Source organism: Polaromonas sp. (assembly GCF_043778355.1).
Lineage (GTDB): Bacteria > Pseudomonadota > Gammaproteobacteria > Burkholderiales > Burkholderiaceae_C > Polaromonas.
Genome location: NZ_JAYWHI010000062.1, coordinates 1 through 55313 on the forward strand (window position 1 = coordinate 1; position 55313 = coordinate 55313).

The window sequence follows — 55313 nt, forward strand, 5'->3', positions numbered from 1 at the left end:
CGAGACGAAACAGGCGTCGGCTGCGTGGCCAAAATGCCGCTCGCGCGCCACAGCCACGATGTATTTGAGTTCAGTCAGGGTCATAAGGGTATTTTGCTACGGGTCAAAAGCCATAAGATGGCACCACATTCAAGCCGTGAACCATGAAGACTGCTTCAATTGACACCTCTTTTGTGCTGCGCGACCCGGTGCCTGGCGATCTGGGTTGGGTCATCCACGCGCAAGCCAAGCGACTGGCGGTAGATCAAAAAGTCAAGAGCGGGGCATCAAAGTCTCGCAGTTCCAGCACTGTTCAAAGCCGCCCACGACCAATTCACCACATACACAGCGCCATCGGTGTTGCGGCACATGCTGCAGGTGGTACAAAATTTCGCGCGCCTGGGCTTCCTGCCCTGGATGCTGGAACCAGACCTCGGGCAGGCATTGATCCGGCGGCAATTCACCTGCCACACCGGCCAGGTATTGCCGCTGCACGCTGGCAGCGACGCCACCCGCCGTGAGCCCGTCCGCCCACAAGGTGGCAATGGCCAGATTCGGGGCTTGGGTCAAGCGCGGCATGGGCACAAGCATACTCAAATCGGCGTGGAGATTTTTTATTTTTTAGGTGGAAATGTGGCACGCAAGAATTGCGCTCAAGCCTTCAAAAACTCCGCCTTCCCGCCCAGCCAGCGGTATACGTGTTTTTCGGCCATGTCTGGATACCGGTCCAGCATTTGCGGCGCCGCAGCGCGGGCCCAGTCCAGCAGAGCGGTGTCGATGGCCAGATCGGCAAAGCGCAAGAGCGCATCACCCGACTGCCGTGCGCCCAAAAATTCGCCTGGGCCACGAATCTCCAGGTCACGCCGGGCAATCTCGAAACCATCGTTGGTTTGCACCATGGCCTTGAGGCGTTCTTTGGCCATTTGGCCCAGACGCGGCGCATCCCCCGTGGAGTAAATCAGCACGCAGGCCGATGCCGCCGCGCCCCGCCCCACGCGGCCCCGCAGTTGGTGCAACTGCGAGAGACCAAAACGCTCGGCGTGTTCGATCACCATCAGGCTGGCGTTTGGCACGTCCACGCCAACCTCAATCACTGTGGTGCTGACCAGCACGGCCATCTGGGCGTCCGTGAAGAGCGACATCACGGCCTTTTTCTCTGCCACGGGCATGCGCGAGTGCAGCAGCCCCACCATCACGGGTGCGCCGTTGGGCATGGTGTCGCCCGCCAGCGCCTCGGTCAAATCAGTATGGGTTTGCGTGGCGTTGGTCAAATCCAGCGCTTCGCTCTCCTCTATCAAGGGGCACACCCAGTAGACCTGGCGGCCCTCGCGCACCTGCGCGCGGATGCGCTCGACCACCTCTTCGCGCCGCGCGTCGCTGATTAGTTTGGTCACGATGGGCGTGCGGCCGGGTGGCAGTTCTTCGATGGTGGAGACATCCAGGTCGGCGTAATAACTCATGGCCAGGGTGCGCGGGATCGGGGTGGCGGTCATCATCAAAAGGTGGGGCTCCTCCCCGCCCTGGGTCATCTTGCTTCTCAAGGCCAGCCGCTGGGCCACGCCAAAACGATGCTGCTCGTCGATGATGGCCAGCGCCAGGTTTTTGAAGATCACCTTGTCCTGGATCACCGCATGGGTGCCGACCACCAGGCCAGCGGCGCCGCTTTCGATCAGGGCCAGCGCCTCGCGCCGCTCCTTGGCCTTTTGGCTGCCGGTCAGCCAGGCGGTCTGGATGCCCAGCGGTTCCAGCCAGCCGATCAGTTTGCGGAAGTGCTGCTCGGCCAGAATCTCGGTGGGCGCCATCAGCGCGCACTGCCAGCCGGCGTCCATGCAACGCGCCGCCGCCAGCGCCGCCACCACGGTTTTTCCGGAGCCGACATCGCCCTGCAGCAGCCGGTGCATGGGCAGGTTCTTCTGCAGGTCGGCGGCGATCTCCTCGCCGACCCGCTGCTGGGCAGCGGTCAGGCGAAAGGGCAGGCGCTCCAGCAACTGCTCCTGCAGCGTGCACTGCGGCCCATGCACAGGCGACCGCAGCGCCGGCGCCCGCATGGCGGCTCGCACGCGGCGCGCCTGCAATTGCGACAGTTGCTGGGCCAGCAACTCCTCGGCCTTGAGCCGTTGCCAGGCCGGGTGGCTGCGGTCTTCCAGTGTGGCTAACAAGCCCCCACGCTCGTCGCCGTGCGTACTTCGCTGCCCCCCGAGGGGGCTGTGCTGGGGCGGGGCGGCCCCTCCCGGCGCACTCACATCCGGCGGCGGCAGGTGCAAAAATGATAGCGCCTCACGCAGACTGGAAAAGGGCTTAGGCAGGTTTTTGTTCAAAAACTGCTCGGGAATGGTTTCCGAGAGGTCAGCGCGGGACAAACCACCGAGCACCGCCTTGCGCAAATAGGTCTGCGGCAGGCCGGCGACCGTGGGGTAGACCGGCGTCAGCGCCGTGGCGAGATCACCACCGGCGACCCGAAAACCCGGATGCACCATCTCCCGGCTGACAAAACCACCGCGGATCTCGCCGCGTACCCGCACACGCGCGCCCACGCTCAGGGTTTTCTGGTGCGAGGGGTAAAAATTGATGAAGCGCAGCACACAGGTGTCGCTGCCGTCGTCCACCGTCACACGCAATTGCCGGCGCGGCCGGAACGCCACTTCGCTGTGTGTGACCTGGCCCTCGATCTGCACCATGTCGCCGTCGCGCGCATCGGCCAACCGGGTGATGCGGGTCTCGTCTTCGTAACGCAGCGGCAGGTGCAGCGCCAGGTCGATGTCGCGGCGCAGGCCCAGCTTTTCAAGCGCCTTCTGCGGCTGGGATTTCACTGCCGCAGCAACCCCGGCCCCGGACTCAACGGGCGGCGCCTTGCGGGGAGAAGCTGCGGGGACCGACCGGGAGGGCATGGGACAATTGTGCCTCCATGAAGACCTTGTTCAACCTCAGTGATTTCGATTTCACACTCCCCGACGATTTGATCGCCCAGCACCCGACCGCCGAGCGCAGTGCCTCGCGGCTGCTCGACGGGCGCGGCGCCACTCCCGCAGACCGGCGTTTCGCGGAATTGCCCGAGCTGCTGCATCCGGGCGACCTGCTGGTGCTCAACGACACCAAGGTCGTCAAGGCGCGGCTGTTCGGCCAGAAAAGCAGCGGCGGCCGGCTGGAACTGTTGATCGAGCGCGTGTTGTCGCTGTCGCCGGATGCCGGTCATGAAGTCGCGGCCCACATGAAGGTCAGCAAAAAGCCACTGCCGGGCGCGGTGATGCAGATGGACGGTGGCTTCACCGCGACCCTGCTGGGCCGCTGGCCCAACGACGACGGCCCGCTGTATCACTTTGCACTGAGCAGCGACCCCTACACCCTGATGGAAAGCCACGGCCATGTGCCGCTGCCGCCTTACATCACCCACAGCGATTCGCTAGAGGATGAGCGCCGCTACCAGACTGTGTTTGCCAAAAATCCGGGTGCGGTCGCGGCTCCGACGGCAGCGCTGCATTTCGATGAGGCGGTGCTGGCGCAACTGGAAGCGCGCGGCATTCAGCGCGCCAGCGTGACCTTGCATGTAGGCGCCGGCACCTTCCAGCCGGTGAAAGTCGACAACATCGCCGACCATGTCATGCACTTTGAACGCTTCGAGGTGCCAGAGGCCACGCTGCAGGCGATCCGCGATTGCAAAGCGCGCGGGGGCCGCGTGCTTGCCGTCGGCACCACCAGTGTGCGGGCGCTGGAGTCGGCGGCGAAGTTTGGCCCCAGCTGCCGCGACACCAACATCTTCATCACGCCAGGCTTCAAATTCGAGGTGGTGGACCTGCTGCTGACCAACTTCCACCTGCCCAAAAGCACGCTGATGATGCTGATCAGCGCTTTTGCCGGCTACGACCACATCATGGCGCTGTACCAGCACGCCATCACGCAGCGCTACCGCTTTTTCAGCTACGGCGACGCCATGTTGCTGCAGCGAACCCCCGCCTGAGACAATCCATCCATGCTGAATTTTGAAGTTTTGAAAACCGACCCGGCCGAGGGCACATACCTCGGCTCGTATGCCCGGCGCGGCACCCTCAGGCTGAATCACGGCGTGGTGCAGACGCCGATCTTCATGCCAGTGGGCACCTACGGCACGGTCAAGGGGGTGATGCCGCAGTCGCTGCATGACATGGGCGCGCAAATCATCCTCGGCAATACCTTTCACCTGTGGATGCGGCCAGGGCTGGACGTGATGCAGCAGTTTGGCGGCCTGCACAAGTTTGAGAGCTGGCACAAACCGATCCTGACTGACAGCGGCGGCTTTCAGGTCTGGTCGCTCGGCGAGATGCGCAAGATTTCCGAAGAAGGCGTCAAGTTCGCCTCGCCGGTCAACGGCGACAAGCTGTTCCTGACGCCCGAAATCTCGATGCAGATCCAGACCATTTTGAACAGCGACATCGTGATGCAGTTTGATGAATGCACACCTTATGACACCAAGGGCCACATCACCACCGAGGCCGAAGCGCGAACCTCGATGGAGCTGAGCCTGCGCTGGGCCAAACGCTGCGTGGACGAATTCACCCAACTCGAAAACCCGAATGCGCTGTTCGGCATCGTGCAGGGGGGCATGTTTGAAAACCTGCGCCAGGAATCGCTGGACGCGCTGGTGGAACTCGACCTGCCCGGTTACGCCATCGGAGGTGTCAGCGTCGGTGAACCCAAGGAAGAAATGTTGCGCATCATGGCGCACACACCGCACCGCCTGCCGGCCGACAAGCCGCGTTACCTGATGGGTGTTGGCACCCCGGAAGACCTGGTCGAAGGCGTCGGCGCGGGTGTGGACATGTTCGACTGCGTGATGCCTACGCGCAATGCGCGCAACGGCCACATGTTCACGCGTTTCGGCGACCTGAAGATACGCAATGCGCGCTACAAGACCGAAGATGCGCCGGTGGACGCCACCTGCACGTGCTACACCTGCAGGAATTTTTCACGTGCCTACATGCACCACCTGGACCGCTGCGGCGAGATGCTGGGCCCCATGCTCAGCAGCATCCACAACCTGCACTACTACCTGAACCTGATGCAGGAAGTGCGCGATGCGCTGGATGCCGGTCAATTCGGCGCGTTTGTGCTGCAGTTCCGGCAAGACCGGCAACGCGGCGTTTAGACCTATCGAACATCGGGACCTGGCCATGAAGTACCGCCGACTTGGAAGCAGCAACCTGAAGGTGTCTGTCCTGTGCCTGGGCACCATGATGTTCGGCCAGCAAACGCCGGACGATGAGGCCGTTCGCATCGTGGCGTCGGCCAAAGATCAGGGCATCAATTTCATCGATACCGCCGATGTCTACAACGAAGGCGCATCGGAAACCCTGCTGGGCAAGCTGCTGAGCGGCCAGCGCGATCACTGGGTGCTGGCCAGCAAGCTCGGTAACAAGGCGGGCAAAGGCATCAACGAAGGCCACTACTCGCGCAGCTGGATCATGCGGCAGACCGATGCCATGCTGGCGCGCCTCGGCACCGACTACCTCGACATCCTCTACCTGCACCGCGACTTCCATGGCGAAAACCTCGAGGAAGCAGTACGAGCCATCGGCGACCTGATACGCGCTGGCAAGATCCGCAGCTTCGGCTTGTCCAACTTCCGCGGCTGGCGCATCGCCGAGGTCATGCGCATTTGCGAGAAAACGGGCGTGCCGCAACCGGTGGTCTGCCAGCCTTATTACAACCTGCTTAACCGCGGCCCGGAGGTCGAAGTCCTGCCGGCCTGCGGACACTACGGCCTGGGCGTGGTGCCCTACAGCCCGCTGGCGCGCGGCGTGCTCACCGGCAAGTACCTGCCCGGCCAGGCCCCAGCGCAGGACACACGCGCTGGCAGCGGCGACAAGCGTATTCTTGAAACCGAATTCCGTGAAGAGTCGCTGTTGATTGCGCAGCAGATCAAGCAGCGTTGCGAGGCCAAAGGCTGGGTGCCGGGGCAGTTTGCAGCCGCCTGGGTTCTGGCCAACCCGCTGGTCAGCGCGGTGATTGCAGGTCCGCGCCTGCTGTCACATCTGGAAGATGTGTACGGCGCGGTGGACCTGGTGTTGAATTCCGAAGACGAAGCCTTCGTCAACGGGCTGGTCATCCCAGGGCATGCATCAACCCACGGCTATAACGATCCGAGTTACCCTTTCTACGGTCGCCCGGTGCTTTGCTGACCGCGACCGCCGCCTTTTTTCTCTGCCTCTGGAAAAAACGTCATGAAGAACTGGCTATGGGTTAACGCCAACAACCTGATTCAAATCACGCGCAATGCGGCAGGTCTGTTTATCAATGACGATCGTATCGGCGCGTTGCTCGACAAAATGCCTGTTGTTGCCAGATCGGTAGCGCCGACACGCTTTGGAGAGGATTCGGCAGACCGTTCAACACCTTTCGTCGAAACACGCGCTCACTTGCTGCGGCGCTACTACAACGGTTATGACAATCGCATCTGCCGTAACTTCAAGCTGACTTATGAAGAGTTGGTGACCTTCGGTGAATTCCAGCTGCCAGACTGCCTGCAGGTCGACCTGACTGCGTTCAATGTGACTTTGCGGCAGAAAGAGTGGAAAGTCGACCCGCGTCTCAAGCGACATGGAAACGCCGCGTGGGAGATCTTCACGGCCATCGGGAAACTGCATCGGCAGCCTGACGGCCAGATGATGAACGAGCTCAATCTTCGGCTGAGCCATTGGGATATCGCTGGCAAATCACTGGCCCTGGCACCGACTCGTTACAACCAGCAGGTGGGAACCAACCTGACGCTGGACTGGGCATCAGGTCACTTGAGCCGCCGCAATTCGACGACCCTGTCCGGGCACATCAATGCGACCACGCGCAACGATCTGGATTTCTCCGCCAATGGCCAGCTTACGGCGCTGGACAAGTCCTGCCTGGCCAATGTGATCGGCGTAGCATGCATGCTTTACACCGCGGAAGGACATGCGTTGATCAGGGCGAGGTCGGGTGCCACGGCGATCATGGCGGACCGCGACAAGATGCACTGCTCGGCATCTGGCGCGGTGACGTCCCCCGACGATCCCGCAAAGCTCTCAAGCGGTAAGCAGTTTGAGAACTATCTTTACGCCGAGATGGCACGGGAAATTTGGGAGGAAACCGGTCTTGGCCCGGAGGACTACGAGCTGCGTCTTGTTGCCTTCGCGCGGGAACTGGTGCGCGGCGGCCACCCCCAATTTTTCTTCTCGGCGCAAACCAGGCTTGAACGCCATGTCATCGAGGAGCGGCTCCATACCGCGACCGACCGTTGGGAATTCCGCGACAGCGAGGAACTGGAAGACCGCCTGAAGATGTTCCAGAGCGACCCTGCGGCCTATCTGGATACCTACAGCGAAATCTTTACTTATGAAGGATTTGCCGCGCTTATGCTCACAGCTGCCTTCAAAGAGCAGTGCGGCGACTGACGCCAGAAACCTTTGCTGCGCATCCGGAAACTGGTCGGTGACGTCTGTCCCCCGGGAAGATGTGTACGGCGCGGTGGACCTGGTGCTGGATGCCGAAGATGAAGCCTTCGTCAACGGGTTGGTCATCCCGGGCCATGCATCGACCCACGGCTACAGCGACCCCAGCTACCCCTGCTTCGGCCGGCCATCACGATAAATTTGCTATCCAAACGATAGTTGACTCAGCAGACAAAAAAAGGGCAGGGAAGCGATTTCCCTGCCCTTCTTTATATATCCGGTTTACTTCTGGAACAGCACCAGACGGGACTCGGTCGGCGTCATGCCGTCCTTGCTGGAAGTCATCGAAACCTCATACCGTGTGGTGGGAATCGGGAACTGGGGTGCAAAGCTGAAAGAGAAGTTCCCGCTGGCATCGGCCTGGACGCGCTGCGCAAACACGTTCTGGTTCAGGCCGAACAGGCCGGCAATCGCACCCACAGCGCCCACCTTCACATCAACCAACGCACCCGGAGCCGTGCGCCCACGCACAAGCACAGGGCCGCCTTCCACTGTGGCGTTGTTGGTGTGGCTGGTGATCTGCAGAGGCACCGTCGTCGGTGCGGCAGCCGCCGCCGCCGCCGCAGCCACAACGTCAAAGGTCCAGGTCTGGCGGACCGCATTGCCTACCATGTCCTTGGCGGTCACGTCTGCGGTGTAGCGGCCAGGCGCGAGGTCAGCGCGGTAAGTGAAGAACTGGGGCGTGATCTGCGTTTCTGCGGTTACATTGCGGCCAGACAACATGAAACGGACGCTTTTGGGATCTACGCCTACGCCCCCGGCATCATCAAAAGTACCCGAGACAGAGGTAAAAGCGCCCCGTGCCAGAGACTCGCCGTCGCGCGGCGCCATGTTGCGAATCACCGGCGGTTTGGCATCAGCGATCAGGGGCTGGGTCAAGGTCGAGGAAACCGCCCTGTCACCCAGACGCAAGGTGGCAACCACCGGGAGCGAAGGTGACAGGTTGTCCAGGCGACGGATGGTGTAAGCACCTTCGTAAATACCAGGTCGGGTTTCGCGAAGGGCCAGGTTGTTAATGACACCCTGAATATTCACCTCAGCAACACCGCCGGGCGCGCCGTTTAGGGTAAAGCGCAGGTCTGCGCCGGGTTCGATCTTGTCGATCGGAGCCACCGTAAAACGGTCGATTTTCAGGCCGACAGCAGCTACAGGTGCAGGAGGCGCGGCAGGTGCGGCAGTCACGGAAGCGTTGGCGATGCCAGCGGGAAAACTGTAGTTTGCCGCCGTAGTGCGGTTACGCACGCGCAGTGTGGCGCGAATGGGGCTGTTCTCGGCAATGCGATCCTTGCGCCTGACGGTGTAGCTGCCCTCATAGACGCCGCGCGAAGTCTCTTTGAGAACAATCGTGCGCGGGATGCCCCGCACAGTAAGACTGGCCTGACCACGCGGCGTACCTTCCACCGTGAAATCCAGTTGTGATCCGGCGCTAAGGCCGTCATCAGCACCGACCTGGAGCGATTGCAGCTCGGGCGTGGCCGGTTGCGCCATGACGCTTGCGGGCACGGCAAGCAGCACGCTGGCGGCCGGCAGCAACAGAAAAATTGCTGCGATGTGGTTACGGAGTTGTGTCTTCATGGTGGAGCTGCCTTGTAGTGGGGTCTATCCACTGTGAGGCATCGCCTGAAAATAACCGTAGGCGCCAGAGGTGAGCCGGCGTAGGCTTGCAGCCAGAGTGTGGCAAGGACGAGGCGCCGCAGTGATGCGCACCAAGATTCCTCCCTGGTTTTTTTCAGCCGCCCGGTGGCAGCCGTCTCCTGACAAGACAGCTATGGCGCCGCAGTGAACACCGTCAACACCCCGGTGTAGCCATATAAATGGTGCCGCGCAATTTCGCCGCCGGCAAAAAAACCAACCAGGGGCACATCGCCCAGGGCGCGCCTGACAATCTGCAGCTCGGCGCTGGGCGCACCGAAATGCGGGCCGCCGCGGCCGGAACAACTGACGTAAATTGCACCGGCGATGCGGCGCGCCGGGTGCGGTGCGGCGTCGGCCTGCAAGCCGCTCAGGGCACTGGCCACTTCCAGCGTGAGTTCTTCCGGCTCCAGCTCCTCGCGGATTTCTGCGCAGACACGCACCAGGTCGGCACGCGCCGCCTCGGCATTGCGCTCACAGAAAGCCAGCTTCATGCCGACGGCCGGCATGTCGGCAATCGCGATACCGCTGCGCGCCGGGTCCAGGCCGATGATGTGGCGGACCACCACATCGGCGCCGAACTGGCCCGGCCTGTGGATGCGACCGTCCTGCAGGCCCGCATCAGCACGGCGCAAGCCGACCAGCGTCGTGCGCACCTTTTCAAGCGCGTCGCGCGGCTGATCCAGCGACACGCCCAGGTCAGCCAGCATCACGTCGAGCGCGCTCTGCCCGTCCAGCGCGGTGACCACATTGCCATCGCAGGCGGTGATCTCACGCTCGCCGGAGATCGGCTGGCAGCCCTGGGTGATACGCGACATCAACGCCGCGCCCTGCGCAAAGGCGACGCCACTCAAACCGCCGCTGAAGACGCCGCCCGCAGCGCCGTGGCCTTTGACATTGCCGTTACCGCTGAGCGCAAACTGCACCACCTCGCTGCGGCTCGAAGCCAGCCCGCCGAACACATACCCACTGCCGGTGCGCTGGGCCATCTCGTCGATCAGCTCGGCCACGTCGGGCGTGCCGGCATCGGCATGCACCAGCGCGGTATGCGCCTTGAAGTGGGTGGCGCTGGCTGGCGGCAAGGGCGAGATGCCGGAGAAAACGCGGTACTGGTCACTCGGCAGGCCGCACAACATGACAGCCAGCGCCGGTTCATCGAAATACTCGACGTTGTTGGATGCGATGCCGATGCCCACGGTGCCGGCCCAGTCGACGATCTCCGGCAATTCACCGCTCAAAAAATCCAGAATGTCCTGCGCCTGGACGGCGTAGTGATCCGTGATGTAGAGCAGCCCCAAGGTGGGCGCACTGGCATACGCCGGCAGCGCCATGTGGGCGCGCAACTGCGCCAGCACCAGGCCGGCGGCCATGCGCCATTGCGGATGGGTGGCGTGACCGTAAGGAAAAAGCTTCATGGCGTCCTGGACGAAAAAATCAAAAGATCGACGCTGCTGCTCGCGGTGCTGCTCACCACATCACGGCGCCGCCCATCACCGCGCTGGTTTTCGGGTGGTCTTGCCGGCTGCCGTCTTGCGCGCCGGCGCCTTGCGTGTGGACTTGGTACCCGAGACGCTTTTTGCGGCGGCCGGCGTGGGCCAGGCCTGGGCACTGCGCAGCGCCGTGTTCATGGCAGAGCGGGCGCCCTGCGCCACGGTCTTGCCGGCAGAGTCAGCCATGCCCCTGGCCAGCCCCGTGGCCATGCCGGAGGCGGTTTTCATGGCATCCTTGGCCAGGCCAGTGGCCATGTTTTTGGTGGCGCTCATCGCGGTTTTTTTGGCGGCATCCTGCATGGCGGTGGTAGCGATGTTCTGGAACTGCTGCGTCAGCGCGCCCCACCACTGCATCGGGTCGACTACGCCGGCCGCTGCCGCCGCCTCTGGCGTCTTGGGCGCTCTGATTGTGGGTGCGGACTTCGCGCCTTTGTCGTAGCTGGTGGGCGGCACCTCCAGGCCCGAAAACGTTTTGGCCTTGTCGGCGACCTTCTGGACCCCGCCGGCCACCGTGTCGGCCACCTTGAGCTTGAAGGCGTTGGCGACATCACCCATGTTGAAGTTCATGCCTTTGAGCGTGGCCAGCGTCATCTTCTGCACCTCCAGCGCCTGGATGGTGGCCTTCAGCGCCATGGCGTTCTGGTCCAGCCAGAATTGCACCGCCTTGAGTTCCTCGATGCGTTTGTCGAGTTCTTCAACATTGAGCGTGGGCGCGACCCAGTTGCCGAGGTTGGGCAGTTGCGGAATGCTCTGGCTGGCGCTGCCGGCCGCCTGCTTGGCCAGGTTCTGCAAAAAATCAAAGCCTGGAACCAGCTTGCCGAAGCCGGCAAAAGAAGGGTTGTCTGCGTTGCTCATGGCTGTCTCCTGGTGGTTGTTAGCTATGTGGGCCGGAGCGGCCACGGTGCCTCATGGTCTCATTGTGCAGGGTAGCAGCAGTGCGTCAACCCGTTTTTGAAAAGGCCGCCGGCTTCGTCGCGCCACCCGGAAACTTTCAAGCCAAATCGGGCTCCAGCTCATGGTCGATATGCGCATACAGCTATCAATTTGATAGCTTTCAGGTTGTGGGGCCATATGAAGGCGGTCGCCGCTCGCGCAGGCTGGCCACACCTTCGCGCACATCCGGTCCGGCAAAACCCATGAACTCCAGCGCCAGCGACGCGTCGAAAGCCGGCCCGGCCTGGCGCAGCCAGTTGTTGAGCGCGTACTTGGTCCAGCTGATTGCGGTTTGTGAACCATTGGCCAGCCGGTCGGCCACCTCATAGGCTTTGGGCAACAGCGCGTCGTCGTCGACCGCCAGCGACACCAGACCAATACGTTCGGCCTCTTCGCCGCTGATCGGCTCACAGAGCATCAGGTAGTACTTGGCCTTGGCCATGCCGCACAGCAGCGGCCAGACAATCGCGGCATGGTCGCCAGCGGCCACGCCGAGCCGGGTGTGGCCGTCCACAATCTTTGCGCTTTTCGCGGCGATGGAGATATCGGCCAGCAGGCCCGCCACCAGCCCGGCGCCAACGGCCGGCCCGTGCAGCGCGCTGACAATCGGTTTGTCGCAGTTGATGACGTTGTAGACCAGATCACGCGCTTCCTTCCAGACGCGGGTGCGGGTTTCAAAGTCGTCGGCCATGTCCTGCACCAGCGACAGGTCGCCGCCGCCGGAAAAACCCAGCCCCTCGCCGCGCAACACGGCGCAGCGCACCGAGTCATCGCTACCCACATCGCGCCAGATCTGCGCGAGTTCACGGTGGCCGGCATGGCCTGCCGTTGGCAGCTTGCCGTTGAGGGCTTTCATCTGGATGTCGAGCACGCAGCCGATACCCTCCACCAGAGGGCCGCGCCGGGTGATGGAAAGTGTGGTGTAGGCGGTGTAGTCAGATGTCATGCAGCCATCATGCCGCGAACAGCCACCTCGGGGAATCAGGGATCGCCCTGCACCTGCATGCGCCTTTGATAAGCTCCAGCCATGAAAAGCCTGTTTCACTTTGCCTTTAACGTCACCGACCTCGACCAGGCCCGCCATTTTTATGGCGATGTACTGGGCTGCACCGAAGGCCGCAGTACCGACACCTGGGTCGATTTTGATTTCATGGGCCACCAGCTTTCGCTGCACCTGGGCACGCCGTTCAAAACCGAACGCACCGGCCATGTGGGCGACATTCTGGTGCCGATGCCGCACTTCGGGCTGGTGCTGGGCCTGACCGACTGGCAGGCCATGGCAGAGCGGCTGCAAGCGGCCGGCACCGACTTCCTGTTTGCGCCACAGGTACGCTTTGAAGGCCAGCCGGGCGAGCAGTGGACCATGTTTTTCTGCGACCCTTTCGGCAATCCGCTGGAGATCAAGGGCTTCAGGGACCTGAAAGCGATTTATGCGTCATGAGGCTGGACCGGTGAGTACGCTACTGCCCAGCGAAGGGCTGCCCCGAGCAAGCGACGGCCCCCTCGGGGCTTATCCTTCAACAGGCTCAGTACAAGCGGCGCGTGGGAGTGAACGACCGTGGGGGCCTGTTTTGTCATGACTTACACCTTTGTCTCGGCGACGATTTTGCTGCTGCTGATCACCGATCCGCTGGGCAATATCCCGATTTTTGCCAACGCCCTGCGCAACGTGGCGCCGGAGCGACGTGCGTTTGTGATTCTGCGCGAGGTGCTGATCGCCTTTTTGTTGCTGCTGGCTTTCATGTTTGTCGGCGACAGTTTCCTGCGCGTGATGAACCTGAGCGAGCTGTCACTGCAGATCGCCGGCGCAGTGATCCTGTTCCTGATCGCACTGCGCATGATTTTCCCTGGCGGCCATCCGGTTGCGGAGCCGCTGCAGGGCGAGCCGCTGATCGTCCCGCTGGCCATTCCCGCGCTGGCCGGGCCGTCGGCGCTGGCCACGGTGCTGCTGCTGGTCTCGCAGGCGCCGGCCCGGCGCATGGAGTGGGTGGCGGCGTTGTGTGTGACCATGGCCGTCTGTGCCGTGGTGCTGGTGCTGGCCGAGCGCATCCAGCGGGTCTTGGGGGACCGCCTGGTGATGGCGTTTGAACGCCTGATGGGCCTGATCCTGGTGGCGATTTCGGTCGAGATGTTTCTGCGCGGCATCCAGCTGTTCATCACACAGACCCGCGCCGCAGGCTGAGCAGCCTTATTTGGCCAGCGCGGCCGCAACAATTTTCTGGTCAATCGCGCCGAACACCAGCTCGCCATCCTTGCCCTTCATTTCAATCCGGATGGTGTCGCCGAACTTCATGAATTCGGTCGAAGGCTTGCCGTCCTGGATGGTTTCGATGGCGCGCTTTTCGGCGATGCAACTGTAGCCCTTGGGCCAGTCGGTTTTGCCCTGGGCCTCGACACCCTTGTTGCTGACGGTGCCCGAGCCGATGATGGAGCCGGCGCGCACATTGCGCGTTTTGCAGATGTGGGCAATCAACTGGCCGAAATGGAAAGTCATTTCCGGACCGGCGTCACACATGCCGACCTTGCGGCCGTTCCAGGTGCTTTGCATGGTCAGGTTGATACGCCCCTGGTCCCAGGCGTCACCGAGTTCGTCCAGCGTCACCGCCACCGGGCTGAAGGCCGTGGCTGGCTTGCTCTGGAAAAAACCGAAACCCTTGGCCAGTTCGTTCGGAATCAGGTTCCGCAGGCTCACATCATTGGCCAGCATCACCAGGCGGATGCCTTCAAGCGCCTGATCGGGTGTGCTCTGCATGGCCACGTCGCCGGTGATCACCGCCACCTCGGCCTCGAAGTCGATGCCGTAGTCTTCGCTGGGGCAAACCACGTCGTCGCAGGGGCCGATGAAGTCGTCGCTGCCGCCCTGGTACATCAGCGGGTCCTTGTAGAAGCTGCCCGGCACCTCGGACTCGCGCGCCTTGCGCACCAGCTCCACATGGTTGATGTAGGCCGAACCGTCGGCCCACTGGTAGGCACGCGGCAGCGGCGCCATGCATTGCGTAGGGTCAAACGGGAAGGCGTGGCGTGCCTTGCCGTTGTTCAGCGTGTCGTACAGGTCCTGCAGTTGCGGCGACAGAAAGCCCCAGTCGTCAAGCACCTGCTGCAGTTTGCTGGCGATGCCCGTCGCATAATGGGCTGTCGTCAGGTCGCGCGAAACGACCACCAACTGGCCGTCACGGGAGCCGTCTTTGTAGCTTGCGAGTTTCATGGGTGTCCTTTGGAGTTATCGGGCGCACGACGACGCATCGCGGCGAGGGATTGGAGTTACGATAAGTGAAATCAATTTACCTAAATGTAATTTTCAATTTTAGTCGAATTCCATGAAAGCGCGCAAAACCACCCCCGATACACCATCCCCCAGTCTGCCCGCGCAACGCGCCGGCATTCAGTCGGTGGAGGTCGGCTTCAGCCTGCTGCAGGTGCTGGGCGCCTCGCCCGGCCCGCTGATGTTGCGCGACCTCGCCTCGGCTGCCGGCATGAGCGCCGCCAAGGCACACCGCTACCTGGTGAGCTTCCAGCGCCTTGAACTGGTGACGCAGGACGCGGGCACCACCCGATATGACCTGGGCCCGGCCGCACTCAAGCTGGGCCTGGCCTCGCTGTCGCGGCTGGACAGCGTCAAACTCGCGCGCCCGCGCATGGCGCCGCTGATGGAGCAAATCGGCCAGACCCTGGCACTCGCCGTCTGGGGCAACCAGGGGCCGACCATCGTGCACTGGGAAGAGTCGCCGCAGGCCATCACCGTCAATTTGCGCCTGGGCGACGTGATGCCGCTGCTGTCTTCGGCCACCGGTTTGTGTTTTTCTGCCTTCATGGCGCAGCCGGCAGGCGGCCGCAAGCGTTCTGCAGCGAGCAACAGCCACCAGTCCCACGACCGCCTGCCGCCCTTGCTGAAGGATGAGCTGACCCGCCTGCAAAAGCTGACCCGCAAGGATGTGCCTAAAACCATGGCCGACGTCGCGGCCGTGCTCGACGAGGTCCGGCGCCGTGGCCTGGCGCGGGTGGTGGACACGCTGCTGCCCGGTGTCGCCGGTTTTTGCGCACCGGTGTTCGACGCCGATGGCCACCTGGTGCTGGGCGTGGTGAGTATGGGATCGGTGGCCACGTTCGACACCGCCTGGGACGGCGCGGTGGCGCGCCCCCTGTTGGCTGCGGCGCGACAGCTCAGCAGCGACCTGGGCTACACAGAGCCATGAACGCGCTGACAGCACAGCACACCGCAGCGCCGCCGCGGCGCCCGCTGCTGGTGCTGACGGCTGTGGTGGTGCTCGCCCATGTGTTGCTGCTGCAAGCCGCACCGGCCCATTGGGGCATGCACGCCGAAGCACCCCTCCAGCTGCGCCCCCTGATCACGCGCAGCATAGAAATCAAGCCGCCGAGCCCGATGGTCCCCTTGGCAACCCCGCCGCCACCGGCTCGGCGAGCCGCCCCAGTCGCGCCACGTTTGCAACCAAACACGGCGCCAGCCCTTTCCCAACAAGCGCCAGCAGCTATTGAATCAATAGCACCCCCGGCACCTGAACCGACCGTGGCGAGCACGCCGCCCGCACCCCCACCGGCGCCCGAGCCCAGCCCGCCAGCCGCCGAGGCAGCGCCCGCAACGCCGGTGGCCTCCGCCGGCGCGCTGACCATTCCCGGGTCCATGCGCCTCAAATACGGCATGACCGGCCGCTCCAGAAACATGGACTACCACGCCTCGGCCCAGCTCGACTGGCTGCAGGACGGCGAAGGCTACCGGGCCAGCATGGTGGTCGGGGCTTTTGGACTGGGCGAGCGGTCCATGGCCAGCAGCGGCCAGATCACCGGCGGTGGGCTGGCGCCCACCCGTTTTCTCGACAAGTCGCGCAGCGAACGTGCGGCACATTTTCAGCCCGACAAAGGCAAGATCACATTCAGCGCCAACTCGCCCGACGTGCCGTGGCTGCCCGGTGCGCAGGATCGCGTCAGTGTTTTTATACAACTCGCGAGCTTGCTGGCTGGGGACCCGGCCAAGTACCCGGTCGGCAGCAGCGTATCGCTGTACACCGCCGGCCCGACGAGCGCTGACACCTGGACCTTTGTCGTCGAAGCCGAGCAAAAGCTGAATCTGCCGGCAGGTGAGTTCAGCACCATCAAACTCACACGCAAGCCGCAACGCGACTATGACCAGACCGTGGAGGTCTGGCTCGCCCCGGCGATCGGCTGGCTGCCGGTGCGCACCCGCATCACCCAGCAGAACGGCGATTTTGTGGACCAGCAATTGCGGGTCGCCGAAAAACCGCCTTGAACGCGTTCGGCCAGGGAATTCGCGACTTTTCACACACTCCTGCGGATTTACCCTGTTGCCCTTGAACTTGGCCCGTTCGTTGCTATCTGATGGACAAGGACCCAAGCTCTATGCACATGCTCTACGACTCCGAATCATTTGTGGTGGTGCAGATCCACGCCAACGCGCCGGCGGAATCCGCGCCAGCGCCTGCCGTGCCCGAACTGGCCCGCCATGGTTTTGAAATTGTCGACAAACGCTCCGGCAAAGAGGTCTACCTCGACGGCTCTTGGGCCGAGATGTTCCAGCAGCGCCTGAACGGCTGGCAGAAAAACACGCCGACCCAGGAAGAGATCGAGGACACGCTGGAGGGTTACGCCGAGCTGGCGCACACCCCGGTCTCGCTGCACTAGTCGCCGGCCCTGCCCGCTGGTACGTGAGCAAAGTCGACGCAACTTCTCCAGGATCGAAGTGCGGTGGCTGTCCGTTTGAACGGTTGGCTGTTGGCGTTGTGGTGCGTGGCGAACTGATCGACGCGCTCCACGAGCTGCTTGACGCTGGTGAACGTTCCGCAGCGATAGAGGCCCGTAACGGCCTAAGTTCTGTCCCAGGTGCCCTTGCAGTCGGCTCCCGGGCACGTGCCCATGTATCCAACACGCCATATCCAGGCCGCCGAGAGTCACGCCCTTGAGCCCCTTCATTCCGAACTATCGGTAACGGCGTAGCAGCGCGAGTCTCTATGGCGCCCAGGATGTGCACTGGATGATGCAGGGCTTGAGAGGATCGAAGAGCCTGTACTCGCCGACGACCTGCCAGGGTGCGCCCGTATCGCCGACAAGGTCGAAACAGCGATTTAGATCGGCGAGAACTTTAGCTGTACGTCGGAGATGCGGGCCGCGATTGCCGCGGCTGCTTCAGATCCAGTCCTTCCAGACGCAGCTTATCCATGGGGTCGCGGGCTGGCTTGAAACGGCGGCACCGGCTCAGCCAGGGGGGCCGCCTATTTATTCCCACCTATTCATTGAAGCAAGCGCGCAACTATTTGTGTGCAAGGCCTTCCGCGCACTGGATTGAAGTGCTGGATACGGCTGGTGCATTGCGCCAAGCAAGCAACCAGCTTCAGGATGAACTGCTGCTGTCGTTAGATACGCCGGGAACAATTCGACCATCCAAGCAGATAAACGACGGCAATTAATCACGACACTTATTCAGGCAACTGTACGGTAGCGCACATAGTTTCGAGGGGTGAACGGTTAGATTGGGTGTGTGTTTACAAATACACACATGCGGCGCCGGTCATGATTTGCCTCCTTCAACACACTTTTTAAATGCCCGCATGACATGCAAAAATCGAATCCTTGTTGCTTTGGCTGATGACGATTTAAAGCGTTGGGAACCGCACCTTGAATGGGTAGATCTTCCTGTCGGACAGGTGCTGCAAGAGACCGGAACAAGTCTGCGTTATGCATTTTTCCCGCTCAACTCTACTATTTCTCTGCGGCACCTGATGAAAGATGGCAAATTGGCTGAAGTTGCAGTGATCGGCAATGAAGGCCTCTATGGAATTTCGGCTTTCATGGGAGCCGGTATTACTACCAACCAAGCGGTTGTTCGAAGCGCAGGCGGATTCTTTCGCTTAAAAGCAGCGTTTTTAAAAGCCGAGTTCGAGCAAAGCAAATCGGTGCGCGAATTGATGCTTCGCTTCACACAAGCATTACTGACGCAAATGTCACAAAACTCCGTATGCAATCGCCACCACAGTATCAAACAGCAAGTTGCTCGCTTTTTGCTGATGAGTTTTGACCGATTCGATGGCGCCCATCTGAGTATGACGCAGGAGGAAATCGCCAACATGCTTGGCGTAAGACGTGAAAGCGTCACAGACAGCGTATTCCAGTTCCGACATGATGGATTGTTAAACACTTCGCGAGGCCATATCACATCGCTCGATCGCGTTGGCTTGGAAAAGCACACCTGCGAATGCTATTTCGTTATCAAAGAAATATACGACCGTCTGTTGCCTCCAAGGAAGGGCTGATCTGCTCCATTGCTTGGGCTCCTTTGATCACGTCAATGCATCAAGGTCTGGTTCTGTGGACATGTTCTACCTTCCGCTAGGCGCCCGTCCTGCCCGCTGAAGACGCAGCGGCCGGGTAGAACCAGCGGTACAGCGGCGCCACCAGCACCAGCACTGCCATCAGCCGGCACACCTGAAACGCCGTCACCACCGGCACCCCGAGTTGCAACACCTTGGCGGTGATGGCCATCTCGGCAATGCCTCCCGGCGAAGTGCCCAGAATCAGCGTCGCTAGCGGCAAGCGGGTCGCGAAGGTCAGCAGCCACGCAAAGCCGCCACACAGTGCGATCATTCCCAGCGTGCCCGCTGCCACCGACAGCAGCCAGCGCGGCGCCGCATGCAAAAACGCCCTCGAAAACCGTACGCCGAGACTCACCGCAATCAGCAGTTGCGCGCCGTTGGTCAGCCAGGGCGGAATGCCCGACAGAAACACACCCGCCATCGTCAGCGCCATGGACACCAGCAGGGGGCCCATGAACCAGGGATTGGTGCGCCCCAGCCGCTGCATGGCCCAGGCGCCCAGGGCAGTGACCAGCGCCAGCCCCGCAAAACCCGGCCACTGCACCGCGCGCAGTACCGGCGGGTTCAGGTCCAGGCCATGCAGGCCGCTGAACTGCATGGCAAAGGGCACCGTCACGGTGACCAGCAGCAGGCGCAGCCCGTGTGACGCCGCGACCAGGTCGGTGCGCGCATGGGCGCGTTCGGCCAGCAAGGTCATCTCCGACGCCCCGCCAATCGCACCCGCAAAATAACTGGTGGCCCGCATCGCCGCCGGCGCCACCTCGGGCATGGACTGCGCATTGACGCGGTGCAGCCAGGCGCCAAACGCCAGCCCCAGCACCAGGGCCCAGACAATCGCCAGCGTTATGGCCCACCACAGGCTGGCCACCAGCGCCATGACTTGCGGCGTGAAATAAAGCCCCAGCGCGATGGCGATCACCCACTGGCCGAGGTTGCCCAGCGGCGGCCAACTGCGCGTTGGCGCACCGGCCACCGAGGCGCAGGCCGTCGCCAGCAGCGGCCCGATCATCCAGGGCAGGGGTGTGCGCAGGTAAACACAGAGGCCGGCGGCGGCCAGCGCCAACAGCAGGGTCCAGGCAATGTGGAAAGGCTTGACGGGCATCAACAAGGCAAACAGGGAAATGAACGGGGGCAACTGGACAACCAGCCGCTTGGCTTTACGATGCTCCTAGTATGAACTGCCAGAACACTCCCCGCCCCGCCGCGCGCCGCTGCCTGACCGTACTGATACTGCTGCTGGCCGCCGGCTGTTTCCCGAAGCACCCAACGACATCACCGTGCGTACCGACGCCCTGTTGCCAGCCGACGTGATCTTGCTGGGCGAACAACACGACGCCGCCGAACACCAGCACATTCACCAGCATGTGGTGGCGCGGCTGGCGGTGGACGGCAAGCTCGGTGCGCTCGCGCTGGAGATGGCCGACGCCGGCCGCAGTACCGCCGCGCTCAGGTCCAACAGCACGCAACTGCAGGTGCAGGAAGCGCTGGGCTGGAACAACAAAAGCTGGCCCTGGACCGCCTACGGGCCAGCGGTGATGGTCGCCGTCAAGGCCGGCGTGCCGGTGCTGGGCGCCAACCTGCCGGCGGCGCAGATGCGCAGCGCCATGGCCGACATACAACTCGATTCCCGGCTGCCGGGCCCTGCACTGAAAACCCAGCAGCAATCGATACGCGCGGGCCACTGCGACCTGCTGCCGGAGAGCCAGATTTCACCGATGACACGTATTCAGGTGGCGCGTGACATCAGCATGGCCCGGACGATCCGACAGGCGGCGCTGCCCGGCAAGACAGTGGTGCTGCTGGCCGGCAGCGGCCATGTGAACCGCGAGCTCGGTGTGCCGCAACACCTGCCCGACGGTTTGACCGTCAAGGCCGTGTTGCTGCGCGCTGGCCCGCCGCCGGCCGCATCCGACACAGGCCCGGACGCCGGCAAGGCGCCGGCCTTCGACGTGGTCTGGACCACGCCGGCCGTGCCAGAAAAAGACTATTGCGCGGGTTTGAGGGACAGACTCAAGCCGCCCTGAGGAAAGTTTGTCATCCCGGACTTGATCCGGGATCCAGCTTCAAGCAAGCACTGCCGCAACACGCGGGGGGCATGGATTGCGGGTTTCCGGATCAAGTCCTGGACAGGCTCTGCCCGCAATGACCAGCTCTGGGGTGCTCAAGCGTTCTTTTTGATCGCGTCGGCCACCACGCTGACGATGCGCTCCACATGTTCTTTTTCGACGATGTAGGGCGGGCAGATCACGATGTTTTCGCCGGCCGGCCGCACCAGCACACCGCTGCGGAAGCAGTCCATGAAAATGTCGTAGGCACGTTTGCCGGGCGAACCGGCCATCGACGACAGCTCCACTGCGGCGGCCAGGCCGAGGCTGCGGATGCCAATCACATTGGGCAGTCCCTTGAAGCCGCTGTGTACGGCGTCGCCGAGCACCACCCCCATTTGCCCGGCGCGCTCGAACAGCTTTTCTTGCCGGAACAGCGACAGCGTGGCCATGGCCGCCGCGCAGGCCACCGGATGACCCGAGTAGGTGTAGCCATGGAAAAACTCGATGGCATGCGCCGGGCTGCCGGCATTGGCTTCCATCATGGTGTTGTAGATGCGATCGGTGCAGATCACGCCGCCCAGCGGGATCACGCCGTTGGTCACGGCCTTGGCGAAGTTCAGCATGTCGGGCACCACGCCGTAGTAGTCGGCGCCGAAATTGGTACCCATGCGGCCGAAGCCGGTGATCACCTCGTCAAAAATCAGCAGGATGCCGTGTTTGTCGCAGATCTCGCGCAGGCGCTTGAGGTAACCGCTGGGTGGCAAATACCAGCCGGCGCTGCCGGCGACCGGCTCGACAATCACCGCCGCGATATTGCTCGGGTCGTGCAGCGGCAGGATACGGTTTTCAAGCTCGAGCAGCAGGTCCTGTTCCCAGACCGGTTCGGCGCCGTGGATGTAGGCGTGTTTGACCGGATCATGGATAAAACGCATGTGGTCCACACGCGGCAGCAGGGCCGCGCCGTAGACCTTGCGGTTGGCCGGGATGCCGCCCACACTCATGCCGCCGAACCCGACGCCGTGGTAACCCTTTTCGCGTCCGATGAACACATTGCGGTGGCCTTCGCCGCGCGCCCGGTGGTAGGCCAGCGCGACTTTCAGCGAGGTGTCGGCCGCCTCCGATCCCGAGTTGCAGAACAGCACCTGGTTCAAATCGCCAGGGGCCATGGCGGCAATCATCTCGGCGGCCTGAAACGCCTGGTCGTTGCTGGCCTGGAAGGCGGTGGCGTAGTCCAAGGTGTCGAGCTGCTTCTTGATGGCCTCGTTGATCGGCTTGCGGTTGTGGCCCGCCCCCACGCACCACAGGCTGGAGATGCCGTCGAGCACCTGCTTGCCATCGTGGGTGGTGAAAAACATGCCGTCGGCCGCGACAAACACGCGCGGTTCCTTCTTGAAACTGCGGTTCGGCGTGAACGGCAGCCACTGGTGGTCCATGTTGAAATCGGGGTAAGCCATCAAAATTCTCCTGCGTTGACTAAACATGCGTGCCGGGGCGTCATCTGCATTCTGGCACTGCTAGAGCCGGGCTGCAGCAGGGCAGTGCCGCTCCTGCGACAATTCCTCCATGAGCCCTACCTATATCCTCAACCTGTCCTGCCCGGATCGTCCGGGCATTGTCCACGCAGTGTCCGGTTTTTTGTTCGAGCGCGGCGGCAACATCCTCGAAGCGGCACAGTTCAGTGACGACAAGCAAGGCGACGCGGCCGCCGATGCCACCGGCCTGTTTTTCATGCGTGTCAGCTTCGGCTGCAGCCAGCTGCCCTTTGAGGCGCTCAAGGAACAACTGGCGGTGCTGGGCACGCAGTTTGGCATGTCCTGGAGCCTGCACCAGGCCACACAACCGATGCGCACGGTGTTGCTGGTCAGCAAGGAAGGCCACTGCCTGAACGACCTGCTGTTCCGCTGGAAGTCCGGCCTGCTGCCGCTGGACATACGCGCCATCATCTCCAACCACCGCGACTTCTACCAGCTCGCAGCCAGCTACAACGTGCCCTTTCACCACATCCCGGTGACGGCGGCGACCAAGGCCGAGGCCGAGAAACGCCAGTTCGACATCATCGAGGCCGAAGGTGCCGAACTCGTGGTGCTGGCGCGTTACATGCAGATCCTCAGCGACGACCTGTGCCGCAAGCTGGCCGGCCGCGCCATCAACATCCACCATTCGTTTTTGCCGAGCTTCAAGGGCGCCAAGCCCTACTACCAGGCCCATGCGCGCGGCGTCAAATTGATAGGTGCCACGGCGCACTACGTGACTGCCGATCTCGACGAAGGTCCGATCATCGAGCAGGACGTGGCACGCGCCGACCACAGCAAAACCGTGGAAGCCCTGACCGCCATGGGGCGCGACACCGAAAGCCAGGTGCTGGCGCGCGCAGTGCTTTGGCACAGCGAGCACCGGGTTTTACTCAACGGCCACAAGACAGTTATCTTTAAATGACCCCCAGTCCTGTCATCCCGGACTTGATCCGGGATCCATGCCACAGGAGCCACCGCCCCAGTTTTGCGCAGCATGGATTGCGGGTCAGGCCCGCAATGACAGGGTAGGCAGATGACCGCCGCCCGCATTCCCCCCATCCAGTGCCTGCTGACCTTTGAAACGTTGGCGCGGCTGCGCAGCGTGACGCAGGCGGCCGAGGAACTCAACGTCACGCCCAGCGCGGTCAGCCACCGGGTCAAGCAGCTGGAGCAGATCATCGGCACCAAGCTGTTCGGCCGGGCCGATTTCTCGCTCACCACCGAGGGCAGCGAGTACCTGGCCCATGTGCGCGAAGGCATTGCCATTCTGCAGAAATTTCCGGGCACGGCCGGCCAGAGCGGCACGCCAGGCAAACGCAAGCTGCGTATCGCCGTCACGCCGACCTTTGCGCGCTCCATCCTGATCCCGCGCCTGCGCCAGTTCACCGATGCCTACCCCGAGATCGACCTGACCCTGCAGGTGTCGATTCCCCTGCTGGACGTGGTCGCCGAGGACGCGGACCTCGTGGTGCGTTTCGGCACCGGCCGTTACGCCGACGTCGAACATGTCTGCCTGATGAAGGACGAGGTCACGCCGCTGGCCTCCCCGGCCTATGTGCGCGAGCACGGGCCCTTCGAGGCGCCGGAGGACCTCGACGGCGAGGCGATGCTGCGCTCGCCGCTGGAGCCCTGGCGCACCTGGTTTGCCGCGCACGCGCTGGACTGGCCCGAGCCGGTGGACGGTTCGCAGTTCAACGACATCGGCCTGATGTGCGACGCGGCCGCGGCAGGCATGGGGGTGGCGCTGGTGCGGCTCAAGCTGGGTGCACCCTGGCTCGACAATGGGGCGCTGGTGCGCCTCTATGAGCGCAACGTGCCCAGCCCGCATGCCCACTACCTGTGCTGGCGCACCGGCATGATGGACCGCTGGGAATGCGCGGCCTTTGCCGACTGGCTGAAAAGTTCGGTGAGTTGAATACCTGGTTTTTTAAACCTTTTTGGCCTCTAACCCATGTCGGTCGGTCGTGAACAGCTACATATTTGATAGCATTCTGATTTTCACGGCCAGCCTGCATTTTCTTCACACCGGCAACCCGCGCTTTGCATTAAAGTGGCCAAAACCCCTTACCCGCGAGCCCGACCATGAACGCACCTCTGGACACCCTGCAGCAGCAACAGCTCGAACGCGCGACGCGCCAGGCCGAGGTGGTCAAGGCCCTGCAAGCCGTGCTGCCGGCCCATGCCCTGCTCTGGAACAGCGAAGACACCACGCCTTATGAATGCGACGGCCTGACCGCCTATCGCCAGCGCCCGCTGGTGGTCGCCCTGCCCGAGACCTATGACCAGGTGCAGGCGGTGCTGCGAACCTGCCACGCGCTGGACGTGCCGGTGGTGGCGCGCGGCGCCGGCACCGGCCTGTCCGGCGGCGCCATGCCGCACAAACTGGGCGTGACGCTCTCGCTGGCCAAGTTCAACAAGATTCTCAAGATGGACGCGGCCAGCCGCACGGCCGTGGTCCAGGGCGGTGTGCGCAACCTGGCCATCAGCGAGGCCGCCGCACCGCTGGGCCTGTATTACGCCCCGGACCCGTCCAGTCAGATCGCCTGCACCATCGGCGGCAACGTCGCCGAAAACTCCGGCGGCGTGCATTGCCTCAAATACGGCCTGACCCTGCACAACGTGCTCAAGGTGCGCGGCTTCACGGTAGAGGGCGAAGCCGTCGAGTTCGGCAGCGATGCGCTCGACGGCGCTGGCTACGACCTGCTGGCGGTGCTGGTCGGCAGCGAAGGCATGCTGGCTGTCACCACCGAGGTCACCGTCAAGCTGGTGCCCAAGCCGATGCTTGCGCGCTGCATCATGGCCAGCTTCGACGACCTGCGCAAGGCCGGCGATGCCGTCGCCGCGGTGATTGCGGCCGGCATCATTCCTGCCGGGCTGGAAATGATGGACAAACCCATGACGGCGGCGGTGGAGGACTTTGTACATGCGGGCTACGACCTCAGCGCCGAAGCGATTTTGCTCTGCGAAAGCGATGGCACGCTGGAGGAAGTCGAGGAGGAAATCGGCCGCATGAGCGCGGTACTGCGCAGTTGCGGCGCCACCGCGATTGCGGTCAGCCAGAACGAGGCCGAGCGCCTGCGCTTCTGGAGCGGCCGCAAGAACGCCTTCCCGGCGTCTGGCCGGATCAGCCCCGACTACATGTGTATGGACTCGACGATTCCGCGCAAGCGCCTGGCCGATATCCTGCTGGCGATTCAGCAGATGGAAATCAAGTACGGCCTGCGCTGCGCCAATGTGTTTCATGCCGGCGACGGCAACCTGCACCCCTTGATTTTGTTTGACGCCAACGACGCCGACCAGTTGCACCGCTGCGAGCTGTTCGGCGCTGACATCCTGGAAACCAGTGTGGCCATGGGCGGTACCGTGACCGGCGAACACGGCGTCGGTGTCGAAAAACTCAACTCCATGTGTGTGCAGTTTTCAGCGGCTGAGAACGAGCAGATGTTCGGCGTCAAGCGTGCCTTCGACCCGCAGGGCCTGCTCAATCCCGGCAAGGTGATCCCGACGCTGCAGCGCTGCGCCGAGTACGGCAAGATGCTGGTGCGCGGCGGGCAGATCGCGCATCCGGATCTTCCGAGGTTCTGAGCATGGCTGCTTCGGTCGCGCTTCGAAGCCCGCGTTTGCCTTCGTCGTCATCCCGGACTCGATCCGGGATCCATGCTGCATGAGCCACCACCGGTCCGGTGTGGCATGGATTGCGGGGCCGGGCCGAAGCGCGATGCGGCGGAACGTGCATAACGCAGGCCCGGCATCGGCCTTGCTCCACGGTCCAGCGACCTGCACGGGCGTAGCGCGAGTCCGGCTCCGCAATGACAGACAAAGGCTGCAGTCGCCATGACAGGTCTGCGCGGCCTGGCCTGGCTGCTGCTGCTGCAGTCCCTCGGTGAGCTGCTGTCGCGCGCGCTGTCCCTGCCCTTTCCTGGCCCGGTGGTCGGCATGATCCTGCTGCTGCTGGCGCTGAACTGGCCGCTGGTACGCGAGCCGGTCGCGGCCTGCGCCGACTTCTTGCTCGCCCATCTGTCGCTGCTGTTTGTGCCGGTTGGGGTCGGCGTCATGACGCATTTGTCATTGATTGCTGAATACGGCGGCCGCCTGCTGCTGGTGATTGTTTTGTCAACACTCATCGGCCTGGTGGTGACGGCGTTGGTGCTCAGCTTCCTGGGACGCACGCGCGATGCCGAAGTTCGTTGAGCTCTGGGTTTATCTTTCTGCCACGCCGCTGTTCGGCCTGACGGCGACCCTGGTGGTTTATGTGCTGGCCCAGGCGGCTTACGCGCGACTGCAACAGGCGCCTTGGGCGAACCCGGTGTTCTGGACGGTGCTGACGATTGCCGCGGTGCTGCTGGCCACCGACGTGCCGTACCCGACCTACTTCGCCGGTGCGCAGTTCATTCACTTCCTGCTCGGACCGGCCGTGGTGGCGCTGGCCTGGCCGCTGTGGCAGCGGCGGGCCGAGTTGCGCGCGCGCTGGGGCCGGCTGTTGCTGGCAGCGCTGGCCGGCGGCGCAGCAAGCAGCGTTTCGGCTGTGGCTCTGGGCTGGGCCGTCGGTTTGCCGCCTGAGGTCCTGCTGTCGCTGGCACCCAAGTCGGTGACGGCGCCGGTGGCCATGGGTATTGCCGAAAAAGTTGGCGGTATTCCGGCGCTGGCCGCCGTGTTTGCAGTGCTGACTGGCCTGGTCGGCGCAGTGGCCGGAAAGTATCTGTTCGATCTGTGCCGCATTCGGCTCGACGCGGCCGGCTGGGCCGCACGCGGTTTTGCGCTGGGCACGGTGTCGCACGGCATAGGCGCGGCGCGCGCGATGCAGGTCAACGCCGACGCCGGGGCCTACGCAGGTCTGGCGCTGGGTCTGCAGGTGGTGCTGGCTTCACTGCTGCTGCCGCTGCTGTTTCGCCTGTTTTAGCCAAACCGCGCTATACATTTTGTAGCTACTTACGCCCAACTGGCATGGGCGAGAGGCCATTTTGATCATGAAAACCAGTCATCTGGCGCTTACCAGGGGTCCACAAACCGCGTCCCGCCGTCGGGGCGCACACGCGCCGACAGCAGGCCGCTCACCAGCCAGGCACGGGTCTGCGCCGGGTCGATCACCGCATCAATCTCCAGCGTGGCCGCCATGTTGAGGGCGCTGCCGCTTTCATACTGACGCGCCACGAGACTGTCATACAGGGCATCACGCTCGGGGCCATCCGGTATCGCCTCCAACTCCTTGCGGTAGCCGAGTTTGACCGCGCCTTCGAGGCCCATTGCGCCGAACTCGCCGGTCGGCCAGGCGACTGTGAACATCGGCGAATGAAAGCCGCCAGCCGTCATGGCCATGGCACCCAGGCCGTAACCCTTGCGCAGCACCACGCTGAAAAATGGCACGCGCAAGGCTGCGGCCACCACAAACAGGCGACTGACATGGCGCACCTGCGCCTGCGTCTCCATCTCGGGGCCGACCATGAAGCCGGGTGTGTCGACAAAACTCACGAGTGGCAAGCCATGGGTGTTGCACAACTGCATGAAACGCGCGGCCTTGTCGGCGGCATCAGCATCAATCGCGCCGCCCAGATGTTGCGGGTTGTTGGCGAGGATGCCGACGGCACGCCCCTCGATGCGCGCCAGCGCGGTGTGGATGCCTACACCGAAACCACCGCGCATGGGCAGCAGGCTACCCTGGTCCACCACGCTGCGCAGCACCGTGAGCGTGTCATACACCCGCAAACGGTTTTCCGGCACTGCGTCACGCAGGCTGGTGACATCGGGCGCCGCCCAATCAGCGAGTGAGCCCTGGAAAAAAGACAGGTAATGCCGCGCCACTGCAACCGCCTGCGCTTCATCATCAACCAGCACATCAATCACGCCATTGCCGTGCTGCACCTTGCTGGGGCCGATCTGTTCCGGCGTGAACACGCCCAGGCCACCGCCCTCCACCATCGCTGGCCCGCCCATGCCGATGTTGCTGCCCTTTGTTCCAATGATCACGTCACTGCAGCCCAGCAGCGCCGCATTGCCGGCAAAACAGCGCCCCGCGACGATGCCGATCACCGGCACCTGGCCTGACAGGCGTGCATAACTGGCGAAGGTGCTGACATGCAGGCCGGCGACGATGGGCATGTCGGTGTCGCCGGGCCGGCCACCACCGCCCTCTGCGAACAGCACCACCGGCAGTTTGTTATGCAGCGCGATGCCCAGCATGCGGTCGGTCTTCTGGTGGTTGCGCATGCCCTGGGTGCCGGCGAGCACGGTAGCGTCATAAGCCATCACCACCGCCCGGCTGAGTCCGGCGCCGAACAGGGCGCCGTTGATGCTGCCGATGCCGGTGACCATGCCGTCGGCTGGCGTGTTGGCAATCAGGTCGTCCTCACTGCGGCGGCTGCGCTGGGCCGCCACCGCCAGCGCGCCGTATTCGATGAAAGAGCCCTCATCGCAGAGGTCGGCGATATTCTCGCGCGCGCTGCGCAGGCCGAGCGCATGGCGTTTGGCCATGGCTTCGGGACGGGCGGCATCGCTGGTCTTGTCATGGCGGCCCTGCACGCGTTGCAGGTCAGGCCGCAGCGCGGTCTGCACCGTTTCTGCAGAAGGCCCGGGCTTGCGCGATGGCGCACCGGTGGAGCCAACATGAACGGTGGTCAGAAGGGCACCCGCCTCCACCAGATCGTCGCTCGCATGGAGCAACTCACCGACCCGGCCGCTCACAGTGGCCCGGATCTCTTGCTCCATCTTCATGGCTTCCAGAATCAACAACAGGTCGCCCGCCTCGACAACATCACCGGGCGCAACCACCCAGTGGACAATGCGGGCCTGCAAAGGGGAATGGACAGCGCTCATCAGGCGATTGTGCGCCGCCACCATCCACCGGTCCGTCAAGCGGGTGACACCATCCCGCCTCAGGATCGGGCGAACTCCGGGCGTCTCAGACCGGAGTCGTCAGCGGCTCAGGCGACTTGAAGGCCCGGCTTGCCCACCAGCGCAGCCTTGGTGCCGGCAACAGCGCCATAGAGAATTTCGCCAGCGAGCTGGCCGCCTTCTTCAATCACCAGCTTGCCATAACGGATCTTGCCGGTGACCTTGCCGGTGGCGTAAATCACCAGCTTCTGGCGCACGGTGAGGTTGCCATCGAACTCGCCGTGAATTTCTGCGATGTCGATCTCGGCCGAGCCCTTGAACGCACCATGCTCGGCGATCTGGATGACGCGCGAGTCCATCGTGGCCTCGACCAGGCCTTCAACCACCAGGGTGTCGCAGTCGGTGATCTCAACACCTTTGAGCTTGATATTGGGTCCCACCGTCAGTTTGCTGCCACCTTCGCGCGTACTGCTGCTGGTCGATGCAGTGTTCGCCGCAACGGGCGTCGCCTGCGCACCTGCAGGAGCGGCGCCGGTGCCGGCAGCCGGAGCGCCATTGCTGTAGGGATTGGGGTTGGGACTGCCGTGGCGCAGGCTGGTGGGTTCGTTGTCGCGCTTGCCGAAGAAAGGTGATTGCAGTGCCATGAGGGTTCCTTCAAAAGAGTCCGATGGTACGGAGGCAGTTTCCAAAAGTCTCCACCGCGAATGCAAGATGAGTAACGAAAATCTTTTGCGGGCTCGCCGATGCACATGCACAGTTATAGACTTGCACCATGGACTACACCGTCAGAATTTTTCACAGCGAAGAGCTCTCAGCGGCAGAGCGCGAGGCGGCCGCCCAGCGGTTTTGCGCGGCGCTCGAAGACGCCCTGGGCGATGCCCGTCTGGTCGCGCCGGTCTACCGCGCCTGGCTGCGGCTGTTGCAGGCGCACGGCGAAGATGCCAGACCCTGGGACTTGAGCCCGGCCGAACAACTGCTGGCCGACCAATGGGAAGCTGCTGAGCTGGCCGCCACCCAGGCGGCGTTTGGCGCAAACCGCTACATGGGCGACGCTCACTTCGAGCTGTCCATCGGGGAGCGCTGACGACGTCTCCAACAAGGCTCGGGGGTTTTGCCGATAATCAAGGCAATGATCGACTGAAAGGCGCGCTGTGGAATCGGTGGTGTTTGTGTTTGTTTTTCTGGCTTTGCTGGGATGGCTTGGTTTTGCGGCAGTGCGCAAATTCCGCAATAAAACCAAGCTGGCGCAGGCATTGACGGCCTCGACGCCAGACAACGCTTTTGAGGTCAGTTTCGCGCCGCCCGAATTTGAATGGAGCGGCACCACCACCGGCGCACTTCCGCTCAAGATCCTGACCTACAAGCAGTACGAGTGTCTGGAAGACGCGCGTTATGGCTTTCGCATCGTCGGCCTGCCGCCGTCAGACCGCAAGCAGGCCCAGCCCCACAAAACCCGCGCACACGGCCTGAAAACCGTGGCATCGCTGCACAAGCATGGTTTTCTGGACGAAGATGGCAGCGGCGGCTATGTCATCACCGACCACGGGCTCAACGCACTGGAAGTCTGCAAAGTCCGGTACTGAGTCCTGCGGCCGGACTGTCGCAAAGCAACTTACAGCGTGGCATTCATGGGCGCCTTGCTGACAGCCCACGAATACAGCGCCACAAACACCAGCGCATCAAAGACCGCGCCGAAGCAGATGTAGAGCACCGGCATGAACAGCACCGACAGGTGTTGCATGATGAAGGCCTGCGCCAGCACCTGGTGCGGCACCATGATGGCCAGAAACAGCAAAATCAGGGCCGTGTGAAACAGCTTGACCAACAGCCCCTGATTCAGGATGTAGTAACCCACCGCCAGCATCACCGGCGTGGCCAGCATCACCACGTAGCCAATGGTCATCAACTCCTCACTGTGCCGCGCCACACTGTAGGGAAAGGCGGAAGGCGTCAGCCAGAAATAGGCCAGCGTGATGAGTTGCACCACACACACAATGCGCAGCGGGTACTTCAGCGGCAGCGCCGCGTCGCGCATGCGCATGGACAACACAAACCCCAGCAAGGTGACCACCGTGGTCACGATCAGGGTCGTGGTGCCCGGCATCAGCGCTTCTTCGGATACATTGGACAACACCAGTGAGAATTGCCCCGCCTCGTTGAGCCGAGTGGCCAGGCTGAAGGGCAGGTTCAAGCCGGCAGACCAGAACAGGATGATCTGGCGCCAGGCCTCGAGCAGCATCGGCTTGGCCCACCACAGCAGGCCGCACAGCAGCAGCGGCAGCACAATCGCCTGGACCAGCAGCCAGGGAGTGACCTTGAGCGGCGTGATGGCCCGGTGCGGGCGCACCTTCACATTGCGCGCCCTCGCCTCCTGGACCAAGGCGAAAGATGCGTGAAAATGCCGGTCGTGTTCACGTGCCTCGTCGGTCACGGAGATGGTTTTGGAGCTCATACGCGGCGATCAGAAGTCGTGAAAGATACCGACAGTCACGCCACTGCGGCGGTACGACGGGTTGACATAGCGGTTCACGCCCACCAGCACGCCCGTGTTGGTGTTCAACCAGTGGCGCCAGCTGAGACTGGCTTCGCGGCTGTCGAAGTTGACCAGTTGGGCACCGGCGGCAACCGCCAGGTAGCCCTCACTGCCCCAGCCATAACGCCCGGTCACCAGGTTCTGTTTGGCCCGACCATAGGTCAGCGCCACAAACTGCTGCTGGCTCTTGACCGAGCCCGGATTGCTGGTGTTCATCCGGACACCACCCTCCAGGATCCACGGCGCTTCAAAATAATAGGCCGCACCGAGCGAAACGCTTTTATCGGTATAACCCGTAGGCGCATCGTAGTAGCCCACACCGACAGAGCCGACCAGATTGCGGCCCGGAAGAAACTTGCGGTACAGCGTTGCATCCACGCGGAATTTGGGAAGGTAAAAGGCGCCATCACCGGCACCCACGGCCACCGACCCGAACCAGTCCTCGTTGAATGTGTAGGTGTCGCTCAGACCCACAAACGTGCCGTCCACGCCAAATCGGTGATTCTGCGACAACTCACCTTGCAAAACATGCGAGGGCAAGCCATAGGTTCCCTTCAGCGTGACATCGCGCCAGTTGCCAAAGCCACCGGAAAGATTCTGTCCGGTTGCGCTGAGCTCCAGATTGCGCTGCATCGGTGCACCGTCTGCAGCCGGCTGGGCCGGCACCACGCCGACCCGGGTCGGCGCAGCGGTCTGGGTCTGGGTTTGCGCCAGTGCGGCGGCGGCGGGAAAAAGCAAGCCCAACAGGGCACCAACGGGACTGATTCTTAGCATGAGACCTCCTTTGAAAAATTGTTTTGAATTTGAAAATACGAAGCTGGCAGCAGATGCCTATTTGCAGTTAGCGCCGGCCCCAGCTGCGCTCAAGCCCCTGGCCAGCAGCAACTGATACGCGGTCTCGTCGGTCACAGCCCAACGCACAGAGTGCCGCATGGGCCCCGCTTCGCGCAGCCAGCAGCTTGCGCTGGCCTTGTCGTTTTGCCGCATGGCCAGCACCGCCACCACACCCCACGGATAGTCGGCCTTGCCCTGCGCCAGCCAGTCCGATCGATGCTTTTGCATCCAGGCGCGGTAATGCTGACGCTCGGTGGCGGGCAGCAGCGGAAAATCCACCAACAGCGGAAAGATCTGCGCCACGTGGTCTGGATAGAAGGCTGGCTTCTGCGAGCGCTGCTCGAGCTGGGTCGACACCAGGTACCGTTTGTCCACCGGGTTCCAGAACGTGGCTTGAATAGCGGTGGCGAGCTTCTCAGCTTCGGCCCGCTGCGCTGGCTGGCGGCCCAGCACCTTGAGCGACCAGACCTCCAGGTTGTCCATGAACAGGCCATGCAGCACCACCGGCGACACCATGTAGATGCCGCGCGAGGGCTGAAACAGATGAGCCAGGGAAGCTTGTGCGATTGACCGGCTTTTCTGCCAAGCCGGACTTTTACTCAACTTGTCTGGCATGGTGTCCATCAGGCGCATCCACAAGGCCAGCAGCGAGTCGTCCGCATCGGCAGTTTGGCAGGCGGCCCATTTTTTTGCGGCGTCCCGGCAAAACCGGTCAAAGGTGCCATCCGGCTTTTGGCGTGGCAGCAGCCAGTTGACGAACTTCTCGGCCGGTGCCGCGATGGTCATGCCGTTGTCATGCGCCAGCAGCAAGGCCTGCATCGCAAAGTAGGGATCGGCAGAATCACCCCCGTGCAGCACAGTAATGGCGCCACCGGAATCGGCATAACCCGTCAAATCCAGCGCTGGTGCGGCACCTGCAGCAGCCGCATGACCCAGACACGCGGCCAGTGCGCAACCCGTCAAGAGGCGTTTGATCTTCAGCTTGAACGTCATGCGGCTTTCACCATTCCGACTTCATGCGCCCAGACTGTCCCATGAATGGTGGCCCCGTCTTCCACAATGATGTTGTTTGCACTGACCGTGGTCTGCGCGTTGGGCAAGCCAATCACCGCACCCGCACCAATCAGCACATCGCTCTCAGAAACCAGCGGTCCCCAGGCCTTTGCCTGCTTGAACACATACACACGCTTTTCACAGGTAACGGCACCATGCACCTCGGCGCCGTACCCCATGCTCACGCCTTCACGCGCCTTGATGTCACCAACAACTGTGGTCCCCATGCCGATGGTCAGAAAACCTGTGACCACCAGCGAGCCACGGAAAACGCTGTCCGGCGGCAACGCACAGTTGCCGCGAATCAAAAATAGCAGCGGCGTTTGCTGAACAGCATCCGGCAGGTCGGCATAACTGGCATCTGTAGGCGTGCCGGAGTAAGGTGCGGGCCCGGTTCCATAGTTGGAGCCAAAGTACAGCGACGGTGCATGCAGGCGTTCGAACCAGGTGTCGTTGCCAAGCGCTATGGCCACGCCGGCAGACACGCGCCTCAATGCCATCGCATTGCCACCCACACGCAGCACGCCATCTGCGTGGGCCCAGTCATGGATTTCGCTTCCAGCACCCAGCCCGATGTCCCCGGTGGCGTAGACGGCTGAAAACGCAGATTTCGCACCGGCTTGCAGATCGCCCTGCACATACAGCGGCCGCTTGCTCTCAATGGCATCCTTGCTAACGATGTTGCGACGCGCGATCAAGCGTTTACCGGCACCCTTCCAAACCTCTGCGTCGGGATGGTCCGGCAAAAACTCGAAGTCTTCATACCCGGTGGACGGGCCATCGCCCAGCTTGGCCAAGGCATCCGCGTGCAGTCGCCGCGCGAAGTGGTCGATGTCGCTGGTGTAGTTGGCCGAGATCGGCAGCGCCAACAAATCAGTCGGACGCAGCCATTCGCGAAATGCCGGTACAAATGGCAAGGTCAGCAGCAGCAGACAAACCACTGCGAACGCGGCATAGGTGAGAAAACTTGATGCCATCATTTGGTCACCTCCGGAGTTCCGCGATAACGGATGGTTTTGTCCCAGACCATGTCGCGCTTGAGCACGCGGTCAAGAACCAGGCTCCATACGGCGCCTGAGATGGCAAACAGGCTCACCAGAAAGCCCAGCATGTTGAAGGGCAGCAGCCGCAAGCGCCGGCGGTTGCCGTCGATCAGCACCGCCACGACGATCTCGAAAAAGGCAGCAAAGTTACCCAGGGTGCCGTAAATCATCAGTGCGAAAATCGGGATCACTTGCGAAAGTAAGGAGCCGGCGTTCAGAAAATACAGGCCCAGCGCCAGGCCCCAGCCCACCAGCATAACCAGCGGAATCACAAACACAAACAGCAGCAGCATCCCGTCCACGCGTTGCCCCAGGGTCAAGTAAGGGCTACTGGCAAACTGCCACCAGTAACGCGCCATGACCTGGTTGTGTCCCTTGGCCCAGCGCGTGACCTGTTTGATGCGCACGCTCCACTCTTCCGGCACTTCCTCATAACATTCCGAGCGGTTGGTGTAGACAGTTTTCCAGCCGTTGAACATCAACCGGAAGGTGATATCGGTGTCTTCGGCCAGCGTGTCGTCATGCCAGCCACCAACAGCCTCAACCGCAGACAGGCGCACGCCACCGACGGTTCCACCGTACTGCGGCATCAGGTTCAGGTTCATGCGGGCCTGCTGGTCGACCTGATAACCGGCCGAACGCTCCAGGTCCAGCATCCGGGTCAGCAGGTTGGCACCGCTGTTGACCGGCACCACGCGGCCCATCACGGCACCGACTTCGGGGTCAAAAAACGGTGCGACGAGCTGTTTGAGCAGGCCCCGCCCCGGCACATAGTCGGCGTCAAAAATGATGGCGATGTCGCCCTCGGCAAAATGCAAGGCGTCCTTGAGCGCAGCCGACTTGCCCGCTTTGCCGTCTACGCGATGAAACGGCGAGATACGTGAGGGGTAACGCGCTACGTAACTGTCGATAATGGCCCCGGTCCCGTCCTTTGACCGGTCGTTGACCGGAATGATCTTGAGGCGGTCCGCAGGATAGTCGGTGTTGAGCAGGGCCTCGATGCATCCGGCAATGACTTTTTCTTCATTGTGGGCGGCGATGAAGACCGTGATCATCGGCCAGCGCGCAACCGCAATGTCGATGTAGGGGTGGCGCTGCACGCCGGTCAGGCGGTTCATGGTGAACATGAAATGCCGGATGCCATACAGCGTCATGAGCACCACGATCAGCACCAGCAGCGACGCCATCACGGCAGCCACCGGGTAGTCCTTGAACGTGGGCACCAGACCTTCCGACACCGGCTGTGCAAAGGCCGGCAGCGCACCTGTGAGCAAGGTCAACCCGAAAACCCTCAAGGGCAAGTCGCGAAAGATAGGCAACATACAGATCACTCCAGAAAAGTATCAGGCCAGAACCGGCTGTGGCAGGTCAGCGCTAACGAGACTGAGCTTGAGCGCAGCAACAATTTGTGCCGATGCTGTACCGTCGCCAAACGGATTGCCGGCCTGCGCCATGCGCGTGTACGCCGCGTTGTCGCGGGTGAGCCGGTTGACCTCCTCGACAATCGCGCTGCGCGTGGCGCCGGTCAGCAACGCGCAACCGGCTTCAATCGCTTCAGGTCGCTCGGTTTCGTCACGCAGCACCAGCACGGGTACGCCGAATGTGGGCGCTTCTTCCTGCAGGCCGCCAGAATCGGTCAAGACCATCCACGCGTCGGCCAGCGCCTGCTGCATGCCGGTGTAGTCCAGCGGCTGCGTCAACTTGACATTGGAAATGCCTCCCAGAATCTGATTGACCGGGCCCTGGATCACCGGGTTCAGGTGCACCGGGAACAAGACCTGCAGATCGGGCTGCTGGCGCGCAATCTCTGCCACCGCGTGACAGATCTCCTGCACATCCGTGCCCCAGTTTTCTCGCCGGTGTACCGTCACCAGCAGATGCCCACGCCCCTGAACGCTGCGTTTGACGCCGCGGTGGGCACAGGTCCACTGCTGGGCATCAATCACCGTGTTGCCGGTGAGTTCAATAAATTCATCGGCAATACCTTCGGTCTGCAAAGCCACGCGGGCGCGTTGGGTGGGCGCAAAGTGAAAGCGCGCGAGCCGGCTGATCATCTGGCGCAGGCCTTCCTCGGGAAAGGGCCGGGCCAGGTTGTAGGTGCGCAACCCGGCCTCGACATGGGCGACCGGCACCCGGTTGTAAAAGCCGGCCAATGCCCCCTGAAAAGCACTCTCGGTATCGCCCTGCACAATCACCAGCGACCACTCCTGCCCGAGCATGGCGGCTTCGAGCTGCTGGCGGCAACCGGTGCTGAACTCGAGCAAGCTGCTGCCCGTCCGCGACAAGGTGATGTCAGGCACCACGTCAAAACAAGCCAGGATCTGGTCGGCCATGTCCGCGTGCTGGCCGGTGTGCAACCATTGCACACGCGCCCAGGGCGCTTGCCGCAACGCGTGGTAAACCGGGGCCAGCTTGATGATTTCAGGGCGGGTGCCCGAGACCAGAAGGATGTTGTGAACCGCCTTTGTGGCGGCAGGCATGGTGGAGGCACTCATGATGCCTGCGCCATCTGATGCGGGTAGCTGATGGGGGCCGGCGTCTGCAGGTCAACAATCACCACCAGGTCGCCGCCGAAGCGGCCCACCCCGAGCTCGGTCATGAGGTGGCGCTCCTGCTCGGCAGATCCCATGCGCAAAAAACACAGCGCCTGGCGTTTACCGGCCTGGCTCGCCGCCAGAATGTCGAGGCGAGCGACGGAACCATAACGCGAACACAGCGAATGGAGCGCTGGTTTGAGCGTGCCAATGTCGGCGAAGTTATTGAGTTGATTGAATTCGTGGTGCATATCTGTAAAAAGCGTGAAGCTTTGTTGAAGGAGTTGTTAACTAAAGTACGTCTGCCAATATAGAAAGCGCACTTGGACCACGAACTGGGGAAACATCGCTGCTGACTGTAGGACGCCGCCTTCGCGTTTCAACCCGCACGATCAGCACCCGAGGGCCTGAATCTCTTCACCGGAAAGCGCTCTAAAAACACCTCGTCACATTTTGCGGAGTAAGGATGTCCGGGCCTCATGAAGCCGTCTGTTCGCTACCGCACTGAAGCCCAAAATTTAAAACCTAGCGTAGCCCTGCAGCCGGCTGGCATCCACGTCCTGGATTCATGTGCGCTGACAGATGGCCTGTATGGCTTGAATCGAATGTTTTCTACCCAGCCTGGCGCTGAATGAATGCCGCGTTGATGTGATCTGTGGCCGGGTGTCCGGGCAGGCGGCCGACCAGGCGCTCTGCCAGAAGGTCCGATTCAGAGCAAGGACAGCACGCCAGTGATCGCCGGACCTGTGCACTCGCCGCCTTGGTGTTTTCGCTTCATGAGCCCGGCGACGCCGGCTGCCGGCATGTGGGCTGGAGAATCCGGGTCACCGTTTGTCGCTTTGTGCGGTCGCGTACATACAAACGGCTTCAGAAAGCCTAGCATCTACGGCTGGCCCGAGACCTCTGCCCGAGGGGCGCTCGAAGCCAGGATTGCTTCGGAGCTTTTGTTGACAGCCGTTTCCCCAGACCCCAGAAAAAACCAATTACTGGCCGCTTTGCCAGATGCCGAGTGGCAGCGCTGGCTGCCCCAGCTTGAGTGGGTTGACATGCCTCTGGGCCAGGTGCTGTACGAATCAGGCAGCACCCTGAGCCACGTTTACTTTCCCACCACCTCGATTGTTTCTCTGCTCTATGTGCTGGAAAACGGCTCATCGGCCGAGATTGCGGTTGTCGGCAACGAAGGGCTGGTGGGAATCTCGCTGTTCATGGGCGGCGAATCCACACCCAGCCGGGCCGTCGTACAAAGTGCCGGCAAAGGACTTCGGCTGTCGGCGCAAGTCATCAAGGACGAATTCAAGCATGCCTCCGTGCTGCACCTGCTGCTGCGTTACACCCAGGCACTGATCACCCAAATGTCGCAAACGGCCGTGTGTAACCGGCATCACACGCTGGACCAGCAGTTGTGCCGCTGGCTGCTGCTGAGCCTGGACCGGCTGCAGGGCAGCGAACTGGTGATGACTCAGGAGTTGATCTCCAACATGCTGGGCGTGCGCCGGGAGGGTGTGACCGAAGCCGCGCTGCAGTTGCAGGCGTCGAAGTTGATTCGTTACTCGCGCGGCCGCATCACGGTGCTGGACCGACCCGGCCTTGAAAAACGCACCTGCGAATGTTATGACGTGGTCAAAAAAGAGTACGACCGATTACTGCCAAAAACGACGGTGGAGTAACAAGCGCCTGGCAATTGCAAAGCGTATGTGGGCTGGCGAACGGTGGGGCGATGGGAGTTAACGCATACTGAGAAACCGATTTGAACTGGTCTCGACAGTAGCGCGGCTTGATCTTTGTCCCCGCTCAGGGGTGCGCTACCCCACCGGAGAGCCCGCATGGCCCCTGTCGAAAACCACCTGATTAAACGCCTTCCGGAAAAAGACCGCCAGCGCCTGCTGGCTGCCTGTGAACCGGCGCAACTGACGCTGTCTGACGTGCTGGCCGAGCCCGGCACACCGACCCGCGATGTTTATTTCCCCACCCATGGTTTTATTTCGCTGGTGACGCTGGTTGAAGGCAGTCCGGGGGTGGAAGTCGGCATGGTGGGACGCGAGGGCATGCTGGGCGCCCAGCTTGCCCTCGGGGTGGCTGAAGCGCCCTGGCGCGCGCTGGTGCAAGGCCAGGGCGCAGCCTGGCGGCTGAAGGCATCGGCATTCAAGCGCGAGCTGGCGCTGAGCCCGGCGCTGCAGCGCGGCCTCCAACACTACCTGTATGTGCTGATGGCGCAACAGGCCGCATCTGCCGGCTGCCTGCGTTTTCACCTGATCGGTCAGCGCCTGGCACGCTGGTTGTTGATGAGTCAGGACCGGGCCCACTCGAACAGCTTTCACGTGACGCATGAATTTTTGGCCTACATGCTGGGCATGCGACGTGTCGGCGTGACAGCCGCTGCCAGCGCCATGCAAAAGGCCGGCTTGATCGAGTACCGCCGCGGCGAACTCACGGTGCTGAACCGTCCCGGCCTCGAAGCTGCAGCCTGCGGCTGTTACACCGCCGACCTGCGGACCTACGCGCAACTGCTGGGTTAAAACTGTTCGCCAGGCGCACCCGTGCGGGGATTTTTTCACGTCCCCGGCCACAGAGGCAAAGTGGCGGACATCCGAACCCAAATACACGGCCCCGCAGACTGATCTGTGCGCTAGCGCACGGACGTTGCGCGCAGGAGCCTTTACAACACGGGAAAGACATCACGTGACAACACGGCAGATGTCCCGCGAAAGCAGCCCACCAGTTAGAAAGAGGACCTCAGCATGACCTCCCTTGTTGATCGGCGCGACACCCTATCGGCCGTTGGCCTGTCGATGGTCAACGGGCTGGCCACGCTGAGCGACAGCTTGCGCGGTCGGGCACCTGACGCCGGCAACGCCGCCGGCGTGGCGGCAGCCGCGAGCGCGCACAACGGCCATGACGAGGGGCCGGCACCTGCCTCTGCCGAATACGCCCCTCCTGCGCCGGGAACGCCGCCCAACCGGCAACTGATGATCGAGATCGAAGACTGGGACGTGATGTTTGACGCGGTTCGGTCCCGGCTGACGTGTACCGTGGGCCAGCGCCTGGGCGAGCCACCGAGTCTGCCCGAACTTTCACCCGAGCTTTCGGCCAGCCTGGTGCAAGCCGTTGTGCTGGAATGCGTCGCCGAAATGGACAAGCTGCATGGCGCCCTGAAACGGGAACGCAGTCAACGTCTGACACCCTGACGCGCTTTTTGGCAAGCGACGCGGCTGATGCGCGTGTTACCTTTGCCCGACATGCCACCCATCGCCCCCTCTCAACGCAAGCGCGCCTTGTTTACGGATGCACCGGACGAGCTTGGCTCGGGGTTAGCTGCGCTGGCGTTGCTGGAGCGGGCCACAGGTTCGGGCACCTGGACACTCGCATTGCCGGAGCGCCAGTTGCTGTGGAGCGCGCAACTTGCCCGGCTGCTGGAGTTGCCTGTCACGCCGGCGCCCGACTGGGAGCACTTCCCCAAAATTTTCGCGCCAGGCTCGCGCGAGCGCATGACTCTCGCGCTGCAAGCCTGCCTGAATCACGGCACCGCCTTTGACGAGGAGGTGCAGGTCGTCACGGCGCGCGGCAAGGTTGTGACGGTGCGCGCAGTGGGTGAGGCCGAGCATGATGCGTCGGGCGCGCTGACGCATCTAGCGGGCATTGTTAAAGACCTGACCGCCGAAAAACACGCCGAACAGGAAACCCAAAGCCTGACCATGCGGCTGGGCACGACGCTGGCCAGCATCACCGACGCCTTCGTCACGCTGGACCGGAACGGCCTGCTGACCTATGTCAACCCCGAGAGCGAGCGCCTGCTGCGCCGCGAAAGCCGGGAACTGCTGGGCCAACCCATCTGGACAGTGCTGGACGACAACCGGCAAGAATCCTTGCGCCAGAACCTGACTGCGGCCCTGACAAACACCACCCATCGGGAGTTTGAAATTTTCTGCGCGGTACCGGGCAAATGGCTGGAACTGCGGGCCTACCCGTTTGAGGAGGGGCTGGCGCTCTACCTGCGCGATGTCACCGAAAGGCGTCAGTCGCAAGAGCAATTGCTGCTGCTGCAAACCAGCATCTCGCGGCTGAACGACATTGTGCTGATCACCGAGGCCGGCACTGTCGACACACCTGGCCCGCGCATCGTGTTTGTCAACGACGCGTTTGAGCGCCATACCGGCTACAGCCGGGCCGAAGTGGTCGGAAAATCGCCGCGCATGCTGCAGGGTCAGCGCACGCAGCGCGCCGAGCTCGACCGCATCCGGCTGGCGCTGCAAAAGGCGCGGCCGGTGCGCGCGGAGCTGATCAACTACAAAAAAGACGGCAGCCTGTTCTGGCTGGAGCTGGACATCGTGCCGGTCGACTATTTCAATCGCGGGCTCACGCACTGGGTCGCTGTGGCGCGCGACATCACGGAGCGCAAGGCCTCCGAAGAAGAAATTGAACATCTGGCTTTTTACGATGCATTGACGCAACTGCCCAATCGCCAGTTGCTGATGAGCAATCTGCGCCTGGCCCTGTCGCACACAGAAAACCCCGACAAGAGCGGGGCGCTGATGTTTATCGACCTGGACAACTTCAAAGTGCTCAACGACACCCGCGGGCATGCCACCGGCGACCTGCTGCTGCAAAAAGTGGCGGTCCGCCTGAACGGCTGCGTGCGGCTGCGCGACACCGTGGCCCGGCTGGGCGGCGATGAATTTGTGGTTTTGCTCGAAGACCTGGGCGACGACCCCCAGATCGCCTTGGTCAAGGCAAAAATCGTCGCCCAGAAAATCCTCGCTGCGCTGTGCGAGCCCTGCGACCTGGCCGGCTACGACTACGACGGCACCTGCAGCATTGGCATCACCTTGTTCAACCAGCATCAGCACAACGTCGGCGACCTGTTCAAGCAGGCCGACCTGGCGATGTACCAGGCCAAAGCCGCAGGGCGCAACGCGATCTGCTTTTTCGACCCTGGCATGCAGGCCGTTGTCACCGCCAACGCGGCCCTGACCTCCGAGCTGCGGCAAGGCCTGCGTAACGAGGACTTTGTGCTGCACTACCAGCCCCAGGTCGGCCGCGACGGAGACATGGTGGGCGCCGAGGCGCTGGTGCGCTGGCGCCACCCGGAGCGCGGTCTGGTGGCGCCCGACAGCTTTATCACGCAGGCCGAAGACAGCGGCCTGATCCTGCCGCTGGGTCAATGGGTGCTGGAAACCGCCTGCGCCCAGCTCGCCGTCTGGGCGCAACGCGCCGAAACCGAAAAGTTTGGCATTGCAGTCAACGTCAGCGTGCGCCAATTTCGCCACCCCGAGTTTGTCGAGATGGTCATGAAGGCCATCGACCAGGCCGGTATCAGCGCGCATCGGCTACAGCTGGAGCTGACCGAGAGCCTGCTGGCCAAGGACATGGACGTGACGATTGCCAAGATGGGGATTTTGAAAAGCGCCGGCGTGACGCTGTCCATCGACGACTTTGGCATCGGTTATTCAGCCCTGTCCTACCTGAAATACCTGCCGCTGGACCAGCTCAAGATTGACCGCAGCTTTGTCAAGGACGTGTTGACCGACCCCAACGATGCGGCGATTGCGCGCACCATCATCGGTCTGGCTCAAAGCCTGGGCTTGGGCGTGATGGCCGAGGGCGTGGAGACCGAAGCCCAACGCGACTTCCTGGCGCGCCACGGCTGCCATTGTTTTCAGGGCTATTTATTCTCCAAACCGCTGCCGATTGAGGAGCTGGAGGTTTTTATCCGGGGCTTGCCGCAGAATTCACGCTGAGGAGACAGCGGGATCAGCGGAAAGCGCTATAGATTTAGTAGCTGTCTGCGCCCGCTGTTTATGGACCAGAGGCTGATTTGATGCTCAAAACCTAATAGTACCAACAGGCCCTAGTAGCCGTGCAAAGCGTAGTCAAGGGCTGACCAGATGCGTGGTGCGTCGCTACGCAAGTTGCCTAACGGGCCCCGCAGGTCAGCGGATGAAAAAGCCACCACATCCAGGGTATCCAGGAACAGCGCCTTGCCTTCGACCTGGACGACCGGAGCCAGGCGTTCGGTGGGCGATTCCACCCAGAGATGCGTCAGGGGAATGGTCAGGCGGTTGCGCACGCCACGCACGAGGTCGCTTTGTATATCGACCACATAAGGTGACAGGTCACGCCACTCTTCCACGGGATGCGGATAAACATCGAATTGCGCCATCAGCCGGGCTCCGCGCCCGGAGCCTTGAGGGCCGCCTGCTTCTTGCGCCATTCGTAAATGCGCCAGCCCATGCTGCCCTCACGCTCGATCCGACCGTTATAGGCAGCAATCGTGTCTTTGTTGTCAGCCTCCCACTGCACGGCCAATCGCTCGATTTCCTCCGGGCTGCGCTCCTGCGCCGCCTTGCGTGCTGCCAGCCGCTCGGGGGTGAGCCAGCCATCGCCGACACGATAAGTGCCGGCCTCTTCCTGAGCGCGGCTGGGCACAGATGCGGCATTGATTTCGTAAACGGCAGGCACCGCTTTCATGGGCACCAGCTCCACCCGGCCATCCGGGTAGAACACCACATCAAACAACTGGCCCGCGTATTTTTTACCCAGCGATATCTGGCCGCTGGCGCCGACTTCCTTGAGCATGGCGCATCCTTTCAAACATTCATGCCATCATGCCGCATGAATTCAGGTGCGTCAAATCCGGTCAGGAGCTCAAATCCCTGCCAGCAAGGCCGCATTGCCACCCGCCGCGGTGGTGTTGACCGTCACTGTCTGCTCGGTGCAGAAGCGGACCAGGTAGTTCGGGCCGCCGGCTTTGGGGCCGGTGCCGCTTTGGCCTTCGCCACCAAAAGGCTGGACGCCGACCACCGCGCCAATCATGTTGCGGTTCACATAAACATTGCCGACATGGGCCGCCGCAGCCAACGCCTGCGCGCGCGCGTCGATGCGGGTCTGAATCCCCAGGGTCAGGCCGTAGCCAAGCGCGTTGATCTCTTCGATCACGGCGGCGGGGTCGCCGGACCAACGCACAATTTGCAGCACCGGGCCGAAAATTTCGTGCCTGACGTCGCTCACGCTGCCGACTTCAACAATCACCGGGGCGATCAGATTTGCTATTGAATCAGGAGCTGCTCGCGCAAGTCCCGTATGGGCTGAAAGCACTTTTGATGCTGAGCGCAGGCGCTGCAGGTGCTGGCCGATGTTGTCAAAGGCCTCGCGGTCGATCACGGGGCCGACGTCGGTGGCCAGGTCGGCCGGGTCACCCACCACCAGTTCCTGCAGCGCGCCCTGCACCATCGCGATCACTTTGTCGGCAATGCCCTCATGCACACACAGCAGACGCAGCGCCGAGCAGCGCTGGCCGGCCGAACGAAACGCGCTTTGCACCACCGCATCCACCACCTGCTCGGGCAGGGCGGTGCTGTCGACCAGCATGGCGTTGATGCCGCCGGTTTCGGCAATCAGCGGCACGATGGGGCCGTCCTTGGCCGCGAGCGCGCGGTGGATGATTTTGGCGACCTGGGTTGAGCCGGTGAACACCACGCCGGCAATACCTGGCGCGGCCACCAGCGCGGCACCCACGGTCTCGCCGGGACCGTGCATCAGTTGCAGCGCGCCTTCAGGTACACCAGCGGCGTGCAGCAGCTTGACCGCTTCCGAGGCCACGCCCGGCGTTTGTTCGGCCGGTTTGGCCAGCACGGCATTGCCGGTGGCCAGCGCGGCAGCCACCTGGCCAGTAAAAATCGCCAGCGGGAAATTCCAGGGGCTGATGCAGACCCAGACACCGCGTGCCTTGAGGCGCAGCTCGTTGCTTTCACCGGTCGGCCCCGGCAGCGCGACGGGCGCCATGATGCGTTCGGCTTCGCTGGCGTAATAACGCAAAAAATCAATCGCCTCGCGCACCTCGGCCACCGCGTCGCCCCAGGTCTTGAAGGCTTCCTTCACCAGCAGCGCGCAGAAGTGCGGCAGCTGCTGCTGCAGCGCATCGGCGGCGCGGCGCAACACGGCGGCACGTTCGGTCACCGGCACTTTGCTCCATTTTTGATAGCTGTTTACCCCCACCGCCAAGGAGCTGGAGGCCGATTTGGCATCGAATGCCAGCACTGTCGGCACAGCGCTGGTCGCCAGCGCGGCCAGCAGCGGCGCACGCATGCTGGCCACCGCCAGGTCCAGGCCCTGACTGTTGCGGCGGCCGGGGCCGTAGAGATCCGGCGGCAGCGGCAGGGACGATGGGATCGCCAGATGCAGCGGCGAGCCCAGCAACTGGTCCATGCCCACCGACTCGTCGGCGAGCTGGTGCACAAACGAGGAGTTGGCGCCGTTTTCCAGCAGGCGCCGCACCAGGTAGGCCAACAGGTCGCGGTGTGCGCCGACCGGGGCGTACACGCGGCAGGTGATGGCGGGATTTTTCAGGACTTCGCGAAAAATGCCTTCCCCCATGCCGTGCAGGCGCTGCAATTCAAATTGGCCGGAACCAGCCATCTGAATGATGGCGGCAATCGTCCCGGCGTTGTGACCGGCAAATTGCGGATAGATGGCATCCGGCGCGCCCAGCAGCGCCTGCGCACAGGCCAGGTAGGCAATGTCGGTGTGCTGCTTGTGCGTGAACACCGGGTAGTGCGGCAGGCCCAGCTCCTGGGCGCGCTTGATTTCCGAATCCCAGTAGGCACCCTTGACCAGGCGGCACATCAGGCGCAGCTTGTGGCGGCGGGCGACGGTGATCACGTGCATCACCAGATCCAGCGCTCGCGTCTGGTAGGCCTGCAGCGCCAGCCCGAAGCCGCGCCACTGCGGATGCTGCTGCGCCACGCGCGCCGCAAGTGCTTCGAACACGGCCAGCGACAACTCCAGCCGGTCCACCTCTTCGGCGTCGATGGTCAGGCTGATGTTGGCACGGGCCGCCAGTTCGCACAGGGCCCAGACGCGTGGCACCAGCTCGGTCAGCACTCGCGCGTGCTGGGCGTCTTCGTAACGCGGGTGCAGCGCGCTGAGCTTGATGGAAATACCGTCATTGTGCTCACACGCCCTTTCTGGACGAGCATTAACAGCTATTGATTTGATAGCGTTTTCGTAGCTCGCCAGGTAATGCTGTGCATCGGTCGCGGTGCGCGCGCCTTCGCCCAGCATGTCGTAGCTGAACCGTAGGTTGGAGGACGCGCGCCGCGCCGGGTCGCCCCAAGCAAGCGCAGCCCCCCCGCCGGGCAGCGAACCACGCGCAGCGGGGAGCGTGGGGGCCAGTTTTCTTGCGCCGTCGGCCTCCTTCATCGCCTCGCCAATGTCCTGCCCCAGCACAAACTGCCGGCCCAGCAACTGCACTGCGCGCAAGGTGGCCGCCACCACGGTCCGTGCGCCCAGCTTGCTCATGACACTGCTCTGGCCGTCTTCTGGCAAAAATTTCTTGGACAGGGCAATCGCCGAGGCCGACAGGCGGGCCATCACGCCGTCGCTGGCGCCGTCGAAGTCGGCACGGCCCAGCTGGTCAGCGGTCAGGGCAATGGCGGTCTCGGCGTCGGGCACACGCAACAACGCTTCGGCCAGGCGCATCAGGGCCAAACCTTCGTTGCTGCTGATCGGGTACTCCCTGAGCAGGCTTTCCATGGCCCAGAAAGGCGGTGGATTTTTTCGCACCGCCTGCACCCAGGGCAGAGCGAGCGGCACTGCAGAGGCCCAGTCGAGAGCGCCGGAAAGCTGCTGCAAGTGGCGCGCCACGATGGCAGATTCCGGGCGGCAGGGGTCAGGCAGATGTTGCGGGCGGATCATGAAAATTCCTGAAGCTGGCAAAAAACCCATGTTGTCTTGAGTTGTCTAAAATTTATCGCTAAATTCATATAACTTTTCAGAACAATTCACTACCATGACCGAACTGCCCGCGGATATTGACCGCATCGATCTGAAGATCCTGAATGTGCTCCAGCACGACGGGCGCATCGCCAACCTCAAGCTGGCCGAGGCGGTGGCGCTGTCGCCCACCGCCGTACTGGCGCGGGTGCAACGCCTCACACGCGCCGGCTACATCCTGGGCTATGAGGCGCGCCTGAACCCGCTCAAGCTGGGCGCCGGCATGACGGTGTTTGTCGAGGTGCTGCTGGACCGCACCACGCCGAATGTGTTTGAGGCTTTCAAGGCGGCGGTGCAGGTGTATCCCGAAATCATGGAATGCCACATGGTCGCCGGCGGCTTTGACTACCTGCTCAAGACCCGCATGGCCGACATGGCGGCCTACCGCCAGTTTGCCGGCACCGCGCTGTGGCAATTGCCCGGCGTGCGCGAAACGCGCACCTATGCCGTGATGGAAGAAATCAAAAGCAGCACGCAACTGGCGCTGGGTGTGTAGGAACAGCAACAGAAAAGCCACGCCCAACCCGTCCTTTGGGTGAATTTGCCCCATAGTTCACGCCGTTCGGGTGCGACCGCCTTGCCACTGGCCGGCACTTGGACTAAGTTCAAGTTGCGCCATGTGCGGGCTTGCATACGTTTCGGCAAAAGGAGCTTTGAGTCATCTGGCGCACCTTTAAGGAAAAATCCATGATCAATATGCAAGCCCGATGGGCCATTTGCGCTTTGCTGGCAAGCCTTCTGATGGCACCCGCCCATGCGGCGGAAACCGGGGTCACCGACCGGGAAATTCTGGTCGGCCAGTTTGCGGCCCAGACCGGTCCGGCCGCAGAACTGGGCAAACGCATGCAGTTGGGCATGCTGGCGCACTTCAAGGCGGTCAATGCAGCAGGCGGCGTCAATGGCCGCAGCATCCGGCTGATCTCGCGCGACGACGGCTATGAGCCGGAGAAGGCCGCCGCTGCGGTCAAGGCGCTGATCGAAGAGGACAAGGTGTTTGCGCTCATCGGTTCGGTCGGCACACCCACCACGCTGGCGGCCGTGCCCGCCATCAACGCGGCCGGCATCCCGTTGATCGGCCCCTTCACCGGCGCCCAGGCCCTGCGTGAACCTTTCAACCGCAACCTGTTCCATGTGCGCGCCAGCTACTTTGACGAGACCGAAAGCATCGTGCAGCACCTGAGCACGCTGGGCATCAAGAAAATCGCGGTGTTCTACCAGAACGACTCCTACGGCAAGGCCGGGCTGGAAGGCGTAACGCGCGCCCTGACCAAGCGCAACCTGAAACCCGCCGCCACTGTGACGGTCGAGCGCAATACCGTGGACGTGGCTGCCGCGCTGGCCGAGATCCTGAAAACATCGCCCGAGGCGGTGATTCAAATCAGTGCCTACAAGTCCTGCGCTGCCCTGATCAAACAGGCGCGCGGCAAAGGGTACGGCGGGCAGTTTTTCAATGTCAGTTTTGTCGGCTCCACCGCGCTGTCGGCCGAACTCGGTGACACCGGCGCCGGTGTGACGATTTCGCAGGTGGTGCCTTTCCCCTACACCCCGTCCTCGGCCGTGGTGCGCGAGTACCAGCAGCGCATGACCGAAGCCGGCAACACCGACTTTGACTTCTCCAGCATGGAGGGGTTTCTGGCTGCCAAGGTGTTTACCGAGGGCCTGCGCCGGGCCGGCAAAACACTGACCCGCGAGACCCTGGTGAGCGGCCTGGAGTCCATGCGTGATGTCAACATGGGCGGCTTCAGCGTCAACTACAGTCCGAAAAACCACGAAGGCTCGCGTTACACCGACTTGACCATCATCGGACGCGGCGGGCGTTTCGTTCGCTGATTTTTTCTGGAGGACAGCCATGACCCCCTTTTTATCCCGCCCTTGGATCGCGACCTGCGCCGGCCTGATCGACCTGTTGATCGCAAGCCAGCCCGCCCTGGCCCAAAGCACCAAACCGGGCCTGTGGGAGATCAACAACAAAATGGGCGGCTCGGCCGAGATGGACCAGGCCATGGCGCAGATGCAGCAGCAGATGGCCAGCATGCCGCCGGCGCAGCGCAAGCAAATGGAAGACATGATGGCCAAACAGGGCATGAGCATGGGCGCTGGCGCGGGCGGCGGCATCGCCATGAAGGTCTGCATCACCAAAGAGATGGCCGAGCGCAACGAGATGCCGCAGGCGCAGCAAGGCGACTGCAAAAGCACCGCTTCGCCGCGTGTGGGCAACACCCAGAAAATCAGCTTCGTCTGCACCCAACCGCCGTCCAGCGGTGAAGGGCAGATCACCTTCACCAGCAACGAGGCCTACACCATGAAGATGGTGACGACCACCAGCGTCAAAGGCAAACCCGAGAAGATGACCCTGGACGGATCCGCCAAATGGCTGTCGGCTGACTGCGGTGCGGTCAAACCGGTAGCTGGGCCCAAGAAGTAAGCGCGGGCGCAGCCGTCTGCACACACCCGGTGCCTGTCATCCCGGACCTGATCCGGGATCCATGCCCGCGTACCCAACACCGCCGCAGATCAGTGCGACATGGATTGCGGGTCAAGCCCGCAATGACACGCGTGGGGGCCTAACGGCCGCCAAAAATCGCTGTTCCCACACGCACCATGGTGCTGCCCGCATGAATGGCCGATTCCAGGTCGGCCGTCATGCCGAGCGACAGGGTGTCCAGGGGCTGCGGCAGCACGCCGGCCTTGTTTATTTGATCAAAAAGGTCTTTAGCCCTTTGGTGGAGCGCGCAAGCAGCTATGAAATCAGGAGCAGGCTCAGGAATGGACATGAGCCCGCGCAACTGCAGCCGGGGCAGCCGCGCCACCTCTGCGGCCAGCGCCTGTGCCTCCTCGGGTCGCACACCGGCCTTGGTCGGGCCGCCATCGACGTTGACCTGCAGGCAGACCTGAAGCGGCGGCAGATGCGCGGGGCGCTGCTCGCTCAGGCGCTGCGCAATCTTCAGCCGGTCCACCGACTGCACCCAGTCGAAATGCTCCGCCACCAGCCGCGTCTTGTTGCTCTGGAGGGGGCCGATGTGATGCCACTCCGAAGCGCTGGAGAGGGGCAACGCGCGCGGGGATGGCCCCCCGGAAGAATGGCTGGAATCCGACGGACTAAGGCCATCTGATTCCCGTCCAAGCAGTTCGCGAACCGCAAGAATCTTCTCCACGCCTTCCTGGACATAGTTCTCGCCGAAGGCGCACTGCCCGCCAGACATGGCGGCCATCACCGCGTCCGGCCCGAAGGTCTTGGACACCGCCAGCAGCCGAACACTGGCCGGATTGCGCCCGGATGCGAAACAGGCCGTGGTCATGCGGTCACGCACAGCTTGGAGCTTGTCAACAATCATGGTCATAATCCGACTGTAAACTCAAGAGGGATCCCCGGGATGGACATTACCCAACTGCTGGCTTTCAGCGTCAAGAACAAGGCGTCCGATCTGCATTTGTCGGCCGGCCTGCCGCCCATGATCCGGGTCCACGGCGATGTGCGGCGCATCAACGTCGATCCGCTGGACCACAAGCAGGTCCACGCCATGGTGTACGACATCATGAACGACACCCAGCGCAAGAACTATGAAGAGTTCCTGGAGATCGACTTCTCGTTCGAGATCGACGGCCTGGCGCGTTTCCGGGTCAATGCCTTCAACCAGAACCGGGGGGCCGGCGCGGTGTTCCGGACCATTCCCTCGAAAATTCTGACGCTGGAGCAGCTCAACGCGCCCAAGATTTTTGGCGACCTGGCCATGAAGCCACGCGGCATGGTACTGGTCACCGGTCCGACCGGCTCGGGCAAATCGACCACGCTGGCGGCCATGGTCAACTACCTCAACGAAACCGAATACGGGCACATCCTGACGGTGGAAGACCCGATCGAGTTTGTGCATGAGTCCAAAAAATGCCTGATCAACCAGCGCGAGGTCGGCCCGCACACGCTGAGTTTCAGCGCTGCGCTCAAGTCCGCGCTGCGCGAGGACCCGGACGCCATCCTGGTCGGCGAGATGCGCGACCTGGAAACCATCCGACTGGCCATGACGGCCGCCGAAACCGGTCACCTGGTGTTCGGCACGTTGCACACCTCCAGCGCGGCCAAAACCATTGACCGGATCATCGACGTGTTCCCGGCCGAAGAAAAAGACATGATCCGCGCGATGTTGTCCGAGTCGCTGCAGGCCGTGATCTCGCAAACCCTGTGCAAGACCAAGGACGGCCAGGGCCGCGTCGCTGCGCACGAGATCATGCTGGGCACCAGCGCCATCCGAAACCTGATCCGGGAAGCCAAAGTGGCGCAGATGTATTCGTCGATCCAGACCGGCAACAGCGTGGGCATGCAGACGCTGGACCAGAACCTGACCGATCTCGTCAAGCGCAACATCATTTCCGCCGCAGAAGCGCGCGGCAAGGCCAAGATTCCCGAAAATTTCCCCGGCTAAACAAGCCCGTTAACAGCGAAAAGATGCTCCTGGCCTGAGTGCCTGCAGCAGCCAATTTGGAGAACACATGGAACGCGACCAGGCCAGTAAATTCATCAACGATCTTCTCAAGCTGATGGTCAGCCGCAACGGCAGCGATTTGTTCATCACGGCGGAGTTTCCGCCGGCCATGAAGGTGGACGGCAAGGTCACCAAGGTGTCGCCACAGCCCCTCAACGCCAGCCACACGCTGGCCCTGGCCCGCGCCATCATGAACGACAAGCAGGCGGCCGAGTTCGAGCGCACCAAGGAGTGCAACTTTGCAATCTCGCCGCCCAATGTGGGCCGCTTCCGTGTCAACGCCTTCATCCAGCAGGGCAAGGTCGGCATGGTGATGCGGGTGATTCCGGCGACCCTGCCGACCATCGACGGCCTGGGCGTGCCGCAGGTGCTCAAGGACGTGGTGATGTCCAAACGCGGCCTGTGTATCCTCGTGGGTGCCACCGGCTCGGGCAAATCGACCACGCTGGCGGCCATGGTGGACTGGCGCAATGAAAAGTCCTTCGGCCACATCATCACCATCGAAGACCCGGTGGAATTTGTGCATCCGCATAAAAACTGCGTGGTCACGCAGCGCGAAGTGGGCCTGGACACCGACAGTTGGGAAGCCGCGCTGAAAAACACACTGCGCCAGGCGCCGGACGTGATCCTGATGGGCGAGGTGCGTGACCGCGAGACCATGGAACACGCGGTTGCGTTTGCCGAAACCGGCCACCTGTGCCTGTGCACCCTGCACGCCAACAGCGCCAACCAGGCGCTGGACCGCATCATCAACTTCTTCCCGGAAGAACGCCGCGCCCAGTTGCTGATGGACCTGTCACTCAACATGAAAGCCATGATCTCGCAGCGCCTGGTGCCCAAGCAGGACAGCAAGGGCCGCGTGGCGGCGGTGGAAATCATGCTGAACACGCCGCTGATCTCCGACCTGATCTTCAAGGGCGAGGTCTCCGTGATCAAGGAGATCATGAAGAAGAGCCGCAACCTGGGCATGCAAACCTTTGACCAGGCGCTGTTTGATGCCTTCGAGTCCAACACGATCACCTACGAGGACGCGTTGCGCAACGCCGACTCGGTCAACGACCTGCGGCTGCAGATCAAGCTCAACTCGCAGCGCGCGAAGACGCAAGACCTGGCCGCCGGCACAGAAAACATGGCCATCATTTAGGCCTCGCGCGGGCTTGATGCCTCGTTGCGCGGTGCTCGCCATCCTCACGTACCTGAAGGACGTTCCGGTGGCTGTGCGCCACACGCGTCGCCTGAAGCCCGCTCGCTACGCCCTCCTCTTTTTTCCTGCAGCAACCACATCATGAGCAGCACCAACCCCAAAACATACGAATCCGCCCCCGCCCGCAAAGTCGCCTTTCTCGGCCTTGGCGTCATGGGTTACCCGATGGCCGGCCACCTTGCACTGGCTGGCCACAGCGTCACCGTCTACAACCGGACCGCTACTAAATCAATAGCATGGTGCACAGAGTACGCAGGGGCTGGTGCCTCAAAACATGCCTCTACGCCGCGTGAGGCGGCGCAAGGCGCCGAGATTGTGTTTTGCTGTGTGGGCAACGACGACGACCTGCGTGGCGTGACGCTGGGCCAGGACGGCGCTTTCGCCGGCATGCAGCCGGGCGCAATTTTTGTGGACCACACCACCGCGTCAGCCGACGTGGCGCGCGAGCTGTATGCCGCGGCGCAGGCGCTCAAGCTGCAATTTGTCGATGCGCCGGTGTCTGGCGGCCAGGCCGGCGCGCAAAACGGCGCGCTCACCGTCATGTGCGGCGGTGACGCCGCAGCTTTCGACGCCGTCAAGCCGGCCGGCATGGCGTTTGCCAAAGCCTTCACGCTGATGGGCGCCAGCGGCGCCGGCCAGCTCACCAAGATGGTCAACCAGATCTGCATCGCCGGCCTGGTGCAGGGCCTCAGCGAGGCCATCGCCTTCGGCCAGAAGGCCGGACTGGACATGAACCAGGTGCTGGACGTGATCGGCAAGGGCGCGGCGCAAAGCTGGCAGCTCGACAACCGCGGCAAGACCATGGTGGCGGACAAGTTCGACTTCGGCTTTGCGGTGGACTGGATGCGCAAGGACCTGGGCCTGGTGCTGGATGAAGCCAAGAGCAATGGCGCACGGCTTCCCGTCACCGCGCTGGTGGATCAGTTCTACGCCGACGTGCAAGCCCTGGGTGGCCAGCGCTGGGACACGTCCAGTCTCATAAAGCGCTTGAAATAGATCTTCAACGCACACAAAAAAGCCGGCTCGCAGCCGGCTTCATCAGGGACACGCCGCTCAGGAGCGGGGCGCGGGCCGGGCCGTCGGTGGCAGCAGGCGCTGCATCTCTTCCTCGCTGATGACCTCAAAAATACGCACCACCTTCTGCACACCACGGGCGCCGCGCGCGATCTCGGTGGCGCGGTCGGCCTCGCGCTGGGTCACGCGGCCCATCAGGTACACCGTGCCGCGCTCGGTCACCACCTTGAAGGCACTGGCGTAAAGGTCCTTGGCATCGATCAACAAAGCCTTGACCTGACCGGTGATCAACACGTCTGAAGAACGCTGCACCAGCGACGGGCTGTCGATGATGGCCAGTTCGTTGACCACGCCGTTGACGTTCTCGACGCGTGAGACCACCTGCTCGACCAGCTTCTTGTCGTTCTCGTTGAGTACCTCGCCGGTCAGCAGCACCTGGCGGTTGTAACTGGTCACGCTGACACGCGCGCGGCTGCCAATGTTGTCGCGCAGGCGGGCCATGGCGCGCAACTCGATGCCCTCGTCTTCCAGTTGTGCGCCCGAGGTGCGGCGGTCAATCGCCACCAGCGCGCCACCGGCTGCGCCGCCCAGCAGCAGCGGAAAACAGGCGGTCAGGGAGGTGCCAAGCACAGCGGCGGTGCAGGCCGTCAGAAGCAGGCGTTTGAGGGAGTGTGTTTTCGCAGTTGATTTCATCAAGGACTTTCCTGGTCACCAAGTAATTGGGCATCCACGCCGTCACAGATGCAGTGAAGGGCCAGCAGATGAACTTCCTGAATTCGGGCCGTGCGGTCATGCGGCACACAGATATGCACATCGGTCTCCCGCAGCGCGGACGTCATCTTTCCACCGCCTTTTCCGGTCAGCGCCACCACGGTCATCTCGCGTTCGTGCGCCGCTTCAATCGCCGCCAGCACATTGGCGGAGTTGCCGCTGGTGCTCAGCGCCAGCAACACGTCACCCGCACCGCCGAGCGCGCGCACCTGCTTGGAAAAGATCACGCTGAAATCGTAATCGTTGGCGATGGCCGTAAGGATGGAGCTGTCGGTGGTCAATGCAATCGCGCCGAGCTCGGGCCGCTCCCGCTCAAAACGCCCCACAAACTCGGCCGCGAAATGCTGGGCGTCGGCGGCCGAGCCGCCATTGCCGCAGGCCAGCACCTTGCCACCGCTGGTGACGCTGGCCAGGATGGCCTGGACCGCGGCAGCAATGGGTTTGGAGAGGATTTGTGCAGCCTGGTATTTCAGGTCGGCGCTGTCGATGAAGTGCTGTTCGATGCGTTGTTCAAGCATGGGACAATGATACCGGGTCAGACATTTGGAAATCACGCATGCCGGCCCACAGACCGCTCAGCGCAATGCATGGTTACAAAATCGGGGCGTCGGGGCCGATCACAAGCAGTACCTGCATCAATCCGCGTCGAAAGCGCCACGCAGCCATTCAATCGTCGGCGCTTCAGACACATCCGGCCGCCCTTCAATCAGCACCACGTCAAAACGGCAAGGCGGCGCGCTGGTAAAACGTACGAGGTAGTGACGCGCGGCAAAAATAATGCGCTTGCGTTTGGTGGCGCCTATGCTGGCACCGGCGCCACCGTGCGAGCTGCTTTTGCGCTGGCGCACCTCGACAAACACCAG

At 62.7% G+C, this 55313-nt stretch carries 54 protein-coding genes and 1 pseudogene (1 of these 55 running past the window's edge); 29 read left to right on the plus strand and 26 right to left on the minus strand.

Translation table 11 applies throughout. The features are described from left to right. Window positions 1-252: 252 nt before the first annotated feature. Complete coding sequence (locus ACH2CW_RS09555) at window positions 253-558, minus strand: DUF2007 domain-containing protein (RefSeq protein WP_395057468.1); 306 nt, start codon at window positions 556-558, stop codon at window positions 253-255. Between the two features lie 74 nt (window positions 559-632). Next, window positions 633-2867: an ATP-dependent DNA helicase RecG gene (gene recG / locus ACH2CW_RS09560; protein WP_395057470.1), complete on the minus strand. Its 2235-nt coding sequence runs from the start codon at window positions 2865-2867 to the stop codon at window positions 633-635. A gap of 17 nt (window positions 2868-2884) precedes the next feature. Here recG and queA point away from each other — a divergent pair, with 17 nt between their 5' ends. Genes queA through ACH2CW_RS09585 form a run of 5 tightly spaced genes read left to right on the plus strand, consistent with a single transcriptional unit; the run spans window position 2885 to window position 7572 of the window. Beyond that, window positions 2885-3934, plus strand: coding sequence for a tRNA preQ1(34) S-adenosylmethionine ribosyltransferase-isomerase QueA (gene queA / locus ACH2CW_RS09565; protein ID WP_395057472.1), 1050 nt, complete (start codon window positions 2885-2887; stop codon window positions 3932-3934). A gap of 12 nt (window positions 3935-3946) precedes the next feature. Continuing rightward, window positions 3947-5098, plus strand: a complete 1152-nt coding sequence (tgt, locus tag ACH2CW_RS09570; RefSeq protein ID WP_395057474.1) for a tRNA guanosine(34) transglycosylase Tgt — start codon at window positions 3947-3949, stop codon at window positions 5096-5098. Between the two features lie 25 nt (window positions 5099-5123). Continuing rightward, on the plus strand, window positions 5124-6131 hold the full coding sequence (locus ACH2CW_RS09575; protein WP_395057476.1) for an aldo/keto reductase: 1008 nt from the start codon (window positions 5124-5126) through the stop codon (window positions 6129-6131). Between the two features lie 42 nt (window positions 6132-6173). After that, window positions 6174-7376 carry a hypothetical protein gene (locus ACH2CW_RS09580; protein ID WP_395057478.1) on the plus strand — a complete coding sequence of 401 codons (1203 nt, stop codon included), beginning with the start codon at window positions 6174-6176 and terminating at the stop codon, window positions 7374-7376. Window positions 7377-7413: 37 nt separating this feature from the next. Next, window positions 7414-7572 (plus strand): hypothetical protein, encoded by a 159-nt coding sequence (locus tag ACH2CW_RS09585; protein WP_395057480.1) that lies wholly within the window; start codon window positions 7414-7416, stop codon window positions 7570-7572. A gap of 83 nt (window positions 7573-7655) precedes the next feature. Here the strand turns inward: ACH2CW_RS09585 and ACH2CW_RS09590 are convergent, their stop codons facing one another. The 4 genes from ACH2CW_RS09590 to ACH2CW_RS09605 all read right to left on the minus strand — a co-directional run bounded on the left by ACH2CW_RS09590 (window position 7656) and on the right by ACH2CW_RS09605 (window position 12434). Continuing rightward, the gene (locus ACH2CW_RS09590) at window positions 7656-9008 is read right to left on the minus strand and encodes a hypothetical protein (RefSeq protein ID WP_395057482.1); all 1353 of its coding nucleotides are present in this window, start codon (window positions 9006-9008) and stop codon (window positions 7656-7658) included. Between the two features lie 191 nt (window positions 9009-9199). After that, entirely contained in the window at window positions 9200-10480 is a 1281-nt protein-coding gene (locus tag ACH2CW_RS09595) for an FIST N-terminal domain-containing protein (protein WP_395057484.1), read from the minus strand. A gap of 75 nt (window positions 10481-10555) precedes the next feature. Beyond that, window positions 10556-11410 (minus strand): PhaM family polyhydroxyalkanoate granule multifunctional regulatory protein, encoded by an 855-nt coding sequence (locus ACH2CW_RS09600; RefSeq protein ID WP_395057486.1) that lies wholly within the window; start codon window positions 11408-11410, stop codon window positions 10556-10558. Between the two features lie 199 nt (window positions 11411-11609). Continuing rightward, window positions 11610-12434, minus strand: coding sequence for an enoyl-CoA hydratase/isomerase family protein (locus ACH2CW_RS09605; RefSeq protein WP_395057488.1), 825 nt, complete (start codon window positions 12432-12434; stop codon window positions 11610-11612). 81 nt (window positions 12435-12515) lie between these two features. Here ACH2CW_RS09605 and ACH2CW_RS09610 point away from each other — a divergent pair, with 81 nt between their 5' ends. After that, window positions 12516-12929, plus strand: a complete 414-nt coding sequence (locus ACH2CW_RS09610) for a VOC family protein (protein WP_395057490.1) — start codon at window positions 12516-12518, stop codon at window positions 12927-12929. A gap of 135 nt (window positions 12930-13064) precedes the next feature. Beyond that, entirely contained in the window at window positions 13065-13670 is a 606-nt protein-coding gene (locus tag ACH2CW_RS09615) for a MarC family protein (protein WP_395057492.1), read from the plus strand. Between the two features lie 6 nt (window positions 13671-13676). Here the strand turns inward: ACH2CW_RS09615 and ACH2CW_RS09620 are convergent, their stop codons facing one another. Next, window positions 13677-14693 (minus strand): fumarylacetoacetate hydrolase family protein, encoded by a 1017-nt coding sequence (locus ACH2CW_RS09620; protein ID WP_395057494.1) that lies wholly within the window; start codon window positions 14691-14693, stop codon window positions 13677-13679. Between the two features lie 154 nt (window positions 14694-14847). Here ACH2CW_RS09620 and ACH2CW_RS09625 point away from each other — a divergent pair, with 154 nt between their 5' ends. The 3 genes from ACH2CW_RS09625 to ACH2CW_RS09635 all read left to right on the plus strand — a co-directional run bounded on the left by ACH2CW_RS09625 (window position 14848) and on the right by ACH2CW_RS09635 (window position 17143). Next, a complete protein-coding gene (locus ACH2CW_RS09625; RefSeq protein WP_395057570.1) occupies window positions 14848-15681 on the plus strand; it encodes an IclR family transcriptional regulator in 834 nt (277 codons plus the stop codon). Then, complete coding sequence (locus ACH2CW_RS09630) at window positions 15678-16751, plus strand: DUF3108 domain-containing protein (RefSeq protein WP_395057496.1); 1074 nt, start codon at window positions 15678-15680, stop codon at window positions 16749-16751. The genes ACH2CW_RS09625 and ACH2CW_RS09630 overlap by 4 nt, the downstream gene beginning before the upstream one ends. Before the next feature lie 110 nt (window positions 16752-16861). Beyond that, the gene (locus tag ACH2CW_RS09635; RefSeq protein WP_395057498.1) at window positions 16862-17143 is read left to right on the plus strand and encodes a DUF3567 domain-containing protein; all 282 of its coding nucleotides are present in this window, start codon (window positions 16862-16864) and stop codon (window positions 17141-17143) included. Between the two features lie 6 nt (window positions 17144-17149). Here ACH2CW_RS09635 and ACH2CW_RS09640 read toward each other — a convergent pair. Continuing rightward, a pseudogene (locus ACH2CW_RS09640) lies at window positions 17150-17307 on the minus strand (IS630 family transposase); the annotation flags it as partial. 759 nt (window positions 17308-18066) lie between these two features. On the opposite strand from ACH2CW_RS09640, the gene ACH2CW_RS09645 reads away from it, so the two are divergent. Beyond that, window positions 18067-18768 carry a Crp/Fnr family transcriptional regulator gene (locus ACH2CW_RS09645; RefSeq protein ID WP_395057500.1) on the plus strand — a complete coding sequence of 234 codons (702 nt, stop codon included), beginning with the start codon at window positions 18067-18069 and terminating at the stop codon, window positions 18766-18768. A gap of 76 nt (window positions 18769-18844) precedes the next feature. Here ACH2CW_RS09645 and ACH2CW_RS09650 read toward each other — a convergent pair whose 3' ends face one another. Next, complete coding sequence (locus tag ACH2CW_RS09650) at window positions 18845-19930, minus strand: AbrB family transcriptional regulator (protein ID WP_395057572.1); 1086 nt, start codon at window positions 19928-19930, stop codon at window positions 18845-18847. 175 nt (window positions 19931-20105) lie between these two features. Here ACH2CW_RS09650 and ACH2CW_RS09655 point away from each other — a divergent pair, with 175 nt between their 5' ends. Further along, entirely contained in the window at window positions 20106-20852 is a 747-nt protein-coding gene (locus tag ACH2CW_RS09655) for a ChaN family lipoprotein (RefSeq protein WP_395057502.1), read from the plus strand. Between the two features lie 137 nt (window positions 20853-20989). Here the strand turns inward: ACH2CW_RS09655 and ACH2CW_RS09660 are convergent, their stop codons facing one another. Then, window positions 20990-22330, minus strand: a complete 1341-nt coding sequence (locus ACH2CW_RS09660) for an aminotransferase class III-fold pyridoxal phosphate-dependent enzyme (RefSeq protein ID WP_395057504.1) — start codon at window positions 22328-22330, stop codon at window positions 20990-20992. 109 nt (window positions 22331-22439) lie between these two features. Between ACH2CW_RS09660 and purU the strand changes: the two genes are divergently transcribed. From purU to ACH2CW_RS09685, 5 genes are all read left to right on the plus strand, one after another. After that, complete coding sequence (gene purU / locus ACH2CW_RS09665; RefSeq protein ID WP_395057506.1) at window positions 22440-23312, plus strand: formyltetrahydrofolate deformylase; 873 nt, start codon at window positions 22440-22442, stop codon at window positions 23310-23312. A gap of 111 nt (window positions 23313-23423) precedes the next feature. Next, a complete protein-coding gene (locus tag ACH2CW_RS09670; protein ID WP_395057508.1) occupies window positions 23424-24305 on the plus strand; it encodes a LysR substrate-binding domain-containing protein in 882 nt (293 codons plus the stop codon). A 167-nt stretch (window positions 24306-24472) separates the two neighbouring features. Next, the gene (locus ACH2CW_RS09675) at window positions 24473-25975 is read left to right on the plus strand and encodes an FAD-linked oxidase C-terminal domain-containing protein (protein ID WP_395057510.1); all 1503 of its coding nucleotides are present in this window, start codon (window positions 24473-24475) and stop codon (window positions 25973-25975) included. Window positions 25976-26224: 249 nt separating this feature from the next. Beyond that, window positions 26225-26581: a CidA/LrgA family protein gene (locus ACH2CW_RS09680; protein WP_395057512.1), complete on the plus strand. Its 357-nt coding sequence runs from the start codon at window positions 26225-26227 to the stop codon at window positions 26579-26581. Beyond that, entirely contained in the window at window positions 26565-27290 is a 726-nt protein-coding gene (locus ACH2CW_RS09685; RefSeq protein WP_395057514.1) for an LrgB family protein, read from the plus strand. Before ACH2CW_RS09680 ends, ACH2CW_RS09685 begins: the two co-directional genes overlap by 17 nt. Window positions 27291-27379: 89 nt before the next feature. Here ACH2CW_RS09685 and ACH2CW_RS09690 read toward each other — a convergent pair whose 3' ends face one another. Continuing rightward, complete coding sequence (locus ACH2CW_RS09690; RefSeq protein WP_395057574.1) at window positions 27380-29221, minus strand: carboxyl transferase domain-containing protein; 1842 nt, start codon at window positions 29219-29221, stop codon at window positions 27380-27382. An 86-nt stretch (window positions 29222-29307) separates the two neighbouring features. Then, a complete protein-coding gene (locus ACH2CW_RS09695) occupies window positions 29308-29862 on the minus strand; it encodes a polymer-forming cytoskeletal protein (protein WP_395057516.1) in 555 nt (184 codons plus the stop codon). Window positions 29863-29990: 128 nt separating this feature from the next. On the opposite strand from ACH2CW_RS09695, the gene ACH2CW_RS09700 reads away from it, so the two are divergent. Together ACH2CW_RS09700 and ACH2CW_RS09705 are read left to right on the plus strand one after the other, a co-directional pair. Next, entirely contained in the window at window positions 29991-30302 is a 312-nt protein-coding gene (locus ACH2CW_RS09700; protein ID WP_395057518.1) for a hypothetical protein, read from the plus strand. Window positions 30303-30369: 67 nt separating this feature from the next. After that, on the plus strand, window positions 30370-30801 hold the full coding sequence (locus ACH2CW_RS09705) for a hypothetical protein (RefSeq protein ID WP_395057520.1): 432 nt from the start codon (window positions 30370-30372) through the stop codon (window positions 30799-30801). A gap of 29 nt (window positions 30802-30830) precedes the next feature. On the opposite strand, the gene ACH2CW_RS09710 is transcribed toward ACH2CW_RS09705, so the two are convergent. From ACH2CW_RS09710 to ACH2CW_RS09740, 7 genes are read right to left on the minus strand one after another with little or no spacing between them, the layout of a single operon-like run. Then, complete coding sequence (locus tag ACH2CW_RS09710; protein ID WP_395057522.1) at window positions 30831-31670, minus strand: hypothetical protein; 840 nt, start codon at window positions 31668-31670, stop codon at window positions 30831-30833. Between the two features lie 9 nt (window positions 31671-31679). Beyond that, the gene (locus tag ACH2CW_RS09715; protein ID WP_395057524.1) at window positions 31680-32525 is read right to left on the minus strand and encodes a YaiO family outer membrane beta-barrel protein; all 846 of its coding nucleotides are present in this window, start codon (window positions 32523-32525) and stop codon (window positions 31680-31682) included. 57 nt (window positions 32526-32582) lie between these two features. After that, on the minus strand, window positions 32583-33578 hold the full coding sequence (locus tag ACH2CW_RS09720) for a hypothetical protein (RefSeq protein ID WP_395057526.1): 996 nt from the start codon (window positions 33576-33578) through the stop codon (window positions 32583-32585). Next, entirely contained in the window at window positions 33575-34618 is a 1044-nt protein-coding gene (locus ACH2CW_RS09725; protein WP_395057528.1) for a polymer-forming cytoskeletal protein, read from the minus strand. The genes ACH2CW_RS09720 and ACH2CW_RS09725 overlap by 4 nt, the downstream gene beginning before the upstream one ends. Further along, window positions 34615-36003 carry a glycosyltransferase gene (locus ACH2CW_RS09730; protein ID WP_395057530.1) on the minus strand — a complete coding sequence of 463 codons (1389 nt, stop codon included), beginning with the start codon at window positions 36001-36003 and terminating at the stop codon, window positions 34615-34617. Before ACH2CW_RS09730 ends, ACH2CW_RS09725 begins: the two co-directional genes overlap by 4 nt. 21 nt (window positions 36004-36024) lie before the next feature. Then, the gene (gene wecB, locus ACH2CW_RS09735; protein ID WP_395057532.1) at window positions 36025-37161 is read right to left on the minus strand and encodes a non-hydrolyzing UDP-N-acetylglucosamine 2-epimerase; all 1137 of its coding nucleotides are present in this window, start codon (window positions 37159-37161) and stop codon (window positions 36025-36027) included. Window positions 37162-37172: 11 nt separating this feature from the next. Beyond that, entirely contained in the window at window positions 37173-37466 is a 294-nt protein-coding gene (locus ACH2CW_RS09740) for a hypothetical protein (protein ID WP_395057534.1), read from the minus strand. A gap of 696 nt (window positions 37467-38162) precedes the next feature. Between ACH2CW_RS09740 and ACH2CW_RS09745 the strand changes: the two genes are divergently transcribed. From ACH2CW_RS09745 to ACH2CW_RS09760, 4 genes are all read left to right on the plus strand, one after another. Next, window positions 38163-38882, plus strand: a complete 720-nt coding sequence (locus ACH2CW_RS09745; protein ID WP_395057536.1) for a Crp/Fnr family transcriptional regulator — start codon at window positions 38163-38165, stop codon at window positions 38880-38882. 156 nt (window positions 38883-39038) lie between these two features. Continuing rightward, a complete protein-coding gene (locus ACH2CW_RS09750; RefSeq protein WP_395057538.1) occupies window positions 39039-39731 on the plus strand; it encodes a Crp/Fnr family transcriptional regulator in 693 nt (230 codons plus the stop codon). Between the two features lie 222 nt (window positions 39732-39953). Beyond that, window positions 39954-40400, plus strand: a complete 447-nt coding sequence (locus ACH2CW_RS09755; protein ID WP_395057540.1) for a hypothetical protein — start codon at window positions 39954-39956, stop codon at window positions 40398-40400. Between the two features lie 27 nt (window positions 40401-40427). Beyond that, a complete protein-coding gene (locus tag ACH2CW_RS09760) occupies window positions 40428-42950 on the plus strand; it encodes an EAL domain-containing protein (RefSeq protein WP_395057542.1) in 2523 nt (840 codons plus the stop codon). Window positions 42951-43060: 110 nt separating this feature from the next. Here ACH2CW_RS09760 and ACH2CW_RS09765 read toward each other — a convergent pair whose 3' ends face one another. The 3 genes from ACH2CW_RS09765 to ACH2CW_RS09775 form a co-directional block, all read right to left on the minus strand. After that, window positions 43061-43372: a CcdB family protein gene (locus tag ACH2CW_RS09765; RefSeq protein WP_395057544.1), complete on the minus strand. Its 312-nt coding sequence runs from the start codon at window positions 43370-43372 to the stop codon at window positions 43061-43063. Further along, window positions 43372-43788, minus strand: a complete 417-nt coding sequence (locus ACH2CW_RS09770; RefSeq protein WP_395057546.1) for a hypothetical protein — start codon at window positions 43786-43788, stop codon at window positions 43372-43374. Before ACH2CW_RS09770 ends, ACH2CW_RS09765 begins: the two co-directional genes overlap by 1 nt. 69 nt (window positions 43789-43857) lie before the next feature. Next, window positions 43858-46905, minus strand: coding sequence for an L-glutamate gamma-semialdehyde dehydrogenase (locus tag ACH2CW_RS09775; protein WP_395057548.1), 3048 nt, complete (start codon window positions 46903-46905; stop codon window positions 43858-43860). 94 nt (window positions 46906-46999) lie between these two features. Here ACH2CW_RS09775 and ACH2CW_RS09780 point away from each other — a divergent pair, with 94 nt between their 5' ends. The 3 genes from ACH2CW_RS09780 (at window position 47000) to ACH2CW_RS09790 (ending at window position 49408) form a co-directional block, all read left to right on the plus strand. After that, on the plus strand, window positions 47000-47479 hold the full coding sequence (locus ACH2CW_RS09780) for an Lrp/AsnC ligand binding domain-containing protein (RefSeq protein WP_395057550.1): 480 nt from the start codon (window positions 47000-47002) through the stop codon (window positions 47477-47479). Between the two features lie 200 nt (window positions 47480-47679). Further along, the gene (locus tag ACH2CW_RS09785) at window positions 47680-48813 is read left to right on the plus strand and encodes an ABC transporter substrate-binding protein (protein ID WP_395057576.1); all 1134 of its coding nucleotides are present in this window, start codon (window positions 47680-47682) and stop codon (window positions 48811-48813) included. A gap of 19 nt (window positions 48814-48832) precedes the next feature. Next, on the plus strand, window positions 48833-49408 hold the full coding sequence (locus ACH2CW_RS09790) for a DUF3617 domain-containing protein (RefSeq protein WP_395057552.1): 576 nt from the start codon (window positions 48833-48835) through the stop codon (window positions 49406-49408). Window positions 49409-49547: 139 nt separating this feature from the next. Here the strand turns inward: ACH2CW_RS09790 and ACH2CW_RS09795 are convergent, their stop codons facing one another. After that, window positions 49548-50324, minus strand: a complete 777-nt coding sequence (locus ACH2CW_RS09795; RefSeq protein WP_395057554.1) for a YggS family pyridoxal phosphate-dependent enzyme — start codon at window positions 50322-50324, stop codon at window positions 49548-49550. Window positions 50325-50357: 33 nt separating this feature from the next. Here ACH2CW_RS09795 and ACH2CW_RS09800 point away from each other — a divergent pair, with 33 nt between their 5' ends. From ACH2CW_RS09800 to ACH2CW_RS09810, 3 genes are all read left to right on the plus strand, one after another. After that, window positions 50358-51401, plus strand: coding sequence for a type IV pilus twitching motility protein PilT (locus ACH2CW_RS09800; protein ID WP_395057556.1), 1044 nt, complete (start codon window positions 50358-50360; stop codon window positions 51399-51401). A gap of 67 nt (window positions 51402-51468) precedes the next feature. Further along, entirely contained in the window at window positions 51469-52605 is a 1137-nt protein-coding gene (locus tag ACH2CW_RS09805) for a PilT/PilU family type 4a pilus ATPase (protein WP_395057558.1), read from the plus strand. Between the two features lie 141 nt (window positions 52606-52746). After that, window positions 52747-53661 (plus strand): NAD(P)-dependent oxidoreductase, encoded by a 915-nt coding sequence (locus tag ACH2CW_RS09810; RefSeq protein WP_395057560.1) that lies wholly within the window; start codon window positions 52747-52749, stop codon window positions 53659-53661. Window positions 53662-53718: 57 nt separating this feature from the next. Here the strand turns inward: ACH2CW_RS09810 and ACH2CW_RS09815 are convergent, their stop codons facing one another. The 3 genes from ACH2CW_RS09815 to ACH2CW_RS09825 form a co-directional block, all read right to left on the minus strand. Further along, window positions 53719-54372: a BON domain-containing protein gene (locus tag ACH2CW_RS09815; RefSeq protein ID WP_395057562.1), complete on the minus strand. Its 654-nt coding sequence runs from the start codon at window positions 54370-54372 to the stop codon at window positions 53719-53721. Then, window positions 54372-54968, minus strand: coding sequence for a phosphoheptose isomerase (locus tag ACH2CW_RS09820; protein WP_188709777.1), 597 nt, complete (start codon window positions 54966-54968; stop codon window positions 54372-54374). Before ACH2CW_RS09820 ends, ACH2CW_RS09815 begins: the two co-directional genes overlap by 1 nt. Before the next feature lie 117 nt (window positions 54969-55085). Next, on the minus strand, window positions 55086-55313 hold the end of the coding sequence (locus ACH2CW_RS09825) for a YraN family protein (protein ID WP_395057564.1). Its footprint extends 231 nt past the window's final position; 228 of the gene's 459 nt are visible here — the last part of the coding sequence; its start codon lies off the right edge, out of view — the gene reads right to left on this strand; its stop codon occupies window positions 55086-55088.

Bases quoted from the DNA above. Each gene is read 5' to 3' on its own strand.
- ACH2CW_RS09555 (WP_395057468.1), bottom strand. From the start codon at position 558: ATGCCGCGCTTGACCCAAGCCCCGAATCTGGCCATTGCCACCTTGTGG.
- recG (WP_395057470.1), bottom strand. From the start codon at position 2,867: ATGCCCTCCCGGTCGGTCCCCGCAGCTTCTCCCCGCAAGGCGCCGCCC.
- queA (WP_395057472.1), top strand. From the start codon at position 2,885: ATGAAGACCTTGTTCAACCTCAGTGATTTCGATTTCACACTCCCCGAC.
- tgt (WP_395057474.1), top strand. From the start codon at position 3,947: ATGCTGAATTTTGAAGTTTTGAAAACCGACCCGGCCGAGGGCACATAC.
- ACH2CW_RS09575 (WP_395057476.1), top strand. From the start codon at position 5,124: ATGAAGTACCGCCGACTTGGAAGCAGCAACCTGAAGGTGTCTGTCCTG.
- ACH2CW_RS09580 (WP_395057478.1), top strand. From the start codon at position 6,174: ATGAAGAACTGGCTATGGGTTAACGCCAACAACCTGATTCAAATCACG.
- ACH2CW_RS09590 (WP_395057482.1), bottom strand. From the start codon at position 9,008: ATGAAGACACAACTCCGTAACCACATCGCAGCAATTTTTCTGTTGCTG.
- ACH2CW_RS09595 (WP_395057484.1), bottom strand. From the start codon at position 10,480: ATGAAGCTTTTTCCTTACGGTCACGCCACCCATCCGCAATGGCGCATG.
- ACH2CW_RS09600 (WP_395057486.1), bottom strand. From the start codon at position 11,410: ATGAGCAACGCAGACAACCCTTCTTTTGCCGGCTTCGGCAAGCTGGTT.
- ACH2CW_RS09605 (WP_395057488.1), bottom strand. From the start codon at position 12,434: ATGACATCTGACTACACCGCCTACACCACACTTTCCATCACCCGGCGC.
- ACH2CW_RS09610 (WP_395057490.1), top strand. From the start codon at position 12,516: ATGAAAAGCCTGTTTCACTTTGCCTTTAACGTCACCGACCTCGACCAG.
- ACH2CW_RS09615 (WP_395057492.1), top strand. From the start codon at position 13,065: ATGACTTACACCTTTGTCTCGGCGACGATTTTGCTGCTGCTGATCACC.
- ACH2CW_RS09620 (WP_395057494.1), bottom strand. From the start codon at position 14,693: ATGAAACTCGCAAGCTACAAAGACGGCTCCCGTGACGGCCAGTTGGTG.
- ACH2CW_RS09630 (WP_395057496.1), top strand. From the start codon at position 15,678: ATGAACGCGCTGACAGCACAGCACACCGCAGCGCCGCCGCGGCGCCCG.
- ACH2CW_RS09635 (WP_395057498.1), top strand. From the start codon at position 16,862: ATGCACATGCTCTACGACTCCGAATCATTTGTGGTGGTGCAGATCCAC.
- ACH2CW_RS09645 (WP_395057500.1), top strand. From the start codon at position 18,067: ATGACATGCAAAAATCGAATCCTTGTTGCTTTGGCTGATGACGATTTA.
- ACH2CW_RS09650 (WP_395057572.1), bottom strand. From the start codon at position 19,930: ATGCCCGTCAAGCCTTTCCACATTGCCTGGACCCTGCTGTTGGCGCTG.
- ACH2CW_RS09660 (WP_395057504.1), bottom strand. From the start codon at position 22,330: ATGGCTTACCCCGATTTCAACATGGACCACCAGTGGCTGCCGTTCACG.
- purU (WP_395057506.1), top strand. From the start codon at position 22,440: ATGAGCCCTACCTATATCCTCAACCTGTCCTGCCCGGATCGTCCGGGC.
- ACH2CW_RS09670 (WP_395057508.1), top strand. From the start codon at position 23,424: ATGACCGCCGCCCGCATTCCCCCCATCCAGTGCCTGCTGACCTTTGAA.
- ACH2CW_RS09675 (WP_395057510.1), top strand. From the start codon at position 24,473: ATGAACGCACCTCTGGACACCCTGCAGCAGCAACAGCTCGAACGCGCG.
- ACH2CW_RS09680 (WP_395057512.1), top strand. From the start codon at position 26,225: ATGACAGGTCTGCGCGGCCTGGCCTGGCTGCTGCTGCTGCAGTCCCTC.
- ACH2CW_RS09685 (WP_395057514.1), top strand. From the start codon at position 26,565: ATGCCGAAGTTCGTTGAGCTCTGGGTTTATCTTTCTGCCACGCCGCTG.
- ACH2CW_RS09695 (WP_395057516.1), bottom strand. From the start codon at position 29,862: ATGGCACTGCAATCACCTTTCTTCGGCAAGCGCGACAACGAACCCACC.
- ACH2CW_RS09700 (WP_395057518.1), top strand. From the start codon at position 29,991: ATGGACTACACCGTCAGAATTTTTCACAGCGAAGAGCTCTCAGCGGCA.
- ACH2CW_RS09710 (WP_395057522.1), bottom strand. From the start codon at position 31,670: ATGAGCTCCAAAACCATCTCCGTGACCGACGAGGCACGTGAACACGAC.
- ACH2CW_RS09715 (WP_395057524.1), bottom strand. From the start codon at position 32,525: ATGCTAAGAATCAGTCCCGTTGGTGCCCTGTTGGGCTTGCTTTTTCCC.
- ACH2CW_RS09720 (WP_395057526.1), bottom strand. From the start codon at position 33,578: ATGACGTTCAAGCTGAAGATCAAACGCCTCTTGACGGGTTGCGCACTG.
- ACH2CW_RS09725 (WP_395057528.1), bottom strand. From the start codon at position 34,618: ATGATGGCATCAAGTTTTCTCACCTATGCCGCGTTCGCAGTGGTTTGT.
- ACH2CW_RS09730 (WP_395057530.1), bottom strand. From the start codon at position 36,003: ATGTTGCCTATCTTTCGCGACTTGCCCTTGAGGGTTTTCGGGTTGACC.
- wecB (WP_395057532.1), bottom strand. From the start codon at position 37,161: ATGCCTGCCGCCACAAAGGCGGTTCACAACATCCTTCTGGTCTCGGGC.
- ACH2CW_RS09740 (WP_395057534.1), bottom strand. From the start codon at position 37,466: ATGCACCACGAATTCAATCAACTCAATAACTTCGCCGACATTGGCACG.
- ACH2CW_RS09750 (WP_395057538.1), top strand. From the start codon at position 39,039: ATGGCCCCTGTCGAAAACCACCTGATTAAACGCCTTCCGGAAAAAGAC.
- ACH2CW_RS09755 (WP_395057540.1), top strand. From the start codon at position 39,954: ATGACCTCCCTTGTTGATCGGCGCGACACCCTATCGGCCGTTGGCCTG.
- ACH2CW_RS09760 (WP_395057542.1), top strand. From the start codon at position 40,428: ATGCGCGTGTTACCTTTGCCCGACATGCCACCCATCGCCCCCTCTCAA.
- ACH2CW_RS09765 (WP_395057544.1), bottom strand. From the start codon at position 43,372: ATGGCGCAATTCGATGTTTATCCGCATCCCGTGGAAGAGTGGCGTGAC.
- ACH2CW_RS09770 (WP_395057546.1), bottom strand. From the start codon at position 43,788: ATGCTCAAGGAAGTCGGCGCCAGCGGCCAGATATCGCTGGGTAAAAAA.
- ACH2CW_RS09775 (WP_395057548.1), bottom strand. From the start codon at position 46,905: ATGATCCGCCCGCAACATCTGCCTGACCCCTGCCGCCCGGAATCTGCC.
- ACH2CW_RS09780 (WP_395057550.1), top strand. From the start codon at position 47,000: ATGACCGAACTGCCCGCGGATATTGACCGCATCGATCTGAAGATCCTG.
- ACH2CW_RS09785 (WP_395057576.1), top strand. From the start codon at position 47,680: ATGCAAGCCCGATGGGCCATTTGCGCTTTGCTGGCAAGCCTTCTGATG.
- ACH2CW_RS09790 (WP_395057552.1), top strand. From the start codon at position 48,833: ATGACCCCCTTTTTATCCCGCCCTTGGATCGCGACCTGCGCCGGCCTG.
- ACH2CW_RS09795 (WP_395057554.1), bottom strand. From the start codon at position 50,324: ATGACCATGATTGTTGACAAGCTCCAAGCTGTGCGTGACCGCATGACC.
- ACH2CW_RS09800 (WP_395057556.1), top strand. From the start codon at position 50,358: ATGGACATTACCCAACTGCTGGCTTTCAGCGTCAAGAACAAGGCGTCC.
- ACH2CW_RS09805 (WP_395057558.1), top strand. From the start codon at position 51,469: ATGGAACGCGACCAGGCCAGTAAATTCATCAACGATCTTCTCAAGCTG.
- ACH2CW_RS09810 (WP_395057560.1), top strand. From the start codon at position 52,747: ATGAGCAGCACCAACCCCAAAACATACGAATCCGCCCCCGCCCGCAAA.
- ACH2CW_RS09815 (WP_395057562.1), bottom strand. From the start codon at position 54,372: ATGAAATCAACTGCGAAAACACACTCCCTCAAACGCCTGCTTCTGACG.
- ACH2CW_RS09820 (WP_188709777.1), bottom strand. From the start codon at position 54,968: ATGCTTGAACAACGCATCGAACAGCACTTCATCGACAGCGCCGACCTG.